A 45697-nucleotide genomic window follows, 5' to 3' on the forward strand; every position below is an offset into this window, starting at 1 on the left:
TATATATTTGATACGAGAGATACCTCTGCCGCCAGCATGAACCTGCGCCTTTACAACAAATCTTGGTGAGCCAAGTTGTTTTGCGGCATCATAAGCCTCATCCGCGGAAAAGGCTACTTTGCCTTTAGGTACGGCAACACCGAATTTACCCATTAATTCTTTAGCCTGATATTCGTGTATATTCATTTCTACTCCTTTTAAACAATATTGATATCCTCTCTTCATAGGGGCAAACCTGCGTGTCTGCCTTTACAAGAAAATGCCCTGCTGTCATTGCTATCCGCCTAATATGACGGATTAGAGGCAATTCATTGCCACTACAACCTCGTTGTTGCAAGCGCGACTTTGAGTTTTGATATCCATTCCGTTATTTTTATTTCTTTTGGACACGCCTCCATACAATTAAAAATTGTGTGGCATCTAAATACGCCGTGTTTATCGTTAACAAGATTGAGCCTTTCTTCTGCAGAGGTATCTCTCGTATCAAATATATATCTGTATGCCTTAACCAGTGCCGCTGGACCGATATATTCATCATCAGCCCAGAACGACGGGCATGACGATGTACACGCACCGCAGAGTATACATTTACTTGCATCCTCAATCAAAGCCTGCTCCTCAGGGGATTGCAAACGTTCACGATCCGGCAGAGGTTCATCATTTATTAGATACGGCTTTATTTTTATAAACTTATTATAGAATTTATCGAGATCCACAACCATATCCTTTATAATGGGGAATGATGGCAGAGGTTCTATAGTTACATTTTCACCCGTATCTTTGATAAGTGTCTGACAGGCAAGACCATTTTTACCGTTTATTTTCATTGCGCACGAACCGCAGATTGCATGACCGCATGACCTTCTAAAAGCAAGCGTCTCATCCTGGTGCCATTTTATATCGTTAAGACAGTTTAATATAGGGGTCTGCTCTTCCGCATCTACACTATATTCTTGATAATAAGTTCTATCATTTTCCGGATCATACCTCTTAATCTTGATCTGTACCTTCATTTTAATATCTCCTTTCCTGTGGTTTATATCTTGTTATAGAGACATCTCTAGTAGCAATTCTAGGAGTAGCTCCCTGTACCCTGAAAACGAGTGTATGTTTTAAAAAGTTTTGATCATCCCTTTTAGGATAGTCAACTCTTGAATGCGCACCGCGGCTTTCTTTTCTGTATATCGCGGATGCAAGCGTTGCTTCAGCATATTCAAGCATATTACCAAGCTCAATTGCTTCTTTCATTTCCATATTAAATGTTGAAGCTTTATCAATAAGCCTTACGTTCTCATATCTTTTCTGGAGCTCTTTAAGTGCACTAAGCCCTTCTTTAAGGGTTTTTTCATCTCTGAAAACAGAACATTTCTGCCACATAATATCCTGAAGGTTTTCTCTTAATTTGCTGACAAGCTCTTGACCCGTTGAATTCGTAAGGTTAGTAATCATCTCTACCGTTTGTTTGCCTTCATCGCCTTTCAATTCCGGCTTATCTACCTGTTGAATATATTTATACATGTGCTTACCTGCTTTTCTGCCAAACACAACGGTATCCACAAGTGAATTTGCTCCGAGTCTGTTTCCGCCGTGTACTGATTCACAAGCAGCCTCACCAGCCGCATACAATCCTTTAACCGTATTGCCTTTATCATCAGCGATAACAAGCCCGTCTTCATAGTTTGTTGGGATACCCCCCATGTAATAATGCATTGTCGGCATAACAGGTATCGGCTCTTTTGTACAATCTACACCGGCATAAGTTATCGTAAACTGGTATATCTCCGGCAGCTTTTCAAGTATTGCCTTTTTACCAATATGATGTATCTGAAGCAAAACATGATCCTTCTTAGGCCCCACGCCCCTGCCTTCCATTATTTCCGTGTATATGGCCCTGGAGGTAAGATCCCGCGGAGCCAAATCTTTGAATTCGGGTGCATATTTTTCCATAAATCTTTCACCTTTGCCGTTTAGCAGAAATCCTCCTTCGCCTCTGACACCTTCTGTTATAAGAATACCGAGGGGATACAAACCCGTTGGATGAAATTGAGGAAACTCCATATCCTGTAAAGGTAATCCAGACTTATAAATAAGACCAAATCCATCACCTGTAGACTCATGCGCATTTGATGTTACCTTGTAAATCCTTCCGCCCCCGCCAGTCGCGATTAAAACAGATTTAGCAGAGAAAACATGAACGTTTCTCTTTCTTAAATCATAGGCAACAACACCTTTGCAAACATTGTTATCAATAATCAACTGGGTAACCACAAATTCACTATAATAATGAACATTTTCTTTTATACTCTGTTCATATAGAGTATGCAGCATAACATGGCCCGTCCGATCAGCCGCATAAGCTATCCTGGGCCTTGAATGTCCTCCAAAATCCCTCTGTGCAATCTTACCGTCGGGCATCCTGCTAAACGGCACACCCATGTGTTCAAGCTCTATAACTGTCGGAGGCGCTTCCTTACACATGTACTCAATAGCATTCTGGTCTCCAAGATAATCGCTGCCCTTTACAGTATCAAACATATGCAATTCCCAGGAATCTTCACCTTTTGCTTTGTTATTATTAAGAGATGCTGCCACCCCGCCTTGAGCAGTCGTTGAATGCGAACGAGTTGGGAACACCTTTGTAATAACAGCAACATCTGCTATTGATGCGACTTCGATCGCCGCCCTTGTGCCGGCAAGCCCTGCACCAATTATTATAACATCATGATAATGATTTTTTATATTCATCTGCATTGTTCTCTCCTTATATTTTGGGTGTAAAAGTTATGATTGTAAGTGCGCCGAGTATAAGGAAAATGAATCCTGCAAGAACTATTGTTGAGTATATAACAATCCTCCAGCCGTCCTTATGTACGTAATCATCCACTATGACCCATAATCCTGCCATGCCGTGATATAGTGCAAATATAAGGAATGCAAGATCAAAGGTTTTCCAATATAGAGATGCGAGTCTTGGAGCCACCGTCTTATAATCTATCTCGCCTGTTCCTATAAAATGCATAACCGTAAAATGCACTAACAGCACAACTACAAGAAATATCCCTGTGATACGCTGATAAAACCACCTTTTTATACCTGAATTGCCTGAAACTAATTTAATATTCATATCCGCCTCCTATTGCAAATGTAAATGACTTAAAAAGGGTACCGCACCTGCAAAGAGCAGGATTATACCAATCGCCACTGTAGCCCAGAACAAAGGCTTCTGAATCAGTGAACCCTTTACAAAATCAATTATGATAATGCGCAATCCATTGATCGCATGATAAAGAATTACACCCCATAAACCGAGCTCTAATATTTTAAACATAGGTTGGTTCAAAAACTTCATAACGGTGTCAAAGCCCTGCGGGGTTTCAAGCCTGTGGATCACCCAGATGTGTATTAACAAATAACCAATCAAAGCCAAGCCCGATAACCTGTGCAGTATCCACGCAACTGTTCCTGAATGATACCTGTAACTAAACTCGTAAATCTTTTTCTTTGCCATTTATATGCCTCCTAAATTTGTTTATATACTTCTACACCTTTGACGTAAAGGTCATTACCGTAAGCATCATTTATGACAATAGCAGGAAAATCTACTACCTCAATCCTCCTTACTGCTTCAGGACCAAGGTCATCATAAGCAATGATATCAGATTTCTTTATGGACCTGGCGATCAATGCACCTGCTCCGCCTGTTGCGCCAAAATATACAGCCCTGTATTTTATGCAGGCATCAATAACATCTTTTGCTCTCCAGCCTTTTCCGATCATGCCTTTCAATCCCAGTTTTATCAGTGCCGGCGCATAAGCATCCATCCTGTAGCTGGTGGTTGGACCTGCGGACCCTATCGGTTTACCGGGTTTTGCAGGTGAAGGACCAACATAATATATGATCTGACCCCTTATGTCAAAAGGCAGTTCCTCTCCTCTATTTAACGCATCCACCATTCTCTTGTGTGCGGCATCCCTGCCTGTGTACATCACGCCTGTTATTAAAACACTGTCATCACTCTTCAGTTTTGATACCGTATCATCCGTTAAAGGCGCAGTTATTCTTATCACTTCTCCCATATTTGCCTCATATTATTATTTCTTTGTGTCTTGCTGAATGACACTGTATATTTACAGCAAGAGGTAAACTCGCTATATGGCATGGCTCAACAATAATATGGACTGCAAGAGCTGTAACCCTGCCGCCGAGCCCCATTGGTCCTATGCCAAGTTTGTTGATAGAAGTAAGCAGTTCATTCTCGAGTTTGTCAAGCTCCGGATCCGGATTCGGCACATCTAATGGTCTTAATAACGATTTTTTTGCAATGATTGCAGAACGTTCAAAGGTTCCGCCTATTCCAACTCCAACAATGACAGGAGGGCATGGATTTGATCCCGATTCTTTTACCCTCTCTACGATATACTTTTTTATACCTTCAAGTCCATCCGAAGGCTTCATCATCATCACCCTGCTCATGTTCTCACTGCCGCCGCCTTTTGCAGCCATCGTTATTTTTATTTTGTCTCCGGGAACGATCTCATAATGAATGATTGCCGGTGTATTATCGCCGACATTCTTTCTTGTAAACGGATTACAGGTGGACTTTCGCAAATAGCCGTCTTTATAGCCCTTTCTGACGCCTTCGTTTATTGCCTCCGTAATAAGCCCGCCTGTAATGTGTACTTCCTGTCCGAGCTCAACAAAAAATACGGCAAGCCCTGTATCCTGACACATGGGAACTTCTTCATTATGGGCTATCTCGTCATTCTCTATGATTTGCTTTAGAACATCCTTTCCCTGTGGAGAAACCTCCCGGTTATGTGCATCTCTAAGCACCTTCATAACGTCCTCTGGGATATCGAAATTAGCCTTGGTGCAAAGATTACCTACGGTCTCCGTGATCTGTTTTGCTTTTATTTCACGCATCCTATTTTACCTTCTCCAAATAATTTGTTTATTGATTTTACAGGGGGCAAACCTATGTGCTCGCTCTTTTTTGAATGAGTGATTTTCAATCGGGCAGATGTGGTATCCAAGCTCTGTCTGTGCCTGGCCTGCCCCTGCTGTTAAGGTCATAATAACTTCAACCCGTCTATCTCGTTCTTCTGTCTCGTTACTGCTTCTGCCGATTTATTAAGTGCCTGTACTTCTTCACCGTTCATTTTTATCTCAATAATCTTTTCTATGCCGCTTTCTCCGAGTTTTACCGGAACACCCATAAACACATTATTTAATCCGTACTCTTTAGTGCAAAGTGTTATAGCAGGTAGGATCTTTTTCTTGTCCTTTACTATCGACTCCACCATTTCCACCGCTGATGCGGCAGGTGCATAATAAGCGCTTCCCGTTTTCAGAAGCTTTACGATCTCACCGCCTGCTACCCTTGTTCTTGCAACAATAGCATCAAGCCTGTCCTTTGCTATAAGTTCACTTACGGGTATGCCTGCTACATTTGTATACCTCACAAAAGGCACCATCTCATCACCATGGACCCCGATAACAAACGCATTTATATCTTCTACCGATACACCCAGTTCCATGGCTATGAATGTTCTAAATCTGGATGAATCAAGCACACCGGCCATACCCATAACCCTTTCCTTCGGGAATTTGCTTGTCTTGTAAGCAACATAGGTCATCCCGTCAACAGGGTTTGCCACGACAATTATAATGGCATCAGGAGAATACTTTGCTACATTATCCGTAACCTCCTTAACGATTTTGACATTCGTTTGAAGCAGATCTTCCCTGCTCATACCCGGCTTTCTCGGCATACCGGATGTAATGACAATAACATCCGAATTCTTTGTTTCTTCATAACTGTTTGTACCTATAATGTTCACATCTGAGCCGTAAATAGGTCTTGCCTGCATAAGGTCAAGTGCTTTTCCTTGCGGCATGTCCTGAACTATATCAACGAGAACAACATCACCAAGTTCTATCGCTGCGAGCCTTTCTGCTGTTGATTCTCCAACATGGCCCGCACCAACTACCGTTATTTTTTTTCTTGACATAAAAACCTCCTTTTTAAGCCGTAGGCTTATTTTTAAATTTTTAATTTCCTGATTACACTGTCCATATTATCAACTATCGCTTTAGCAAACTCTGATGACTTCAGCAGTGCTGCACCTTCCATCTGCCTCTCAAGATCATAAGTAACTTTTTTCTGCTTAATAGTTTCTCCCAGGGATTCTTTAATCACTTGACTCACAGAATCCCATCCGAGATACTCAAACATCATTGCACCGGATAAGATCACCGATCCCGGGTTTACCTTATCCTGACCGGCATATTTGGGAGCTGTACCATGCGTTGCTTCAAATATTGCATAAGGAATACCTATGTTGCCGCCCGGTGCCATGCCGAGGCCTCCAACCTGTGCAGCGCATGCGTCTGATAGATAATCGCCGTTCAAATTGGGTGTTACAATAATATCGTATTCATCCGCCCTCGTGAGCACCTGCTGAAACATGTTATCGGCAATCCTGTCTTTTATAATAAGCTTGCCTGCCGGTGCCTTTCCATTATACTGTTTCTCTACTTCTTCTTCCGTAACTATCCTGTCCCTGAATTCCTCTTTTGCAACCTGATACGCCCATTCCCTGAACGCACCTTCGGTGTACTTCATTATATTGCCTTTGTGATCAATGGTTACGTTCCTACGTTTTTTATCAAGTGCATACTTGATAGCCATTCTCATAAGTTGTTTTGTTGCAGTTATGCTTATCGGCTTTATCCCTATACCGGAATCATCTCTTAACTTTGCCCCCATTTCATCCTTAAGAAACCTTATGAGCTTTATTGTCTCAGGCACACCCTGCGCCCATTCAATACCTGCATATAGATCCTCCGTATTCTCTCTGAATATTATTACGTCCATTTTTTCGGGGTGTTTAACAGGGCTTGGCACACCGGGAATGTATTTTACAGGTCTCATACACGTAAAGAGGTTTAATTTTTGCCTCAATGCAACATTCAGGCTCCTGATACCTCCGCCAACGGGTGTTGTAAGAGGTCCCTTTATCCCTACAATGTGCTCCTGAATAGCAGAAAGTGTTTCATCCGGCAGCCATGTATTAAATTTTTTAAATGCCTTTTCTCCGGCGTAGACCTCTTTCCATACGATCTTCTTTTTACCATTAAATACCTTTTTTACTGCAGCATCAAAAACAATCTGGGACGCGCGCCATATATCAGGGCCTGTACCATCACCTTCTATAAATGGTATAATAGGATCATCGGGAACTATCAACTTATCGTTTTCAAAACCTATCTTTGTTCCATTTGCCATAGTATATATCTCTCCTTTTATTATTTTATCATTCCGCTCTTGACACTAAATCCAGTTTTTATTTTTCATGGATTCCTGCTTTCGCAGGAATGACATTAATTATTCTTTACCGTATAATTCAACAAACCACCTTCTATGATGATCTCCACCTGTCGTGGTGTCAAGCTATGTTTTAAAAAAAGTTCTTTTCCTGTGCCTGTATGTGCGGCAATCCTGTTTGAACCGGTTATCTGTGTTTTTATGTCCTTAATCTCAACGGTATCCCCTTGTCTTATTGAGTCATAATCAGCCTCATTCTCAAACATCAGAGGGATAATCCCGAAGTTAACAAGATTTGCATAATGAATCCGCGCGAACGATTTTGTTATTACAGCCTTTACCCCGAGATACATAGGCGCAAGAGCTGCATGCTCTCTGCTTGAACCCTGTCCGTAGTTAACCCCGCCTACGATAAACCCGCCGTTGTTTTCTTTTGCACGCTTTGGAAAATCGGGATCAACCCTTTCAAAAACGTGTTCAGCCATTGCGGGAATGTTCGATCTGAAAGGCAGCACCTTTGCACCGGCAGGCATGATATGATCGGTTGTGATGTTGTCCCCGACCTTTAATAATATAACCCCTGATATTGTATCTTTTAAAGCCTCTCTTCTCGGAAGCGGCTTTATATTAGGACCTCTTACAATATCAACGCTCTCGGGTTTCCTGGAAGGTTTTATAATCATGCTGTCATCAATTATAAATTTTTTGGGCCACGCAATCTTAACGGGTTTACCCATCTTTCTCGGATCTGTTAATACACCTTTTATAGCTGATATAGCCGCTGTTTCAGGGCTTAACAGATATATCCTTGCATCGGGTGTTCCACTCCTTCCTTCAAAATTCCTGTTATAAGTTCTAATTGAAACTGCCGCGCTCGCTGGTGCCTGTCCCATACCGATACAGGGGCCGCAAGCCGTCTCAAGAATCCTTGTACCCGCAGACAGCAGATCGGATAATATGCCGTTTTTTGTAATCATGTTAAGTACCTGTTTTGAACCCGGAGATATGGCAAAGCTAACGTCGGGATGAACCTTTTTACCTTTCATGATCTTACCCACTGTTACAAGGTCTTTATATGATGAGTTTGTGCAGCTGCCTATTGCTACCTGATCTATTTTTAACCCTTCAACCGCTTTTACCTCTACCACATTATCAGGGCTATGCGGCTGGGCAACAAGCGGGACAACCTTTGATAGATCTATTTCTATAACTTCATCGTATTGAGCATCTTTATCAGCCATAAGATTTTTCCATTGTTTAACCCTGCCCTGTGCGGACATATAAGCCTTTGTCATCTCATCACTCGGGAATACAGACGTCGTAGCACCAAGTTCGGCACCCATATTTGTTATTGTCGCCCTTTCAGGGACAGAAAGGGTTTTAACGCCGTCTCCGCCATATTCAAAAATCTTGCCAACCCCGCCTTTAACAGTAAGCCTTTTCAATAGTTCCAATATGATATCTTTTGCGCTTACCCATGGCTTAAGCCTCCCTGTGAGTTTTACAAGAACAACCTTTGGCATACTAAGATAAAACGGCCCGCCGCCCATTGCTACAGCGACATCAAGTCCTCCTGCCCCTATTGAAATCATGCCAATCCCTCCGCCTGTCGGGGTATGGCTGTCCGAACCGAGCAGTGTTTTACCGGGTGCGCCAAAACGTTCGAGATGAACCTGATGGCATATACCGTTACCCGGCTTTGAAAAATGGATCCCGTATTTTGATGATATTGTCTGCAAAAACTTATGGTCGTCCGCATTTTCAAAACCAGTTTGCAATGTATTATGATCAACGTAACTTACGGACAATTCCGTTTTAACCTTCGGGATACCCATTGCTTCAAATTGTAAATATGCCATTGTGCCTGTTGCATCCTGAGTAAGTGTTTGATCAATCTTAATTGCTATCTCTTCGCCCGGAATCATCTTGCCTGATACAAGATGAGAAGAAATTATTTTTTGTGTAATATTCTGTCTCACATAGCCTCCTTAAAAAACTATAAGATATCTTGAATATTGTATACAAATTTGATTTTTACATTGTCAACAAAAACTATAATTTTTTATATGGCATTATCATAGCGCATACAGACTGCAAGTTCATTTGTAAAATTTAAAACCTTGTAAAAAGGGTAAAAGGATTCCGTCATCCGTATACTGCATAGGACATGAAAGATATAAAATGCAGGGTGTGTTTTGTGCTTCGAGCCACATATTACCATGTGCATTAAGCGCCAAATAAAAAAAGAAAAGGCGTGCATAAAGCACGCCTTGTAACAACGGATAAGAGACTAAGAGGTAATGTTAAAAAAGAAACCTGTATCCTCCCATAAGTTCATAGCTGCCAACATCAACGCTTGTACTTGAACCGTTAAAGGTAGCACTTTCACTGATTGGAAGTGAGATTTCAACAGTAACTGCCCCATTATGGGTTACTAAAAAGTCTGCTCCTCCGACAATTTCTAACCCAATACCGCTTCCACTTATAGAAGTTGAATAACCTCCACCACTAACAGAAATACTCGGACTGTTGTATACAGGACCAAGACCAAAGAATGGTGTTATCTTGCCCAAAGGTATTGTCCCGAGTGCATCGACTTTGATCGCGAAATTGCTGAAATTTTCAGTGGCGCCGTTTATATTAGCGCTTGAGACACCAAGATAATCAAGTTCCGCTGATACAGCAAAATACTTCATAAAATTATACCGCCCGTCAACTCCAACACCTACTCCTGGACCAAAATTATTTAATCCGGGATTACTGCCGTTGGGAAAGAAAATAATAAGTTTAGGTGCGACAGACCATACCTGATTTACTCTCCCATTATAATCCGCTTTTGAAGATACTGCAAATCCAATGATTATCAAAGATGCTAATATTGTCATACAGATTCTTTTCATACTTTTTTCTCCTTTTATTATTATTAGTTTTGTTACATTTATTAATGGAACAGCTTTCTTTTTGTCTTACAAACTAACCCATCCTCTATTTTCCCATTGGCAAGGACAGGACAGCTTAATTTGATATGTCTAAGCGTATAACACACGAAAAGTCACAAATTGGTCACATATTGAGATTTTTTGTAAAACAAAAAATGCATTTAAAAATAGCGATAGAGTTGTATCACTCCCTGCATTTGCTACAACAACCAAGTCAAAACGGCTTAAATATGACTCAACAGCTACAAATACCACTAAACTCGGGTATGCCAAGCTGATAATGATTTGCTGAAGATTTAGTTTATTTTTCAAGACCTTATAAAAAACGTCCCCAACGGGATTTGAACCCGTGTTACCACCTTGAAAGGGTGATGTCCTTGGCCGGGCTAGACGATGGGGACACAACAATCATACCCTACTGAGGGTATAATTCTCTAAAACTCTATAGAGATTCTTCACTTCGTTCAGAATGACACCGGTCATTCATGGTGGTGCAGCCACGAAGAATCTATTCTAAAAATGAGCCACGCGGGGCTCGGACCCGCGACCCCCTGCTTAAAAGGCAGATGCTCTACCACCTGAGCTAGTGGCTCTTAATCGATCTTTTCTATAAAATACCTTGCTGCTTTCAGATAATCTTTAACAGCATTCGTATCATAAATAAGTCCTCTAATACGTATCATCCTCTACAGGGACTTTTTTTAATATCTCTTTTGCATTATTTAGATATCTAATAGCATCTTTCATGTTAACACCGATTTTAAATATTATATACTGTAGAGATTATGTCAAGACAAAATACAAGCAATTAAACCCCTTGCTTTCACTTAACAGGAAGGGATGTCTACTGAAGTCCCCATAATATGAGTGCATATGGGGTCTAAATTCGTCCTTCCCGGTCCAGGCACCGCTGAAGCATCCCGCCTCCTCCGTAAACGGGGAGGGAATTTAAAAATAAAAAAATCCCCTCCCCTTTCAACTCTCTCCTGAGAGGAAGGGCGAGGGGGCTGTAAGAAAAATTATCTTTTTACCAGATCGGGTTCTCTGTTGTGAATGGTTTACCCGCGTTTGTCGTATCCGTAAACAACCCGTAGATGCCGCCTGCGATGAGCTTATCTAATGAATATACTGATGCTGACTGGAATCCTGCTGGTGTTGCTGCCGGACATGGAGATGATCCACAGAACTCAAGCATCTGACTTAAGTCGATTGAAAGTATGCCGCCAAATGTTGGATCAGCAAACGAGATATACGGGATCATTGCCGGTAATGATCCAAGTAAAGAAATACTCAAAGGACCTGCTGTTACAGGCACTGAAATGCCGTCTGGCGATATATTTGTGTTTGTACCATCTGTAAAGTGGCTTGCATCACCTGCTTCATAATACCACGGCATGCCGCCTGTTGTAGCTGTAATCTCTGCCTCTATCTGGAATTGATTCTGATCACCAGCATTACTTGCAAGCGTTGGTAAAAATGAGTTGATGGGCTTTGGAGTCTTAAAGTAGTAGTATGGATCCAGCGCTACCACGTTTGATGTAAAATCATCGCCTGTGAAGCCTAATGACTCAAGCAGGGGGTTTACATCCGTCGGTACTATCTGTGCAGGGCTGTTAGTTTTAAGGTTGCCAGCCATATTACTGAGTAGTGCAGATATTGCCGGCATAAACTTCTTTGATACGTTTGCCGGGATTGTAATTGTTCCATCCGAAGCTATACCGCTACCATTCATTGTAACCCCCAATCCACCGACCATACCTACTACATCTGTCACACAATTTGTCGTTGTGGTCGGATCGGTACAGCCAAGCTTTATAGTATCACCACCGTCAACCACACCATCTCCGTTTACATCCGTATACTGGATTATCTTTGCAGGATTGCCCGCATCTTTTGCAAGGGCCGCCGGCAGGTTTTGTATCTCCTGCATTGCATCAGCCATATCAGCACCTGCCTGAGTCATTAAAGTAGCTCCATTGGATGTGAAACCAAGGAATGAAGGACATTGATAATAAGCCGCACCTATTCCTCTTAATCCACCTATCTTGTCTGAACTGAATGTTGTCAAAGCAGCTTTTAACGGTGTCAGCTGTCCTATTAAGCATTGCACACCGAGTGTTTGTGCAGAAAGTGAAGCAATAGCGGCATTAAGCATATTTGCTGTTGAGCCGAGCACACTTGCCTCTGCAGGACCCCACTGAGTTCCAAAAGTCATCTGTATGTCAATATAAGGCAGAGATAATGAAGAAGACCCCCCGCCGACAGTGCCAAGGAGCGAAGATACCGTTGAAAGATCCGGCTTAATCTCAATTGGAAGCGCCGGCAAAGTAAACTCGCACCCCTGACTCTCTATGACAGCGGTTCTGGTTGGTATATCCTGCAAATCAATATTAACTGCCGTAAATGTATTCCCGATTGTATCTGTAAGCAGGTTGGTTATAAGATTTGCCACAAGCTCTGTTAACTGAACGTTTGCTGCGTCCTGGAAATCGGCAAGTGTCATTCCCCAGTTTGCGCTGCAATTATTTGGATCAGATTTAAGTACCTGAAGGAATGCAGATTTTGCTCCGGCCGGATTTTTCGCTGCAAGTGCGTCACTGCCCTGCTGTATAAGTTGTGCAACAGTTGGTCCGGTATTACCTTTACCTCCGCTGCCTGATGAACCGCAGCTTGATACCATCGCACCTGCTGTTATTAAACCAATTGCCAATAAACTAAACTTTGTTAATTTCATATTTCCCTCTCCTTTTATGTGTTATATTTTTAATCAATGAAAGCATGGGACGAATCATGATTCGCCCCATGCAAATTTATCATATACTTTTAATCTGTAAAAGTTGTTCCTGTCACAGTCTCAAGGTTAAACATGTAAAACGCATTGTATGTTGTCCCTGGTGTTGTTGTAAATGTCGAACCTGTTGCAGGATCGATAAGATTAAACTCTTGGGTAACAGTGCTAATTCCTACCCCGGGGGTTCCTACACTTTTTGACACAGCATTACCTGTTCCTGCTATTTCCAAATAGCCGGTTGTTGGATCTGTTTGTGCAAGTATTGCATAAGGCAGATAACTTGCAATATTTGTTACTTGGGAACCTGCTGTTGTAGTAATCTCAAGTGCTGTTGTTGATGTGGGACCGAAGCCTGTTGAGCCATTACCAGGTATACTTCCAAGGCCAGTTGGTGATATCCATGAGGCTGATAACGTATTTGGCGAACCTGTAAAAGTCCCGACAACTGTAAGATTACCCTGTGAATCACAGAAGGTCGACACAAGGCTTGCTGCGCTACCAAGTGCACTGCATTTAACAACCGCATAAACCGTGCCGCCGGTAATAGAACCGCCGGTAGTAATCTGACCGCTTAATGCAAACGGGTTTAATGGTATTGAGATACGGGAAACAGTTATTGTTACCTGCCCGCTTGACTTGAAGTAAGAGCCGTCATAGGTTGCGCTAAGAGGGATCGTAAAGCCGCTCGGCTTTATATCCGTTGGAGAAACAGCCTGCGCTGCCTCACCGCCATACAGGATCATGGACCCAATAAAAGTTGTAGGATTCGGAAGTGTTCCACCAACAACTACCATTGCTATAGGCAGACTATTTAATGCACCGCCAAGAACGGCTGATATCCCGGGGGGCTGAGTAACATTGTTTATAAGCACTATAAAACTGCTGCCTATACCTGCGCCCGGAATTCCTGCTGAAGCAACTGTTGTGAATGTGTTATATTGTGTTGTGGAATAGGTTTTATTATTTAGCGTGTAACTGAAGTTTGTTGTTACATTGAATGTTGTTTTTGTTGGTAGAAAACCCGTTGGAACAATGTTAATTGAGCTCCCGTCATAAGCAATTGATGTTGTAAACGGTAGGCTTGGGCTTAAAGAAACCCGAACTGTTGCAGGATCAAGAGTGCCGCTTACATTACCTAATACAATGGAAACACCCTCTGTTATTAATGCGTTTAGACCAACCGCATCCACTGTTCCTGTAGACGGTTGTAAAGTTAATGCAACAGTTGCCCCGGCAGGTGTACTGCTACTGCTGCTACTGCTGCCGCAGCTATAAACCATTGTCATGACAAGCAAGACAGCGATTGAAAGTCCAAAAAACCTGAATGTGATCTTTTTCATTTTGCTCTCCTTAATAATTATATTTATTTTTTTTATACCAATTTACAAAAATATTGTCAAGCAATAAATCTTAATCAATGTATCAACATACCAAATCTATTCCACCTTACGTGCAGCGTCTTTGGGTTCCATGAAAAATATATAACCCATGCCTTGCCGAGAATCAAGTCCCTTTTCACAAAACCCCAGAACCTCGAGTCATTTGAAAAATCCCTGTTATCTCCCATCATAAAGTATTCTCCCTTCGGCACAACAATGGGTCCGAAGTTGTCTCTCGGCGATACATTCGCCGACAGGATGTCCGAATCTCCATGATACGCATAAGGTTCATACAATGCTTTTCCATTTATATAGACTTGTTTGTTTATGATTTGTAACTTATCGCCCGGCAGGCCTATTGCCCTTTTTATAAAATCTATCGATTCATCCTTTGGATACTCAAACACAACAACATCTCCTTCTTTCGGGTTCTCGAGAGGCAGTATCACGTGATTCGTAAAAGGTATGTGCATGCCGTATATGAATTTACTGACCAGTATATGATCCCCTACAAGCAATGTGGGCTCCATCGAGCCTGAGGGGATCTTAAATGCCTGTATGATGAATGCCCGTATGATCAACGCAAGAACAATCGCTGTTGCAAATGCCTCTACGTATTCTCTTATTATCCCTTTTTTCTTTTTCTCTTTTGTCATATCATCTCCTTATATATAATATAAATCCGAAACCTAATATCTAATCCTAATCCGTCTTCAGCACCGCAAGAAAAGCCTCCTGGGGTATGTTTACGGCACCGACGTGCTTCATCCTTTTTTTGCCCTCTTTCTGCTTTTCAAGCAATTTCCTCTTTCTTGTAATATCGCCGCCATAGCACTTTGCAAGCACATCCTTTCTCATTGCCCTGACACTCTCCTTTGCAATGATCCTTGAACCGATGGCAGCCTGTATCGCCACATCAAAAAGCTGTCTCGGTATAACCTTCCTTAACCTTTCCGTAAGTGCTCTTCCCCTGTAATATGCATTATCCTTATGCACAATCAGTGAAAGTGCATCCACAGGCTCGCCGTTGATAAGTATGTTAAGCTTTATAAGCTCCGACTTCCTGTATTCAAGAAATTCATACTCCATGGATGCATATCCGCGTGACAGAGATTTTAGCTTATCATAAAAATCACTGATGATCTCAGATAACGGCAGCTCATACACAAGCATAACTTTACTCCTGGTGAGGAATTTCATCTCTCTCTGGATACCTCTCTTATCCTCGCACATTTTCATGATTGCACCGACATAATCAGACGGGATGTGTATGGTAACTTTTACATAAGGTTCTTCTATATTTTCTATCAGCCTGTTCTCGGGAAAATTTGCAGGGTTCTCAACAACCATGGGCTTTCCATCCTGCAGATAGATTTTATAAGCGACCGTTGGAGCCGTTGAGATCAGTGAAAGCTCGTACTCCCTTTCAAGCCTTTCCTGAATGATCTCTTTATGCAGTAATCCAAGAAAACCGCACCTGAAACCGAAGCCGAGCGCGGAGGACGTTTCAGGCTCCGATGTAAATGAGGCATCGTTTAATCTCAGCTTTTCTATTGCCGCCTTCAAAGACTCATACTGATTATTTTCAACAGGATAGATGCCGGCAAATACCATCGGCTTCATCTGTTTAAAGCCTGGTAAGGGGGATGAAACAGGATTTTCATCAAGGGTAATTGTATCACCGATATTCGTATCATGAAGATCCTTTATGCCTGCTATTATCACGCCGACATCGCCTGCCGACAGATTCTGTACCTGTTTTACATAAGGAGCAAAAATAGCGAGATTCGTTACTTCATAACTACGTCCGGTTGAAAATATTCTTATCCTGTCGCCTAACTTCATTGAGCCGTCAAAAACCCTTACAACCATAATTACGCCCTGATAACTGTCATACCAGCTGTCGAAAAGCAGGGCACTTAAAGGTTTTTGAGGATCTCCTTTTGGCTGCGGTATGTGGGTTACAACCGATTCGAGTATCTCTTCAATGCCCGTACCTTCTTTTGCACTCGCAAGTATTGCTCCCGATGCATCAATGCCGATTATATCCTCTATCTCTTTTCTCACTCTTTCAGGTTCAGCGCCCGGCAGGTCGATCTTATTTATAACAGGGATGAGTTCCAGATTATTGTCAATGGCAAGATACGCATTGGCAAGGGTTTGTGCTTCTACACCCTGTGTGGCATCCACAACAAGCAGAGCACCCTCGCATGCCGCAAGGCTCCTTGATACTTCGTAAGAAAAGTCCACATGCCCCGGGGTATCTATAAGGTTAAACACAAAATCTTCACCTGATTTTGAACGATAATTTAATCTGACGGGTGAAGCTTTTATCGTAATGCCTCTTTCTCTCTCAAGTTCCATCTGGTCAAGGAACTGATCTTTTTTTTCTCTCAAAGAAAGCACGCCGGTGAATTCAAGTATCCTGTCGGCAAGCGTTGATTTGCCGTGATCAATATGTGCCACGATAGAAAAATTCCTGATGTGAAGCGTGTCCATCAATACTCCACATTCATGAGGAACAGCCCTTTTGCAGGAGCTCTTGCTAAACCCCATTTTTTGCATTCCGGTTCTATATAGTGCATTACATCCTCTGGCCGCATACTCCCTCTTCCTGCCTCAATAAGCGCAGATACAATATACCTCACCATGTGATGTAAAAAACCATCTGCCTTAATTGTTACGTAAATAAAGTCATCTTTTTTTTCTATATCAAGTTTCATGATATTTTTATATGTAGGAACTATTTTCTGTCTGCTCACAAACCCTGCAAAATCATGCTCTCCTTTTAAATAATTAGCAGCCTGTTCCATCGCATGAATATCCAATTTAAAAGCTACATGATAGCTGTACAGTCTATTCGTGGCTGTTCTGTATCTGCCGTTATAAATAACATACCTATACTCTCTTGCCTTTGCGTCCTTTCTTGCATTAAAACCTAATCGAACATCCTGTGCAGATTTTATAACAATATCGGATGGAAGATGTGCGTTGATCGCATAAGGCATTCTTTCAATAGAGATGCCCGATGATGTTATAAAATTTGCTGCCTGTGCCTTTGCGTGAACACCGGTATCCGTTCTTCCTGCACCTATTAACTTAATATGCTCACCTGTAACTTTTTCTATAGCTGATTTTATGGCCGATTGAATTGACGGTACATCAGCCTGTGTCTGCCAGCCGTTGTAGCTTGTGCCGTCATATTCTATTGTGAGTTTTATATTTCTTTGAATCACTCAAAACTCAAACCCAAGTGAACCAATGATATACTGTGTAGAAAAATTAAATCCGCTCGTTTTACCAAAGTCGTTAACAATGTCCTGGCCATACCTTAGATCAATATAAACATGGTCGATGCCGTACTCCGTTCTCAGGTAGCCGACATGCCTCATATCAATCGGATCAAGCAGCAAATGTATACCCGCTATAAAATCGTAGCCGTATCTATAACCGCTTACTATAGCTCCACCGGACGAAGCTATCTGATAAAATCCGGTTGCAACCGCGCCCGCCCCTACATAAGGGTATATCACCTGGTCATCCTTTACTCTGAGTTGTGCAACAACATTGAGTCTTGCGGGATAAATCATAAGCGTGTATTGCTGCCCAACACCTGTCTGGGCATATATGGTATCCTTGCCGGTCAGAAAGCTTAATGAGCCGTCAAGCCCTATGACATGATAAAATAAAATACCGGCACCGAGATTGTACACCGGTACATAACTTTTTTTATAAAATGATTTGAGTACCGGATCTTTTGTAAAACGCAGCGCCCCGGCACCAAGTGTAAGTTCATAATGAATATTCTCAGACGCAAATGCAGGTACACTGAGAAAACCTATAAGTAAAAATAGCATTATAGCCTTTTTTAACATTTATTATTCTCCTTTTACATATTCCCTTTCCCGATTTCAATCGCCGTTAACTTTCTCATGGATTCCCATTCTCACGGGAATGATACGAATTATAATATGTTTCATATCTAATTATAATAAATATTGTCCCCAGAAGTAATAGAATTGCCAGAGCTATAAAAATTTTCTGTACCATTGTCCCGTAAAGCACAACCATGCTTCCTAATACAAAAGGTTGAAGCATCACGCGGACAACTGCCCTTAATGTATCTCTACCTGCTATAAAATGCGCAATGGGCGGGCTTAATTTATAATATGTTTTTACGAACCATATTCCGGGTTTATTGGTCAGCAATATTTTATTCCTGAACTGTCTTAATACCCACACATCAAATTGATCATATGAGCCGTAAGCTGCCGTTGCGATAAAGCAATTGCCCTTCTGACCTGAAAGATCGGAAGGACTGGGGATATAAACAGGCGTAACGGTTGTAATATTGCTTAATGTACTCTTATTCGCAGCCAGATCATAAGCGATAGCTCCGATATAATAAAGCGTTCCGTTGGTAAGCCCGTTCAGCGTGTAAGATGTCGTATTCCCTGCATCAACAACGGTTGACGGCAGACTATTGATATCAAACATGGAGGTAGAATAATACACATAGTATCCTCCAAGGTATTGAGATGTGCTTGCTGTCCAGTTCAGATAAGCTTTTCCGTTATTTGGCAGGGCGGAAAGATTAGAAGCAGGTGACGGAGGAACGGTTAATAATAAAATACTTGTTGATGCGTATGCAACAATACCTTGAGTGGTTGTTACGTAGATGTATATCGTGTATGGACCATTTTTGCCTCCGGCAAGATTGATAAGGTCGGATGCATAAATAGGCATTGTCATTGTCTGTCCTGCTGTTACAGAACCGCTGCCTCCGGGCAATGGAATACCGCTCCCCTTCGTACCATTGCCGCCAATCTCTGCCTCGTACGTTCCCGACATAGTCGACGACCATGTAATTACGGATGTATTATTGGTTGTGTTATTTATAGCAGAAGGCTTTGTAGAGGATATCGTAACTACGCTTGAAAGTTCATAAACCGTGCTTGCCGAATAATCTGTTACGTACATGTCCGAACCATTTGAAGTAACATAAGCCTGCTTGAGGTATGAGCCCAGAGATAGGGTGTTTATTACGGTATTGGTAGATGTCTGAATATAGGTAATGCCGCCTGTCGGGGAATTAATAACCATTAAAGTTGAGCCGTCAGGCGTTATTGCAAGGCCATTTGGATGCCCGCCTGAGGATGAGCCGAGAGAGATGGTATTAACAACACTGTTGGAAGACGTGTTTATAACAGATATAGTATTATCATTCGCATTAGCAACATAAAGCTTTGTTTGATCGGGTGTTAATAATATCGCTGACGGATATGATCCGGTAGTAATGGTTGTTGTCACTCCGTAAGTACCGGATGCATTAAAATTATATTGAAATACATTTACGGCATTTGATGTACTGTTGGCTACATAAACCGCATTTGCACTTGAATTTGCCGCTATACTTATAGGACCGCCTCCCCATGTTTGCACAGTGGTTGGAGATGAAGAACCAACCGGAAAATATGAGAATGTATCATTTGCATAATTTGTTACAAATACAGTGTTATTGGCTATGCAAATACCGATAGGTCCGCTCCCGACTGAAATCGTGGACGTAGTAAAGCCGGTTGAGCTGTTCAGGTTTATGGCATAAACAGAATTATTTCCATAGTTTGTAACATAAGCCGTTGTTCCATCATGAGTAATAGTTACCATTGATGGATTTGTTCCGAGAAGGACTTTTTGAGCAATCTGGTTGTTTGAAAAGTTGATAAGGTCTACATAGCCTGTCTGGCTTTCAGCCACAACAACGTACGTCCCGTTTCCTGCAATACCATAGGGGCCGTTGCCGACAGAAATAGAGCCAATCTTTGTATTTGGGAAGGCGTAAGAAATCGTTGTACTAAATAAGATCAATGCGGCTATCACCATAATTATAGGCAAAAATGATGATAAAAGCTTCCCTGTTTCCAGAATAGGGCGGAGCGTTGCCCCGCTCCTGCATTTATCTGATCTATTGCCGGTCATTACAGGCACAGACCCCACATGCAAACACTCCTGTTTCATAATAACCCGTCTTTTATCATCTGTTCTGCTATCTGTATAGCATTCAGTGCAGCACCCTTTTTTAATTGATCGCCCACAACCCAGAAATTTAAACCGTTCTCAACGGAATCGTCCTCTCTTATCCTGCCCACATAACAATCATCTTTTCCAGCTACAAACAGAGGCATTGGGTATTTCTTATTGGCCGGGTCGTCTTCCACCTGAACACCCGGAAAAGCGTTTATAAGTTCCATCGCCTTTTGTCTTGTGATCTTTTTCTCTGTCTCGATATTAACTGCTACAGAATGCGCCCTGAAAACAGGCACCCTGACGGTCGTCGGGGAAACCTTTATCGTCTGATCGTTCAATATCTTTCTTGATTCATTGATAAGCTTCATCTCTTCTTTTGTATATCCGTTCTCGAGAAATACATCAATGTGCGGAAGAACATTAAATGCGATCTGATATGGAAATGCTTCCACCTTTAGAGGCTCGCCTTTTACATAAGCCCTTACCTGGGCTTCAAGCTCTGCCATTGCCTTTGCACCGGCGCCTGAAACCGCCTGATAGCTTGTTGCAACCATTCTTTTTATCTTACCGTACATATGAAGAGGTGCAGCACCCATTAATGTAACAATGGTAGTGCAATTCGGATTTGCGATGATCCCTCTTTTTTTATACAGCTTTATTGCATCAGGATTTATCTCCGGCACGATAAGAGGAATATCGGGTTCCATTCTGAATGCAGAGCTATTATCAATCACAACGGCACCTGCCTTAACTGCGTGTGATGCAAATTCTTTACTTCTTGAAGCACCGGCTGAAAACAAAGCTATCTCAACCCCTGTGAATGACTTTGTTCCAAGCTCTTCTACGATTACAGCCTCTCCATTAAATTTTAATTGTTTACCCTTTGACCTGTTTGATGCAAGCAGTTTTAGTTCTCTAACAGGAAATTTTCGTTCCTCAAGTAATTCCAACATTACCTGTCCCACCGCGCCTGTTGCCCCTGCAATAGCGACTGAATAACTTTTACTGCCCATTTTTTTCAACTCCTTTTATTTAATTGTACTCTATTTTTTACCATTTCAATCTGTCTGCCCTTACAAAAGTTATGAACGTATGAACTCATTTCTGTCATTCCCGTGTAAACGTGAACCCCGTTCTTTATTCGTTCTATAATTTACTTCTTTCAAAAAAACAACATCTGGATTCCCGCTCCCCGTTTTCACGGGGGCAAGTTTCCCGGAAATGAAACAGAGGAATCTTTAATTGCTCTATCCTATCCTATTCAATATCTCCTCACCCATTTCTGATGTAGAAACCAATCTGCCTGTGCCGTCATTTATATCCTTTGTCCTCAATCCACTATCAAGTGTCTTTTGAACAGCATTATCTATTATATCAGCTAAATCGGGTTTATTAAAGCTGTATTTTAGCATCATTGATACGGATGCTATTGTTGCTATGGGATTTGCTATGCCCTGACCGGCAATATCAGGCGCTGAGCCATGGATCGGCTCGTATATACCGCCTTTATCCCCGATACTTGCCGAAGGCAGCATTCCAAGCGAGCCTGTCAGCATGGATGCCTCATCACTCAGAATATCACCAAACATATTGTCCGTTAAAATCACATCAAACTGACCCGGGTTTCTTATGAGCTGCATTGCACAGTTATCCACATATAAGTGATCAAGCTTTATATCGGGATAATCTACCTTCACCTCATTAACAACCTGTCGCCATAGCATGGAGGTTTCAAGTATATTCGCCTTATCAACACTTGTTACATGCTTTTTTCTTAACATGGCAAATTCATAAGCCTTTTTTGCAATCCTTACTATTTCATCCTTTTTATAAACAAGGGTGTTATAACCCTTCCTATCTTTTTTTATACCTCTCGGTTTGCCGAAATATATGCCGCCAGTAAGCTCTCTTACAACAAGGATATCAACATCTTTGATAACTTCCGGCTTTAATGTTGATGCGTTTAGCAGTGATACAAAAGGCTTCACAGGTCTAAGATTCGCATAAGCTTTTAACTCTTTTCTCAATGCAAGTAAAGCCTTCTCAGGACGTATTGAAGGATCCACGTTGTCCCATTTTGGTCCACCCACAGCACCAAGCATAACGGCATGAGCCTTTTTTGCGTGTTTGAGGAACTCATCTTTTAAAGGTACACCGTACACATCTATACTTGCGCCGCCAATGGGAAATTCCTGTATATCGAGTTTCAAACTACCGATTTCTGCTGCTCTTGTAAGTACCTTTTTTGCCTGTTCTATAACCTCCGGGCCTATTCCGTCTCCTGGAAATACAACTATCCTCTTTTTCATAATAACAAGCCTCCCATATTTTTTTTCAAATATTTATTATAATATTTTTATTCTTGCCTTATTTCCTTTGCTTCTTCTCCATATAATTCATCAATCCGCCTGCACCCAGCAGTTCCTGCATAAACCCCGGGATAGGAGCAGCATTATAAACCTTATTCGTTGAAAGCTCCTTTATTAGCCCCTTATCGAGATCAACCTCAATCGTTGAGCCATCCTTTATATAATCAATACCTTCATTTAGCTCAAGCAATGGTAACCCGATATTAAAGGCATTTCTATAAAATATCCTTGCAAAACTCTTTGCTATAACAAGTGATATGCCTGTTGCCCGTATTGCAATTGGTGCATGCTCCCTGGAAGATCCGCTCCCAAAATTAAGCCCTGCAACAATGATGTCGCCCTTTTTTACAGTTTTATAGAATTCGGGCTTAATCCCTTCCATAGCATGCCTTGCGAGTTCTTCATGATCAAACGTGTTTAAATACCTCGCAGGTATAATCACATCTGTATCTATATCATCTCCAAATACATGGACATTGCCTTTTACTATCATTTTATTCTCCTCATTTATAAATGTAGGGACGGGGTCACACCAACCCTACTGTTAACCATTGCCCTTCATCCCAAGTTCCTCCGGTGATCCAATCCTGCCAAGCACTGCAGAAGCTGCTACTATTGCAGGGTTTGCAAGGTAAACCTCGCTGTCAAGATCCCCCATCCTGCCTTTGAAGTTTCTGTTAGTTGTTGCAATTGCCCTTTCACCCGGTGCAAGAACACCCATGTGCCCGCCAAGGCATGGACCGCATGTAGGGGTACTGAACACTGCACCTGCTTCAACAAAGCTATCAATCAACCCTTCTTTTAAAGCCTGCTTGTAAATCTCACGCGTTGCCGGAATAACAATCATCCTTAAATTAGAATTTACTTTTTTACCTTTTATGATATTTGCCGCTATCCTCAAGTCTTCTATCCATCCGTTTGTACATGAACCCACAAATGCCTGATCAATCTCTATCCTGCCGACTTCATCGATAGGCTTTGTGTTTTCGGGTAAATGGGGGAAAGCAACCTGCGGCTTAAGATTTGAAAGCTCATATTCAATGACGTTTTCGTATTTCGCATCTTTATCGGAGATGAACACAGTGTAGGGTCTTTTAACCCTGTCGTTTACGTAGCTTATAGTCGTTTTATCGGGTATAATTATACCATTTTTACCACCCGCCTCTATGACCATGTTGCACATTGTAAACCTCTCACTCATATTCATCCGATCTATTATCCCGCCCGTGAATTCCATCGATTTATAAAGTGCGCCGTCTACGCCGATCTTGCCTATCGTATAAAGGATCACGTCCTTACCATAAACCCAGCCTTTTAATGTACCGTGATAAACGAACTTAATTGTTTCCGGAACTTTAAACCATGCCCTGCCGCTCATCATGGCTGCAGCAAGGTCGGTACTGCCTACACCGGTTGAAAAGGCTCCAACAGCACCGTAAGTACATGTATGGCTGTCCGCACCTATTATTAGATCACCCGGTGCTACAAGCCCTGATTCGGGCAGTAATGCATGCTCAATACCCATATTCCCTACCTCAAAATAGTTTTCAATGCCCTTTTCTCTCGCAAAATCTCTGAGTATTTTACATTGAACTGCTGATTTTATATCTTTGTTTGGCGCAAAATGATCAGGGACAAGAACTACCTTGCTTTTGTCAAAAACATCTTTACCGCCGTGTCTTTTGAATTCATCAATGGCAATGGGAGCTGTAACGTCGTTACCAAGCGCCAGATCAACGTTTGCCATAATGAGCTGCCCCGGCTCCACACGATCAAGCCCCGTGTGCAAAGCGAGTATCTTTTCTGTAATCGTCATTCCCATATTAAATTCCTTTCACCTTAAATTTTACAAGGGGCAGGTTTAAGACCTGCCCCTACATTTATCATATTTAAAATCCTTTTATCCTATTATTTTTTTTCTGTTCAAGCTTATTCAAAGCATTGATGTAAGCCTTTGCACTTGCAACAATTATATCCGTATCGGAACCTGTGCCACTAACCGTATGATTGTCCTCCTCTATCCTGACGGATACCTCACCCTGTGCATCCGTTCCGCCCGTTATTGCATTGACCTGATACCTCAGGAGTCTGCTTCTTGTCTTTGTTATTGAGGTAATGGTCTTATACACAGCATCAACAGGTCCATCACCGTGTCCGCTCTCGGTCACAGCGTTCCCGTCTATGCTTATTTTTACAGTTGCCGTCGGCAGCATGTCGGTACCTGATGCAATGTTCAAAGACTCAAGCCTGTATTTTTCAGACCATTTAAACACCTCATCCGCTATTATGGCTTCTATGTCTTCATCATAAACCTCTTTTTTTTTGTCCGCGATCTGCTTAAATACAATAAAAGCCCTGTCAACCTGCTCATCTTTCAGCTCATACCCGAGTGCATTCAATCTCTCCCTGAAAGCATGCCTGCCGGAATGTTTGCCGAGCACAAGCATATTTGAAGGCAGGCCTATTGACTGCGGCGTCATTATTTCATAGGTGAGTTTTTCTTTTAACACGCCATCCTGATGTATGCCCGCCTCATGAGCAAATGCATTTGTACCAACAATAGCTTTATTCGGCTGAACGGATATACCCGTAATCTGACTGAGCAATCTGCTTGACGGATAGATCTGCTCGGTAACAATATCGGTGTAGAAGTCAAAGAAACCTTTCCTTGTTTTCAGTGCCATAACTATTTCTTCCATAGCGGCATTCCCTGCCCTCTCGCCTATGCCGTTTATGGTGCATTCAATCTGTCTTGCACCCATTTTAAGCGCTGCAAGCGAATTGGCAACAGCAAGCCCGAGGTCATTATGGCAGTGAACACTGACAACGAGCGTTTCTGGAGCCTTAATCCGACCAATGATGTATTTGACAAGCTCGCTGAATTCCTCCAGTATTGCGTATCCAACCGTATCGGGAATATTTATTGTTGTTGCGCCGGAATCAATAGCAGTCTGGAATATCTTTACAAGATAATCACGATCGCTCCTGGTTGCATCTTCTGCCGAGAACTCAACATCATCTGTAAATCTCTTTGCGAGTGCTACTGCGTTGCCCGTCATCTCTACAACTTCTTCTCTTGTTTTTTTCAGTTTTGATTTAAGATGGATATCGGAAGTTGCCACAAAAGTATGTATCCTTGGTTTATCCGCATACTTTAACGCCTCGTAAGCCCTTTCAATATCATCTTTGTTCGTTCTTGCAAGACCGGCTATCGTAATACCTTTAACCGACTTTGCAATCTCTCTTACAGCTTCGAAATCACCGTCGGATGCTATAGGGAATCCGGCTTCTATTACATCCACATTCATTTTTTTTAACTGTTGAGCCACATTTAACTTCTCCTGCATGTTCATGCTTGAGCCGGGGGATTGCTCCCCGTCCCTTAATGTTGTATCGAATATTATAATTTTATTATTCATTTTATCTTCCTCCTTTCAGATTATTAAATAAAAAATGTAAAGAAACGTGTTTTTATATTTCTGTAGACTTAACTCCCCTTCTGGGGAGTAGGAGGGCTATGAGACCTGATAAAGCGTATCCTACAAAAATAACAAAAAGCATTTTTATAGGTTCAAGGAAAAGCAAAGACATCATCATTATAGCAAGTACCAGGAAAGAAATGGGACGTTCTTTTATGATGCCAGCGTTCTTAAAACTTTTATACTTAATCGTACTTATCATAAGTATTGCCGATATAAGAACAAGAAGTAATATCGTGAAATGCTGTGATAATATAAAATCAATAGGCCTGGTAAGAAACAAATTGATAGGCTGTTTTACCATTGTCGAAATCATCTCTTTATTATCACCGCCGATTACATTTGAGGGTGTTACATAAAGCAAAACGGTGGTTGTTATTATACCGGCTGCTGCAGGAGACGGCAAGCCGTTGAAAACACTTTTCTCTACGGTATTTACCTGTACATTAAACCTTGCAAGCCTTATCGCCGTGCATGCTACATAAATAAATGCAATGAGCCAGCCTATTCTCCCGAATGAATTGAGCGCTATTGAATATGCAAGAAATGCGGGGGCCACACCGAATGCAACGAGATCGGACAATGAATCATACTCAACGCCGAACGCACTTGTGGTATGTGTAAGCCTTGCTACTTTGCCGTCAATTCCATCAAAAAAGATGGAAGCCATGATCGCAATAGCACTATAAAAATAACTGCCGTTAAATGTGGCAATCATCGAGTAGAAACCCGAGAACAGGCTTGCCGATGTAAAGATGTTTGGAAGCAGATAAATACCCCTTGCACGGGCTTTATCCCTTCTTCTGCCCGCTTTTGGTTCTTTTATCTCTGTTTTTATTTCTACAATATTTTTATTATCCATATCTATGCCGCTATTATCGTTTCTCCTGCCCTAACCTTGTCGTTTAATTTTACATTTATTTTCATGCCCGAGTCAACATAAACATCAAGTCTTGAACCTAATTTAATTATACCATATCTTTGTCCTATTGTCATCCTCATATCTTTTTCTGCATTACATACTATCCTTCTTGCGATTGATCCGGCAATCTGGACAACGACCAATCTTTTACCCGAATCGGCATTTATAAAAAGCGCTGTCTGCTCATTCAGCTCTGATGCCTTGTCTACGCTTGCTATATGAAACTTACCCGGATTATATTTCTTATCCACAACAACACCATCAACAGGACTTCTATTTACATGGACATTAAAAACGGACATGAATATGCTTATGCGTACGGCATCATTACCTATGAATTCTTTATATTTGTCGTTTTTTTCTATCTTTATAACTGTTCCGTCTGCAGGCGAAATGATGTGATTACCGTGCGGCGTATTCCTTTCCGGATTTCTGAAGAACCATGTCACAAAAACAAGCAGCAGAATGGACGGCACATAAAGAAAATACCCGTATTTAAGCAGCAATCCCGCAAACGTAAGTAAAACAAAAAAACCTATATACCTCCAGCCGTCTTTAATTATAACCGTATCATCTGTATTCATAATTTTTTACTATACTGTTGCAGCAAATATTTTGCAAGCAGATATACGATCTGACCATCTCAATACGATTTTCATTGCCTTCACTTTCATAATGAAAGGAAATCCCCTACGCATATATTTTTATACCAAAAATGCATTAAAAAAAGGGGATTGCATTTTTTGGGTTAATAGGTTTAATATGTAAATTATTATGTTATCCGTTTCTTTAATAGAGGGCTTATGACCGGCGGGTTCATAACTGCAAAAATACTTAAGGAGCATAATGTAAAGCACATCTTTACAGTGTGCGGCGGTCACATATCACCGATACTATCCGAAGGTAAAAAGCTCGGCATCAGAATCGTAGATGTGCGTAATGAAGTAAACGCTGTTTTTGCCGCTGATTCTGTAAGCAGGCTGACCGGTTCTCCCGGTGTTGCAGTAGTAACCGCAGGACCAGGTGTAACAAACAGTGTTACCGCACTCATCAATGCGAAAATGGCGCAATCTCCGCTTATCATATTTGGAGGTGCTTCAGCAACCGTACTCCGTGGAAGGGGCGCACTTCAGGATATCGATCAGATATCGCTAATACGCTCTGCCGTAAAAACGGTATTTACCATAAAGAGAAATTGTGATTTTATCCCTGCCATTGAATCCGCATTTGCATCTGCAGTGTCGGACGTTCCAGGACCTGTTTTTATAGAATGCCCCATAGACCTGCTTTATGATGAGACGCTGGTAAGACAATGGTATGCCATGAAAGGTTCAACAGGAGATAAATGTTCTTTGCGCGATAGATTAACCAGCTGGTATCTTAACAGGCATCTGAATAAAATATACGCCTGTGACATTGATACTATGAGCCGTGAAAGTATACCTCCTGCAAAGCCGGATTTTAAAAAACACACACCTGCAGAGGCTGTTAGATTAATCGATAAATCCGTACAGCCGCTGCTTATTATAGGGAGCCAGGCTTTATCGAACCCGGATTTAACGCCGGAACTTACAGAGGCTATAAATACAATGAATATACCTGTGTATCTGACAGGTATGGCCCGCGGGTTGTTAGGGAACAATCATCCTTTACAATTCCATCATAAACGAGATATCGCACTTAAAGAAGCGGATCTCGTTATCTTAGCAGGAGAGCCGTGCGATTTTCGTCTTGATTATGGAAGGTCCATAAACCCGCGGGCAAAAACTATCGCAGTAAACCGCAGTAAACATGAGTTAACTCTGAACCGTAAGCCGTATCTTGCTGTTCATGGAGATCCGGCTGAATTCCTTACAGCCTGTTCTTCAATTATGAAAAGCAGACCTGCACGTAATGAATGGAAACAGGTATTGATATGCCGGGAAAAACAGCGTGAGAATGATATAAAAAAACTTGCGATGGAGAGAACCGGATATATAAATCCCCTATTATTATTAGAAAGAATTAACAGCGTATTAAACAACACAAGCATCATCGTTGCCGACGGTGGAGATTTTGTCGCAACAGCGTCTTATGTATTACATCCGCGAAGACCTCTTGCATGGCTTGATCCCGGCGTATTCGGGACATTGGGTGTCGGTGCCGGGTTTGCAATGGGTGCAAAGGTTTTAAACCCGGACTCGGATGTATGGCTTATATGGGGAGATGGGGCAGCCGGGTACAGTCTAATTGAATTTGATACTTTTGTGCGGCACGGCATTCCCGTTATAGCTGTTATTGGAAATGATGCCGGCTGGACGCAGATAGCCCGGGATCAGCTTGAATACCTTAACGATGATGTTGCTACAGTATTACGTTATGCCGATTATCATGGTATTGCCGAAAGTCTTGGTGCAAGAGGGTTCATGATCAATAACGAAGATCAAATCGATACAACACTCGAACAGGCTGTAGAGCTATCAAGAAAAGGCACACCAGTCCTTATTAATGCTCTGATCGGGAAAACGGCATTTCGAAAAGGATCAATTTCTGTGTAAATTACACATACCCGGATGTACCTCTGCAATTTCACTGTAATTTGATGTTTTTAATAGCAACATCATTGGTTTCGCTGTCACAATAATAACTAGAAATCCTAAGTAGAATATCTATTTTCTGTGTTGTTAAAGGAAGCGCTGCAAACTGAACTGTAAAATTCTTTTTAACAATTGGTACAGACGGCTCGTTAGGAGATAATTGGAACGTGGTAGAAATAAAATTGTATTGGTTGTCATCCTGATCCATTATGTAGGTATAATGATGAGGATCATCCAAAAAAAAGTATCCTGTTTTTTGTTGTAAATTCTGTATCACAAAGTTTGCCACGGTTTCATTCTTTTTGATTTCAATTGATCTTAACGACACCTTAAAACCAATCCGGCATGTTGCCACTTTCTTTGATGACAGTCCTTTGCCCTGCTATCGGTGCAGTCGGTACGGACGCACAGCCGATTACAAATCCTGCCACAATCGATCCTAACATAAAAACTTTAACACTTTCATACATCTTCCTGTTATTGTTTTTATATGCCTTCATTTTCCCCCTTTATCAAGATGGTTGTTTTCCTTTCCATTTTTATCCTTTGCGTTATTCCCATTGTTTTGTTTATCTTGTGTTACATTTTGCGTATTATTCTTTTTTTCTTTTTTATTTTCTTCACCTTTCTTGTGACCCTTGCTGTTTTGGCCTTCCTTTTCATGTTCGGGCTTTTTCCCATGCTCACCATTCTTTCCTTTATTCTTATGAAATCTATTTTCCCCCTCTTTCTCATGATTTCCTTCCCTACCTGGCTGATTTACGACAATCGGTGTGCCACCAACTGGAGGAACAATACCGATGTTCCTTGATGGATAATAAGGCGGAGGTCGATGAGCTACCGGTGGATTGGATATGACTGTGTTGTTAATATATGGAGAGTTGGCATTCTCCCTTAACTCTTGAGGCGGTGAAGTTGGCGTATAACCAGATTGAACACGCGGAGTTACAACAATACAGGAACAAATAAAGCATATCATAACTCCCGTAATAGTTACCTTTTGCACATTGTTGTTTCTATTTGACTTATTTTTCATTTCTTTCTTCAAAAGTCCTCCCTTATAATTTATTGGCAAGTAGAAGAAGGATAACAAGGTGTATTGCAGTAAAAATAGGTTTCAGCATAATATATAGATGAACCAAAACTATTGGGTGTATAAAATGAGCCAGGACTGCTGCAAGATGTTTCACTACAATCAGTGCATGTCATTATTGTGTAATTCTGATCGGTATTCACTATTATACCTGTACTTTCACAACCTGTGTAAGAATTTTGTAATTGTTTACACGAATTGTTGCCATTAACAGTATTTTGTACAACCACATAATCATCCACAGGATTGCAAGTAAAAAAGTCAGGACAAAGATATACATATAATGTAGCTTGATCATATACAGTGTACGAACTTTTGTTTCCACAGCTATTTAAAACAAGCACTGTGCTTAAAACCAAAAGTAAATAGCACAGACCTAATGTTATGCCTTTTCCATTTAGACTTTTCATTTTTATAATCTTATCCTTCTTAAAGTTATTATACGATCTTTTTTACTTTTCTTACATTACAATTATACAATTTTTAGATTCATTTAGTCAATCAAATTGCGGTTAAATTTTTAAATGACTTAACAGGTCATATTGCCCTAAAGGATGAATGCAGCTATGCACAGGGTTTCGGCTTTCAAGTGCTATTTCCTGTGCAAGCAGCTATATTTAAGTCAATCGCTTATTTAAAATTTTAACCTTCGTGTATATGGAAATTCCATTTCTATTTATTAAGACGAACAAAAAAGACGTTTTGTTGAATTTGTATTGTTTTTTCAGGTGTGGGGTTTATGTATAAGTCTAATTATGAAGAAGAGTTACACGAGCTTGCCCATGGGTATCTACGATGATTTTATCATCATATCATCGGTAAGTACTATGATTTTTTTTATCGGCTTATTTGCCAATTCCTTATAACTAGTTTGCCATTCTAAGATTTCTTTCTCTACAAACCTTGTTTGTCTAGTGTAATTTTTTCGTGATAAATTTAGTATGGTGGCAACATCTACCGTATCTTTTACTTTTAACATCGGGGTTGTTTTGAACACAAACGGATGGCTTGGAGCATTCTTTATTAATAACCTTCCGGCCGCATGAAAATCCGGCAACTCCTGCAAATCATTGGCTTGCAACACTGGTTTTGTATATACCTCCATTTTATCTGCATCCGTTGAGCCGAGCCGCAGCATTAGAATCGTTCCAACATTACCAAGAACAGAATCAAGAATATTCTGCATACCTTGGTTTTTAGTTAGCTGGGCAAGATTTTGATTTGCAATAGTCATATGTATACCGAATTTTCTTGCTTCCGAGATCAAATATGCAATCGTATCGGTGGTAAAATTCTGAAACTCATCCACATAGAGGAACATTGGCCTTCTTTGCTCAAGGGGAATTGAGACACGTCCCATTGCGGAACTAAATATCTTCCCAATAATTAACATGCCGAGCAATTGGCTATCTAACTCACCAAGGAGACCTTTAGAAAGATTAACGAGCAAGATTTTACCTTTGTCCATAATTTCACGGAAATTGATAGTGCTTTTTGACTGACCTATAATAGGTCGTAATAGTGCATTTGTGGTAAACTGATTAAGCTTACAGGTAACATATGGCGCCATATTATTTAATGATGCCTCGCCATCAGCTTTTTCTGCCTGCCTCTCCCAAAATCCACTAACAATAGGGTTATTGCAGCCTTCTATCAGGAATTCACGATATTCTTTATCCTCAAAGATCAAGGGTATATCCATAAGCGTACGTCCCGGGTATTTGTTATCCATTGCAAGAAATAATGCATTTCTCATATACTGCTCAAATATCGGCCCGCCTGTTCTTGAAAGATCATACAGTCGATCAAAGATCTTGATCATCTCATTCGTTATATAATTTATCTGTACCTGTTTATATTGCTCATCAAATTCGAGGAAGTTAATCCCGACCGAATGATTGAAATCACAGGGGTCCACCAGTACTACATCATCCATTCTCCAACTTGGTATTGATGCCAATATCTGGTGGTAGAGGTCACCGTGCGGATCTACAACAGCCACACCCTCTCCGTTTTCAATATCCTGTACTATCATGTTATAAAAGAGTGTAGATTTCCCAGTTCCTGTAGCACCGACTACATAACAGTGCCTGCTTCTATCCGATCGTGAAAAACGGACGTTCATCTGTTTCAGATCATCTTTTATCTGTCCGAGAATAATACCGTCTTGGGGCAAGTTCATGATACGGTTTTTGTAAATACGGTTAACTCCATAATCTATCAGAGTAGATACATCAGGAAACAGGGGAGGCAATGCAGCACCCATGTTGAGGCAATCCCTGAGATCAAGAGCTTTATCATCTAAAACAGATTGGGGTTCTTCGCTCAATATGATCTCTTTTGCCTGCTTTACTACCTTTACCGAAACCGGACAGTCATGGAAGATTTCATTGCCGACCATCTTTAAGAATGCAACTGATATAGGCTCTTCCGACATAACTTTGCAGTTTATCCTAAAACCGGAAGGATTTTTAAGCCATGATATGAGATTGCGTCTAATGCCATTAATTATTTTGGGGTCGTCAACTCCGGCTTCTGCATCAGGAAGATAATTGATCCTTTTTATTCCACCGTTCTGCAACCATTCGAGAGTAGTTCCTATGTCTTGCAGATCATTGGCGGTAAGAGTAAACGGGTTAATTGAGAATACCAGTCTTATGGGTGCCACATGCCTTAATGCTTCTATAAGCACTGAATTGAAGCTATCGACATATTTGTTTCCTACTGTTGGGACAATGAGAAGATTTGACTTATTTAATCGCTCTTCAGGGGATACAAAACCTGCATGTCTTTGTCTCCGTTTATCTATCGCAACTCCTGACAATGTTATTATACCTTCCCAGTATTTATTGTTCTCTACTTTAGTCAGCTTTTCCGTAGTTTTCACCGGGAGGAAGCTGTATTTCTTTTCTGTACTTTGTAAAAGGAGTTGTGTAGCCTTCCATAACTTCAATGTATCCAGGGCTGCTATCTCAGGGACACTGCAGGTAGAACTCCCTATAATCTTCCATGTGAAGCATTTACCTTTTGTGGTTACATTTTCTGTGCTATATACAAACTCCAATTTATCATTTATCGAAAGGCATGATATTAAGGAATTCTTAAAACGATCATGAGAGAATGCATGTTCCGTATCTTCTACACTATTGTTTTTAACTATCCCCTCCAACTCAAGCTCAAAAAAGGCTTCAAAAGATTTATGTTCCATGTTCTCTATAACATGGATTAAAGGTTGTTCATGGCTTAATGGTTCAATAAATTCTTGCCAGCTTTTTCTGTTTTTATTTTGGTGTTCCTTTTCAGTTGGTATCATTTGACCTCCTTTCTTTTAAAGTAAAATTACGTTCCTTCCTTCTTTCGAAATAGAAAAACCAGATTTTTAATCTGGCCTTCAAGGCTTTTGTATAAATAATTATGAATTGCTACTTATCTGGTTTCCACCTTTGATTCATCCTGTACATTTCATAGCCTATATGTGGAGCCAATGCCCTGCAGCATGCATTTTCTAATACAGCTTGCGTTTCTTTATACTGTGATTCAACCGCTTTTTTCCCACACCCTAAAAGTATATCCTTCGCCCTGTCTACAATACTAAACACCGATTGGCCGTTTAACTTTCCATCCTTTGCCAAGAAACTGATTTCGACAGTCCAGCTCTTTAATCTTTTTCCCCATTCACGCTTGAACTTTTCTGGATTTTCTTGTGCCAGCATCGATAGAAATAATTGTTGCTTGCTTTTTCTCCTTTCCGAAGCTTTACCCATACTCCTCCTTTCATTTAAAAAGATTTGTATTTTGCCTATTCAGACTATAGCCCTTTCGGCTTATTTGATTTTTTATTTTACTTGAAGACGATAAGATAAGGCATTTTGTTGAATGAAAAAGCTGTAGTTCATATAATAAATAAACAGGTTAAGTAGAACTTGCTAACAAAAAAGACTAACCTATTATTTTCGCTGCACTATTTTTATCAAAGACACGATTCCAACTGTAGTTACCTCATACCATTTGACAAATATCTTACCGATGAATTGTATAAATGACCACAAGATATTTGTAATGAGTCCAGCTACTACCTTTTCAGTAATCTTTGTAGAAAAGACAATATCAATACAGATCAAAAGAGCAATAATACTACCAATAAGCAATAAACCTAATTCAAGTATTACTGTTAATACACTCCATACCAATAATTTATTATTTCCAGAATTATGAATTGAGTGAAGAAGAATACTACCATGCTGGATAATTAGAGGAACAACAATAACTCCCACTACTATCACTCCCATTAATTTCAATAGCTTGTTCATAATTTCTAATTTATTGTGAGATTCGCTTGAAAAATATTATCATTGTTTAATAATTGCCCATTTGCCTGATGAATTGTTATTCCGCCATGTCCTACTGATATATCCACCTTCCCCAATCGATTTGCTAATAGATATCTACAAACATCTTTAATATTTCACCCCATTTGTTTTAATTTTATTAGTTATTGAATATTCTCTGCCGGATTTTGTATCTACCAGTATAAGAGAATCTCTATCACCAATGAGTATTACATCAGCTCCAGTTAAATTACCTATAATCTTTGCAAATTGTATTCTATCATTCTGTATTTTACTTTTATCCAAGTCAGAAAGTGAACTCTTTATTAAATTATCATTAACCACACTTATTCTTATCTTTGCTAATTTAGCTTTTAATTTCGCTATCAGCGCAGTCACATCAGATGTTGTTGAAACTGGCGGTAATATAGCAATTCTTTCATAATGTTTTGTAGCAATGATGTTTAATAATCTTTTTGTAATGATATTAATATTCTCATTCATACCTGATACTTGTTTCAGTAATTTTTCGAAAGCTTTACTCATTGCCTCACCAATAACTTTTGAATAACCGTTATTAATGGTATTAATATAGTCTAATAATCCGATACAGTATGCTGGTACACTGCTTGGCTCTGAGGAATCTTGCGAAGTAAAGTCTTCTATAACTTCAGAATTTTCTGGATCTATCACCTGTAATTCATATTCAACTGATGCATCAATAGTAATAGATCCTGTAAGATTTTCATCTTGACTATAATGTGCTGTAACGCTGGAATAAGGAATCAAAATATAATCATAATCGTTTTTGTTTTTAATCTGTGCGATATCTCCGTACATATCAACACTATCAAATAGATTGGACAAATCTTGGGCAAATAGCTCCGCATTGGCAGTACCTACTTTACTGCCAAATGGTATATTCCATTTAATATTACCACCTACTTCATTTGTATTGCAAACAGACTCTGTAACTAATGTATCATTGTAAACAGCATCTTTAAACTTGTTTGTAATAATAAGAGCAATCCTATAAGGAAGCCTTTCATCTAAAGGTATATTCTCTGAAAAAGTAATCTGTGGTATAATTGGTGTAACAGTACATGAAATAGATAAAATATTTAGGAATAATAGTAACAATAAAACTCTTTTTTTAAAAAACAACCTATTAAAACTGTTATGCATAATATTTACAACACTAATCGACACTTTTACTCCTTTTTGCTGAGCATATAATCAAATGTTCTTTTTTCTCCTTTTTTAACATTTAGTATGTCCCATATAGTTTTATATCCTTGCTTCTCGATAATGATACCATGTGATCCATTCTCTAAAGCTACAGTAAGAGGGGTTGTCCCTTTGGCTTTTCGGTCTATCTTGACCAATGCACCTGAGGGTGAGGATTTTATCGTGAAAGAGAGCAATTTTAATTGATTATTTGGCTTTTCTACCAATGAAGTTGACACCTTTGCAGCAAACCAATAACCACTATGACCAGCGGTATCTGTGTAATTCCCCCGTATAGATTTGAAATCTGATGTAATATTTCCATTAAACGTATCTAAATTAAACCAACCTCGGCCTTTTAAACGTTTATAACTTGTACCCCTTAAAATAATCCGACTATTACCCTGTATTTGCCCCTGTAAATTTTCTTTTACACCTTGGTAATATATATCTCCATAAATGTTGTTCTCCTTTCGATTAAGATAAATAACTCCAGGAATATTCCCAACCCTTGTATTCCATTTTCCGGTGAGATCGCTTGCAGTAGCTGGCTGAACATAAGACTGCGTCGTTGTTCCACTTCGGACGGCTGGTTGAACTGTAGAAAATAAGTTTGTTAGATTAGCATCGCTATATGCGGGGAAATACTTGTTTATAATCAAATAATTTAATGATAGATATAAAATAGCGGGAATCGCTATCAACATTGCTATAGTTGGTACGTGATCAAAAGTATCTTGCCTCATTTACCCTCCTTCTGAAAGGTTTCTATTTAAATCCTATCCATTGAATGAATGTTCTACAAACAACATTATTCCTCTCTGTAAATTGTCGCTATTATTATGGAAATATTATCCTCACCGCCATTATCCTTTGCTTTTAACAAAAGCTTATCTATCGGAGTCTCTCCAGTTAAAATCTGTTCTATTTCATCATCCGGTACCATTTTTGTTAAACCATCACTACACACAATTAAAATATCTTCGTTTAATACTTTACCACCAATGGGTGCGAAATCAATAAAGAATTTCTCCCCTCCTCCAAAAGAATTAATAAGAAGACTTGAATCTATAACTTTATTGCCTATGACCTCAGATAATGAGTGATCCTTTGATATTTGCATGAGATTTCCTCTGCGAAATCTATAAAGTCGACTATCGCCCACATTCATATAAAAAGCCTTATCTTCATAGAACAATACACCAATAAAGGTTGACCCCATACCTTTTTTTGTTAAATCATTATTCCCTTCATTTAACATAAAGTTGTGTATCTCTTTTGCCCAGCCAGTAATTACTTGTTTTATCTCCAGCTCGCTTAATTTCATGTCCAGCGTATTAAACTTCTCCGCCATCTTCTTCAAAACAATATCACTTGCAATCTCGCCAGCATTATGTCCACCCATGCCATCTGCAATTGCTATAATGTATTTTTTAACATTACCTATATCAATTTCGATTTGCTCGCTGTTATCTCTGAAAATATGATCTCCTATTAATATCATATCTTCATTATGGTCTCTTACACAGCCTTTATCACTCACAGCGGAAATCTTTAATTGCATTAATTATATCCTTCTTGTGCCAGTTTTTCCTATCATAAATATCTGTACATAAAACTCTATTTTATCCGCAATCAATAAAAGTGATTTATCTTTCAATATTTGCGGTTGATTGGGTGTTAATAAAACATTATTGTATTTGGTTCCGAATGTTGAGTCCATGTCAATACATATCCAACCATTTTTAGGATCATAGTTGATTTGCAAATGTTTTCCTGAGACGTATTGATATTGGCCAAATACGTCAACAAACCGCCCAGTTGTCCGGCCAATTATATCTCCATTCTCTACCCTCAAATCCAACCCAAGATTATTATTTATTAAATGTAATTCATTTGTCTTTAAATTCACCGGTGAAGCTGCTGGATTGTTTAAGGGAGGGGATACCGGATTAATTGGAGTTGGATTAATTGCAGACACATTGTTATTTACCCATAGAGGAGATTGAACATTACCCCCTTTATCTTTCTTAGAGACCAAAGCTGTTCCATCAGATGTACAAACTTTCCCCTTCCCGGGTTTACCACATTTGGGACATATAAATATCTCCCTACCACATTGATCGCAGTATATTGAATTATCTTCTATATCACTTTTACAAAATGGACAAATCATAATATTTACCATAAAAATCAATTACATACTAAATTGCTCCATGAGCTTTTAATAAATTTATCATATCGATATGCTTATTCTCTGTAGCAAACATTAAAGCTGTAAAGCCATCGTTGCTCTTTACATTTATATCTGCACCTTTCTCTAAAGCAGTTTGTAATACAGGTAAATTCCCTTCTTTTGCAGCTCCCAACAAAACATCATCTAAATCCATTTTTTATCTCCTTTTATTTCATATTATCTTATGATTGCGAGAATTTTTTAGTCACTCTCATCGTTATCTTCATCATTGTCATTTTCATATTCCTCTTCATTGTTATTTCCTACCAATACTTTTATTGCTCCTGAATCTTTTAATAACTTTACAACTAATGTATGACCTTTATCAGAAGCAAACTCTAAAGCACTTGAACCACCATTACTTTTTTCATTCACGACTGCACCCTTTTCTATTAGTAGTTTCACTACATCGGCATAACCACTGTCAGAAGCAATCATTAAAGCTGTAGAACCAATGTTGTTCTTTGCATTTACATCTACTCCTTTTGCTATCAAAAGATTGGCTAACTCTGCATTCCCACCCACTGCAGCATGCATCAAAACTGTATCACCACCGTTGCTCTTTACATTTACATCTGCTCCTTTTGCTATCAAAAGATTGGCTAACTCTGCATTCCCTTTCGCTGCAGCATAAAATAAAGCTGTAAAGCCATCGTTCGTTCTCGCATTTACATCTATTCCCTTTTCTATCAATAAATTGGATATCTCTGCATACCCTTCCTGTGCAGCATCAAATAAAGCTGTAGAAGCATTATTTGCTCTTGCATTTACATCTGCTCCTTTTGCTATCAAAAGATTGGCTACCTCTGCATTCCCATTTACTGCAGCAGCCATTAAAGCTGTAGAACCATTGTTGTTCTTTGCATTTACATCTGCTCCTTTTGCTATCAAAAGATTGACTAACTCTGCATTCCCACCCACAGCGGCACCCATTAAAACTGTAATACCAGTGTTGTTCTTTGCATTTACATCTGCTCCTTTTGCTATCAAAAGATTGGCTAACTCTACATGCCCATTTACTGCAGCAGCCATTAAAGCTGTAGAACCATCATTTGCTCTTGCATTTACATCTGCTCCTTTTGATATCATAAAGTTAGCTACTTCTGCATGTGCATATCCTGCAGCAAACGTTAAAGCTGTAGAACCGTCATTTGTCCTTGCATTTACATCTGCTCCTTTTGATATCATAAGATTGGCTACCTGTGTAAGTCCACCCTGAGCTGCAGCCATTAAAACTGTAAAATCATCGTTCTGCATTATATTTACATCTGCACCTTTCTCTATTAAAAGATTGGCTATCTCTGCATGCCCATTCGCTGCAGCAACCATTAAAGCTGTAGAACCATTATTTGCTCTTGCATTTATATCTGCTCCTTTGTCTATTAAAAGATTGGCTACCTCTGCATCCCCGTCCTGCACAGCATACATTAAAACTGTCTCACCATTGTTGTTTTTTGCATTTACATCTGCACCTTTTGCTATCAAAAGATTGACTAACTCTGTAAGTCCGCCCTGTGCAGCACCCATTAAAACTGTAATACCAATATTGTTCTTTGCATATACATCTGCTCCTTTCTCTATTAAAAGATCGGCTATCTCTGCATGCCCATTCGCTGCAGCAATCATTAAAGCTGTAGAACCATTGTTGTTCTTTGCATTTACTTCTACACCTTTATTTAAAGCAGTTTGTAGTATAGGTAAATTCCCTTCTTTTGCTGCTTCTAATAAAATCTCATTTAAATCCATACCTTTTACCTCCTAAGTATTTATCGACTTGAAATCATCCCGTTGAATTGTGTCGCGTATCTCAGAGCTTATTTTCTCTTTTTGCATTAGTTCTGCAATTCTTGCCGCTTGATTCTGAATTACAGTTTCAAATAAATTTCTCACAGTCCTGCCATTGGCAAATTTCTTATCCCTATTTTCATGCATCTTCAGAAATACAGAATCTAAAAAGGTGTCTGTATCAGGAGTAAGTCCCATCCCCTTCGATCTAGCCATCGATATGAATATAGCCTTCAATTCTTGAGGGGTATAATCTTCAAAGTTAATATATTTTGTAAATCTTGAAGGAAGTCCTGGATTAGCACTAATAAAATCATCCATCTCCTCGCTATATCCCGCGGCAATTACAATAAACTTGCCTCTATCATCCTCCATCCTCTTCAGAAGGATATCTATAGCTTCCTCCCCAAAATCTGTTCCATCACTTTTAGGAGTAAGGGTGTAAGCCTCATCAATAAATAGTACACCACCTATGGCGTTATCTATTACCCTGTTAGTTTTAGGCGCTGTTTGACCTACATATTCAGCTACAAGTCCTGATCTATCCACCTCAATAAGTTGCCCTCTTGATAAAAGCCCCATTGCTTTAAAAATATCAGCTAAAATCCTTGCTACAGTCGTTTTGCCTGTTCCAGGATTACCCTTAAAAACAAAGTGCAGGTTCAAAACGGTCCCTTTCCCACCATCAGCTACTCTTTCTTTTTCAACAGTGATATAGTTTATAAGGTTCTTCACTTCTTGTTTAACAGTATTAAGCCCTATAAGATTGTCTAACGTCTTTAATGCTTCTTCAACTGTTACCTTCTTATCTTTTTCATAAGTTTTTGGAATGTCTTCAGCCTTGATTAACAATAATTCTTCTTTTTCATAATTAACCTTTTCCACTAATCGTTTCGACAGTAATTTTTTACATTCATCAAAAATATTCCTGACTTCTCTCCCATTTGCAAAGTTTTTATCTCTTCGCAAATACATAGCACTAAAAATATCTTTAAGTTTATCCTCTGCCTTATCTTCAACCTTATATTTATCACTTTCAGCCATTTTTTTAAATATAGCCAGCATCTCATCCGCATTGTAATCATTCAAATGGAACTGCCTATTAAATCGCGATTTCAGCCCGGGATTGGCGTTTATAAAATTATCCATTTCTTTTGGATATCCGGCAGCAACTACAATAAATTTTCCTCGGTCATTCTCCATTCTTGTTAAAAGCGTGTCGATTGCCTCTTTGCCGAAAGAATCATTAACCCCTTCAGGGGCCAATGTATATGCTTCATCGATAAATAAAATACCACCCATTGCTTCATTTATTTTATCATTAGTTTTTCCCGCTGTCTGACCAACATACCCGGCAACAAGGTCCTTTCTTTCTGCACCAATCACCTGGCCCCTATCTAATAAACCGATTGCCTGAAATAATTCCCCAAGCTTACTAACAATAGTAGTCTTTCCTGTCCCTGGATTGCCGGTTATTACAATATGTATTGCAGGCTTTGATGTAGAACCGATAATCTTGGACCTATCTTCTTCAATTCTAATACTTGAAAATAAATCCCTTATATCTCTTTTGATATCTTCCATCCCAATCAAGGAATCGACTTCCTTTATAATATCTTCAATACTTTTCTCTTCCGGTATTTTACCCTTAATGTCTGCGGGAATTATAATATTATCATCGTTGGCGCCTTCAGATATTCTTTGATAGTAATTACTTATTATATCATCAACGATTTTAAGTACAAGCCGTGCATTACTAAAGGATGTATCCTTTGTTTTTACTAAATATTTAAACAATCTTTTTAATTGTTTCTCAGCATCAGGATTTAAATTGAATTTTTGTTTCATTAATTCTTTTTCTGCAATCTGAAACATTTCATCAGGATTGAAATCCGGAATCTGGAATATGTACTTAAACTTACTTTTTGCGCTTGGGTTCTCATTGAGATATTCATTTAATCCCTTTGGCAAACCAGCAAGCATAACAATGGGATCGTATCCTGATTTGTCCATTTCCGTGAAGAGTTTATCCAACGGATTTATCTCACTTGAATAGCCAGCGGGTAGTAATTTTTGCACGTTGTCAATAAAGAGAATCCCACCTTTTGCCTTGCCATAATTGGTTTCAAAATCTTTGGCAAATTTCGAGTAATCTACCGCGTCCACCATTACTGCATCTTCCTTTGCAGTAATCCCATATTTATAAAAAACTCGGCATAATATCTCACCGATTTTACTCTTACTTGTTCCAGTGTTACCTATAATGATCGTATGAAGATTTACTTTCGGAACACTTTGACCATCCTTTTTCTTTTTCGTCATTGATTGGGCAATATTAATAATTTTTTGAATCTGTTGTTTTATATCATCTAATCCAACAAGATCTTCCAAGTTGAAAGAAGATTTAGCTATTTTAGCACCGCAATACTTACAGTATTGCGCATTATCTCTGTTGTCCGCGTTACATTTTTCACATTTGATAGACATTGTTTTATTGCCTTTTACATCTTCTTTAAGTCCAAAGTTATAGGAGTATTTGTTATCACAGATTTCAAAGCTTCTTGATCAAAAGTACCATTATATTCGAGTAAAGAAGCTGGGAAATAGCCTAATGCATTAATTTCATTATGTTTATATTTCATTAAGAAGAAACTACCTGCAACAGCGCTTGATGCCAGTAAAATATTTCCTACAAACAAAGGTAATAAAAATGCTATTACCATATATATCAAGAGTATAGGCAGAAAAAACCCCAATGCTGCTCCCGCCTTAGGATGTCCTTTACGATCTCCTAAATATCCACCGAGAATTGTTCCAACAAGCGATGTAATAAGGATTATGGCGGAAATACTGTTTGAATGAACATTCTGCCATTGGTCATTATTTAAGAAAAACAGGAATTGATGAATAAATAATATAGATGTTATACCTACTATACATAGAGCTAAGATTGTATAATAAGTAGTAGTGTACCATGTATTTATACTTTTTCTTCTGTTGTTTTCTTTTTCTATATCCTTTTTAAGTTCTTGTACTGCATTGTCATATTTTACTACTAACTCATCCGATGAATAAAGAGCTCTGATTTTATTCAGTATATCTTTTTGTTTACCGAAATCACCCGTATTAATAATACCCTTATATCCCTTAATCAGATAATTTTTATACGTTTCATATAGATCTTTGGATAAAAGTCCCTCGTTGAATCCGGTATTTACCAACGACTTAAAATTGTCCCAGTGATAATCCGGAGTTGCGTTAGCTTGCATGGTATATCCTATAAGTGATGCAAAAACTTCCTTGTTTATGTTATGTAAATTCTTCTGTACATATTCCTTTAGGATATTCAGATAATCTGTGTTTTGATAATTTGTTAACCAAAAGTTAGCCTCTTCAACGAAAATAGAATTGGTGGATGCTTCTTGCAGAAAATCTTTATCTGAAAGTTTTGCTTCAAACCGGGTCTTAAACTGATCTAAGTTCGCTGCTTCTATTATAAGATGGAATGGGCTTATTTCTTCCAGCGCATAAGATAGCGTTACGTTATTATGTCTTCCGAGCTTTCTCCACTTGTCAATATTCCCTCTTATATTAGTAAATTGCTCTAACCAAAGAGATAATTTTGAATCCAGGTTTTCAAGTTGATTGGCAAATTTTGTCTTTATTGCATCTTCTGATAAAATTATGTCTTCCGGCTTAAAAAATACAAAATTATCGATTTTAAACTTCTCTTTGCCCTGTAGTTCCAACACTATTGTATTAAATGCTTTATCTGGATTAAAAGCTTTTATATACTTTCTGAAAGTATCGGCTAGATCTTTGTGCCCTCTTGCTTCTAAATAAATATATAAATCGGTATTTTGATTTTTTGTTAGTGCCGATTTATAATATGATGATTCCTTTTCTATATTATCTCCTATTTCTTCACCATTCTTACATTCAACACCAGTAAATGTAGTGAAATTCTTATACGGGTCTAATGTAAAAATAGCTTTGATCAATCCAGCAGTTTCATCCTTTGGATATTCATCTTCAACAATACTTCTGATTGCTACATGGAGTGATTGTACAGTCTCCGCCCATTTCTGTATGGTACCTTTATAAAGATGTTTCTTACCTTGTTCGGGATATTCCTCTAATAATTTTGCTAAATCGGCTGGATCATTTACGACGACTTCTTCTCCATTTATAACTCCAAAATGGAAATCTCCGTATTTAACTTCGACGATTTTATAATATACGGGGACATACTCTCCGTTTAGCCACTTCTCTACTTCTGTATAAGACCATCTCTTTGTAGGTTCCACCGTTATTAATCCCTTAATTAGATTCTTTAAATCTTCCGGCATATCATCAGGTATATCTACTTTACCTTCTGACTTAGCTCTCATTATTGAAAGCTCATTCAATTCTTGGAATGGTTCTTCTCCGGACCATATATGTATCAACGTCATTCCTAATGCATAATAATCTAATTCTTTACTAATAATGGTTTTGCCGTCTACCGCCTGATAAAGTTCCGGAGCAGCATAAATTGCGGTCCTCGCTTGACCGGTCATATGTTTCGACATCCCGTCTTCAAGCATTGAAGAAATGCCGAAATCGCCAATCAACACATCTGTACCATCTGCATTCTTGAAAAAGATGTTCTCAGGCTTTATATCTCTGTGGACTATCCCTTTTGAATGACAATATTTTAATGCATTAACGATTTCTTTTACTATTTGTTTTATTCCATTAATGTCCGTGATGGGCAAGTATTTATATTTTTCATTGTCTGTTTTATCCATGAGATTGCCGCCTGCAGCATACTCCATGACTTCGTAAAACCTATCTCCGTACCAACCATAATCTTCAAGATCTACAATATCCTCATGATGTAATCCTTTCAGTTGAGATAAAATAGTTTCCTTGGGCCTGAAATTGGGATAATAGTATTTAAAGACAAAGTTTTGATTATTTTTCTCTAACAAATATATTTCGGCTTCACCCGTGGATTTAGCGATAACTTTTACTATATTATAGTTTTGATTATTAAGGGTTATCCCCTCACCTGGCTTGCTATCCATACCCGCAGAAATAATCTGGGACTGAGAACTAGCAGGTATTACTCCCGACGATATTTTTCCATCCGAAGATGTGACCCCGGACGAGATTACCGAGCCATCTGCACGAGTAGTTTTGTTAGGTTTATCTACCATATTTACCCTCTCTGTTT

40 protein-coding genes and 2 tRNA genes are annotated in these 45697 nt (G+C 39.6%); 1 reads left to right on the forward strand and 41 read right to left on the reverse strand.

Annotated features, from left to right (window positions below; translation table 11 throughout):
* The 27 genes from sucC to M1381_10835 all read right to left on the reverse strand — a co-directional run.
* Nucleotides 1-186: succinate--CoA ligase subunit beta (sucC, locus tag M1381_10705; protein MCL4479545.1), on the reverse strand; the 186-nt coding region annotated here is incomplete at its 3' end.
* Nucleotides 187-317: 131 nt separating this feature from the next.
* A complete protein-coding gene (locus M1381_10710; GenBank protein ID MCL4479546.1) occupies nucleotides 318-1013 on the reverse strand; it encodes a succinate dehydrogenase iron-sulfur subunit in 696 nt (231 codons plus the stop codon).
* Nucleotide 1014: 1 nt separating this feature from the next.
* A complete protein-coding gene (gene sdhA, locus M1381_10715; protein MCL4479547.1) occupies nucleotides 1015-2745 on the reverse strand; it encodes a succinate dehydrogenase flavoprotein subunit in 1731 nt (576 codons plus the stop codon).
* A gap of 16 nt (nucleotides 2746-2761) precedes the next feature.
* A complete protein-coding gene (sdhD, locus tag M1381_10720) occupies nucleotides 2762-3124 on the reverse strand; it encodes a succinate dehydrogenase, hydrophobic membrane anchor protein (GenBank protein MCL4479548.1) in 363 nt (120 codons plus the stop codon).
* Between the two features lie 9 nt (nucleotides 3125-3133).
* Complete coding sequence (gene sdhC, locus M1381_10725; GenBank protein ID MCL4479549.1) at nucleotides 3134-3508, reverse strand: succinate dehydrogenase, cytochrome b556 subunit; 375 nt, start codon at nucleotides 3506-3508, stop codon at nucleotides 3134-3136.
* Nucleotides 3509-3519: 11 nt separating this feature from the next.
* On the reverse strand, nucleotides 3520-4077 hold the full coding sequence (locus tag M1381_10730) for a Fe-S-containing hydro-lyase (GenBank protein MCL4479550.1): 558 nt from the start codon (nucleotides 4075-4077) through the stop codon (nucleotides 3520-3522).
* Between the two features lie 7 nt (nucleotides 4078-4084).
* The gene (locus M1381_10735) at nucleotides 4085-4924 is read right to left on the reverse strand and encodes a fumarate hydratase (GenBank protein MCL4479551.1); all 840 of its coding nucleotides are present in this window, start codon (nucleotides 4922-4924) and stop codon (nucleotides 4085-4087) included.
* Between the two features lie 146 nt (nucleotides 4925-5070).
* Nucleotides 5071-6012, reverse strand: coding sequence for a malate dehydrogenase (mdh, locus tag M1381_10740; GenBank protein MCL4479552.1), 942 nt, complete (start codon nucleotides 6010-6012; stop codon nucleotides 5071-5073).
* A 32-nt stretch (nucleotides 6013-6044) separates the two neighbouring features.
* Nucleotides 6045-7289 carry an isocitrate dehydrogenase (NADP(+)) gene (gene icd, locus M1381_10745; protein MCL4479553.1) on the reverse strand — a complete coding sequence of 415 codons (1245 nt, stop codon included), beginning with the start codon at nucleotides 7287-7289 and terminating at the stop codon, nucleotides 6045-6047.
* A gap of 95 nt (nucleotides 7290-7384) precedes the next feature.
* Nucleotides 7385-9307 (reverse strand): aconitate hydratase, encoded by a 1923-nt coding sequence (locus tag M1381_10750; protein ID MCL4479554.1) that lies wholly within the window; start codon nucleotides 9305-9307, stop codon nucleotides 7385-7387.
* A gap of 324 nt (nucleotides 9308-9631) precedes the next feature.
* The gene (locus M1381_10755) at nucleotides 9632-10228 is read right to left on the reverse strand and encodes a porin family protein (protein MCL4479555.1); all 597 of its coding nucleotides are present in this window, start codon (nucleotides 10226-10228) and stop codon (nucleotides 9632-9634) included.
* A gap of 365 nt (nucleotides 10229-10593) precedes the next feature.
* Nucleotides 10594-10668 (reverse strand) — tRNA-Glu (locus M1381_10760).
* A gap of 119 nt (nucleotides 10669-10787) precedes the next feature.
* A tRNA-Lys gene (locus M1381_10765) sits at nucleotides 10788-10860 on the reverse strand.
* A 434-nt stretch (nucleotides 10861-11294) separates the two neighbouring features.
* Nucleotides 11295-13001 (reverse strand): hypothetical protein, encoded by a 1707-nt coding sequence (locus tag M1381_10770; protein ID MCL4479556.1) that lies wholly within the window; start codon nucleotides 12999-13001, stop codon nucleotides 11295-11297.
* 89 nt (nucleotides 13002-13090) lie between these two features.
* Entirely contained in the window at nucleotides 13091-14398 is a 1308-nt protein-coding gene (locus tag M1381_10775) for a hypothetical protein (GenBank protein ID MCL4479557.1), read from the reverse strand.
* A gap of 74 nt (nucleotides 14399-14472) precedes the next feature.
* A complete protein-coding gene (gene lepB, locus M1381_10780; protein MCL4479558.1) occupies nucleotides 14473-15093 on the reverse strand; it encodes a signal peptidase I in 621 nt (206 codons plus the stop codon).
* A 46-nt stretch (nucleotides 15094-15139) separates the two neighbouring features.
* A complete protein-coding gene (lepA, locus tag M1381_10785; GenBank protein MCL4479559.1) occupies nucleotides 15140-16936 on the reverse strand; it encodes a translation elongation factor 4 in 1797 nt (598 codons plus the stop codon).
* On the reverse strand, nucleotides 16936-17673 hold the full coding sequence (gene truA, locus M1381_10790; GenBank protein MCL4479560.1) for a tRNA pseudouridine(38-40) synthase TruA: 738 nt from the start codon (nucleotides 17671-17673) through the stop codon (nucleotides 16936-16938). Before truA ends, lepA begins: the two co-directional genes overlap by 1 nt.
* Nucleotides 17674-18312, reverse strand: coding sequence for a porin family protein (locus M1381_10795; GenBank protein MCL4479561.1), 639 nt, complete (start codon nucleotides 18310-18312; stop codon nucleotides 17674-17676).
* 55 nt (nucleotides 18313-18367) lie between these two features.
* Nucleotides 18368-20455 carry a beta-propeller fold lactonase family protein gene (locus tag M1381_10800; protein MCL4479562.1) on the reverse strand — a complete coding sequence of 696 codons (2088 nt, stop codon included), beginning with the start codon at nucleotides 20453-20455 and terminating at the stop codon, nucleotides 18368-18370.
* Nucleotides 20452-21477 carry an aspartate-semialdehyde dehydrogenase gene (locus M1381_10805; GenBank protein ID MCL4479563.1) on the reverse strand — a complete coding sequence of 342 codons (1026 nt, stop codon included), beginning with the start codon at nucleotides 21475-21477 and terminating at the stop codon, nucleotides 20452-20454. The genes M1381_10800 and M1381_10805 overlap by 4 nt, the downstream gene beginning before the upstream one ends.
* A gap of 234 nt (nucleotides 21478-21711) precedes the next feature.
* A complete protein-coding gene (gene leuB, locus M1381_10810) occupies nucleotides 21712-22773 on the reverse strand; it encodes a 3-isopropylmalate dehydrogenase (protein MCL4479564.1) in 1062 nt (353 codons plus the stop codon).
* Between the two features lie 58 nt (nucleotides 22774-22831).
* Nucleotides 22832-23326: a 3-isopropylmalate dehydratase small subunit gene (locus M1381_10815; protein ID MCL4479565.1), complete on the reverse strand. Its 495-nt coding sequence runs from the start codon at nucleotides 23324-23326 to the stop codon at nucleotides 22832-22834.
* Nucleotides 23327-23377: 51 nt separating this feature from the next.
* A complete protein-coding gene (leuC, locus tag M1381_10820) occupies nucleotides 23378-24655 on the reverse strand; it encodes a 3-isopropylmalate dehydratase large subunit (GenBank protein ID MCL4479566.1) in 1278 nt (425 codons plus the stop codon).
* Nucleotides 24656-24722: 67 nt separating this feature from the next.
* Nucleotides 24723-26252 carry a 2-isopropylmalate synthase gene (locus M1381_10825; protein ID MCL4479567.1) on the reverse strand — a complete coding sequence of 510 codons (1530 nt, stop codon included), beginning with the start codon at nucleotides 26250-26252 and terminating at the stop codon, nucleotides 24723-24725.
* A 52-nt stretch (nucleotides 26253-26304) separates the two neighbouring features.
* Nucleotides 26305-27174: a CDP-diacylglycerol--serine O-phosphatidyltransferase gene (gene pssA / locus M1381_10830; protein ID MCL4479568.1), complete on the reverse strand. Its 870-nt coding sequence runs from the start codon at nucleotides 27172-27174 to the stop codon at nucleotides 26305-26307.
* 2 nt (nucleotides 27175-27176) lie between these two features.
* The gene (locus M1381_10835) at nucleotides 27177-27818 is read right to left on the reverse strand and encodes a phosphatidylserine decarboxylase family protein (GenBank protein ID MCL4479569.1); all 642 of its coding nucleotides are present in this window, start codon (nucleotides 27816-27818) and stop codon (nucleotides 27177-27179) included.
* 219 nt (nucleotides 27819-28037) lie between these two features.
* Between M1381_10835 and M1381_10840 the strand changes: the two genes are divergently transcribed.
* Nucleotides 28038-29771 carry a thiamine pyrophosphate-binding protein gene (locus tag M1381_10840; GenBank protein MCL4479570.1) on the forward strand — a complete coding sequence of 578 codons (1734 nt, stop codon included), beginning with the start codon at nucleotides 28038-28040 and terminating at the stop codon, nucleotides 29769-29771.
* Between the two features lie 31 nt (nucleotides 29772-29802).
* Here M1381_10840 and M1381_10845 read toward each other — a convergent pair whose 3' ends face one another.
* The 14 genes from M1381_10845 to M1381_10910 form a co-directional block, all read right to left on the reverse strand.
* Entirely contained in the window at nucleotides 29803-30087 is a 285-nt protein-coding gene (locus M1381_10845) for a hypothetical protein (protein MCL4479571.1), read from the reverse strand.
* A gap of 52 nt (nucleotides 30088-30139) precedes the next feature.
* Nucleotides 30140-30310 carry a hypothetical protein gene (locus M1381_10850; protein MCL4479572.1) on the reverse strand — a complete coding sequence of 57 codons (171 nt, stop codon included), beginning with the start codon at nucleotides 30308-30310 and terminating at the stop codon, nucleotides 30140-30142.
* Nucleotides 30307-30858: a hypothetical protein gene (locus tag M1381_10855; GenBank protein ID MCL4479573.1), complete on the reverse strand. Its 552-nt coding sequence runs from the start codon at nucleotides 30856-30858 to the stop codon at nucleotides 30307-30309. The genes M1381_10850 and M1381_10855 overlap by 4 nt, the downstream gene beginning before the upstream one ends.
* 835 nt (nucleotides 30859-31693) lie before the next feature.
* Nucleotides 31694-34216: a type IV secretion system DNA-binding domain-containing protein gene (locus tag M1381_10860; protein ID MCL4479574.1), complete on the reverse strand. Its 2523-nt coding sequence runs from the start codon at nucleotides 34214-34216 to the stop codon at nucleotides 31694-31696.
* Between the two features lie 109 nt (nucleotides 34217-34325).
* A complete protein-coding gene (locus tag M1381_10865; protein MCL4479575.1) occupies nucleotides 34326-34667 on the reverse strand; it encodes a hypothetical protein in 342 nt (113 codons plus the stop codon).
* A gap of 183 nt (nucleotides 34668-34850) precedes the next feature.
* Nucleotides 34851-35213: a hypothetical protein gene (locus tag M1381_10870; GenBank protein MCL4479576.1), complete on the reverse strand. Its 363-nt coding sequence runs from the start codon at nucleotides 35211-35213 to the stop codon at nucleotides 34851-34853.
* Nucleotides 35214-35360: 147 nt separating this feature from the next.
* A complete protein-coding gene (locus tag M1381_10875; GenBank protein ID MCL4479577.1) occupies nucleotides 35361-36440 on the reverse strand; it encodes a hypothetical protein in 1080 nt (359 codons plus the stop codon).
* A 2-nt stretch (nucleotides 36441-36442) separates the two neighbouring features.
* Nucleotides 36443-37204 carry a PEGA domain-containing protein gene (locus tag M1381_10880; GenBank protein MCL4479578.1) on the reverse strand — a complete coding sequence of 254 codons (762 nt, stop codon included), beginning with the start codon at nucleotides 37202-37204 and terminating at the stop codon, nucleotides 36443-36445.
* A 65-nt stretch (nucleotides 37205-37269) separates the two neighbouring features.
* A complete protein-coding gene (locus M1381_10885; GenBank protein ID MCL4479579.1) occupies nucleotides 37270-38022 on the reverse strand; it encodes a protein phosphatase 2C domain-containing protein in 753 nt (250 codons plus the stop codon).
* Between the two features lie 3 nt (nucleotides 38023-38025).
* Complete coding sequence (locus M1381_10890; GenBank protein MCL4479580.1) at nucleotides 38026-38646, reverse strand: FHA domain-containing protein; 621 nt, start codon at nucleotides 38644-38646, stop codon at nucleotides 38026-38028.
* Nucleotides 38647-38662: 16 nt separating this feature from the next.
* Nucleotides 38663-38848, reverse strand: coding sequence for an ankyrin repeat domain-containing protein (locus M1381_10895; GenBank protein MCL4479581.1), 186 nt, complete (start codon nucleotides 38846-38848; stop codon nucleotides 38663-38665).
* 47 nt (nucleotides 38849-38895) lie between these two features.
* Nucleotides 38896-40440 (reverse strand): ankyrin repeat domain-containing protein, encoded by a 1545-nt coding sequence (locus tag M1381_10900; GenBank protein ID MCL4479582.1) that lies wholly within the window; start codon nucleotides 40438-40440, stop codon nucleotides 38896-38898.
* A gap of 12 nt (nucleotides 40441-40452) precedes the next feature.
* Nucleotides 40453-42870, reverse strand: coding sequence for an AAA family ATPase (locus M1381_10905; GenBank protein ID MCL4479583.1), 2418 nt, complete (start codon nucleotides 42868-42870; stop codon nucleotides 40453-40455).
* 110 nt (nucleotides 42871-42980) lie between these two features.
* Nucleotides 42981-45680: a protein kinase gene (locus tag M1381_10910; protein MCL4479584.1), complete on the reverse strand. Its 2700-nt coding sequence runs from the start codon at nucleotides 45678-45680 to the stop codon at nucleotides 42981-42983.
* Nucleotides 45681-45697: the final 17 nt, after the last annotated feature.

The sequence above is a fragment of the Deltaproteobacteria bacterium genome (assembly GCA_023382265.1).
In the GTDB taxonomy this organism is placed as follows: Bacteria; JAMCPX01; JAMCPX01; order JAMCPX01; family JAMCPX01; genus JAMCPX01.

Coding starts and splice junctions, on each gene's coding strand:
- M1381_10710 (MCL4479546.1), bottom strand. CDS start 1,013: ATGAAGGTACAGATCAAGATTAAGAGGTATGATCCGGAAAATGATAGA.
- sdhA (MCL4479547.1), bottom strand. CDS start 2,745: ATGAATATAAAAAATCATTATCATGATGTTATAATAATTGGTGCAGGG.
- sdhD (MCL4479548.1), bottom strand. CDS start 3,124: ATGAATATTAAATTAGTTTCAGGCAATTCAGGTATAAAAAGGTGGTTT.
- sdhC (MCL4479549.1), bottom strand. CDS start 3,508: ATGGCAAAGAAAAAGATTTACGAGTTTAGTTACAGGTATCATTCAGGA.
- M1381_10730 (MCL4479550.1), bottom strand. CDS start 4,077: ATGGGAGAAGTGATAAGAATAACTGCGCCTTTAACGGATGATACGGTA.
- M1381_10735 (MCL4479551.1), bottom strand. CDS start 4,924: ATGCGTGAAATAAAAGCAAAACAGATCACGGAGACCGTAGGTAATCTT.
- mdh (MCL4479552.1), bottom strand. CDS start 6,012: ATGTCAAGAAAAAAAATAACGGTAGTTGGTGCGGGCCATGTTGGAGAA.
- icd (MCL4479553.1), bottom strand. CDS start 7,289: ATGGCAAATGGAACAAAGATAGGTTTTGAAAACGATAAGTTGATAGTT.
- M1381_10755 (MCL4479555.1), bottom strand. CDS start 10,228: ATGAAAAGAATCTGTATGACAATATTAGCATCTTTGATAATCATTGGA.
- M1381_10770 (MCL4479556.1), bottom strand. CDS start 13,001: ATGAAATTAACAAAGTTTAGTTTATTGGCAATTGGTTTAATAACAGCA.
- M1381_10775 (MCL4479557.1), bottom strand. CDS start 14,398: ATGAAAAAGATCACATTCAGGTTTTTTGGACTTTCAATCGCTGTCTTG.
- lepB (MCL4479558.1), bottom strand. CDS start 15,093: ATGACAAAAGAGAAAAAGAAAAAAGGGATAATAAGAGAATACGTAGAG.
- lepA (MCL4479559.1), bottom strand. CDS start 16,936: ATGGACACGCTTCACATCAGGAATTTTTCTATCGTGGCACATATTGAT.
- M1381_10795 (MCL4479561.1), bottom strand. CDS start 18,312: ATGTTAAAAAAGGCTATAATGCTATTTTTACTTATAGGTTTTCTCAGT.
- M1381_10800 (MCL4479562.1), bottom strand. CDS start 20,455: ATGAAACAGGAGTGTTTGCATGTGGGGTCTGTGCCTGTAATGACCGGC.
- M1381_10805 (MCL4479563.1), bottom strand. CDS start 21,477: ATGGGCAGTAAAAGTTATTCAGTCGCTATTGCAGGGGCAACAGGCGCG.
- leuB (MCL4479564.1), bottom strand. CDS start 22,773: ATGAAAAAGAGGATAGTTGTATTTCCAGGAGACGGAATAGGCCCGGAG.
- M1381_10815 (MCL4479565.1), bottom strand. CDS start 23,326: ATGATAGTAAAAGGCAATGTCCATGTATTTGGAGATGATATAGATACA.
- leuC (MCL4479566.1), bottom strand. CDS start 24,655: ATGGGAATGACGATTACAGAAAAGATACTCGCTTTGCACACGGGGCTT.
- M1381_10825 (MCL4479567.1), bottom strand. CDS start 26,252: ATGAATAATAAAATTATAATATTCGATACAACATTAAGGGACGGGGAG.
- pssA (MCL4479568.1), bottom strand. CDS start 27,174: ATGGATAATAAAAATATTGTAGAAATAAAAACAGAGATAAAAGAACCA.
- M1381_10835 (MCL4479569.1), bottom strand. CDS start 27,818: ATGAATACAGATGATACGGTTATAATTAAAGACGGCTGGAGGTATATA.
- M1381_10840 (MCL4479570.1), top strand. CDS start 28,038: ATGACCGGCGGGTTCATAACTGCAAAAATACTTAAGGAGCATAATGTA.
- M1381_10850 (MCL4479572.1), bottom strand. CDS start 30,310: ATGAAGGCATATAAAAACAATAACAGGAAGATGTATGAAAGTGTTAAA.
- M1381_10860 (MCL4479574.1), bottom strand. CDS start 34,216: ATGATACCAACTGAAAAGGAACACCAAAATAAAAACAGAAAAAGCTGG.
- M1381_10865 (MCL4479575.1), bottom strand. CDS start 34,667: ATGGGTAAAGCTTCGGAAAGGAGAAAAAGCAAGCAACAATTATTTCTA.
- M1381_10870 (MCL4479576.1), bottom strand. CDS start 35,213: ATGAACAAGCTATTGAAATTAATGGGAGTGATAGTAGTGGGAGTTATT.
- M1381_10880 (MCL4479578.1), bottom strand. CDS start 37,204: ATGAGGCAAGATACTTTTGATCACGTACCAACTATAGCAATGTTGATA.
- M1381_10885 (MCL4479579.1), bottom strand. CDS start 38,022: ATGCAATTAAAGATTTCCGCTGTGAGTGATAAAGGCTGTGTAAGAGAC.
- M1381_10890 (MCL4479580.1), bottom strand. CDS start 38,646: ATGGTAAATATTATGATTTGTCCATTTTGTAAAAGTGATATAGAAGAT.
- M1381_10895 (MCL4479581.1), bottom strand. CDS start 38,848: ATGGATTTAGATGATGTTTTGTTGGGAGCTGCAAAAGAAGGGAATTTA.
- M1381_10900 (MCL4479582.1), bottom strand. CDS start 40,440: ATGGATTTAAATGAGATTTTATTAGAAGCAGCAAAAGAAGGGAATTTA.
- M1381_10910 (MCL4479584.1), bottom strand. CDS start 45,680: ATGGTAGATAAACCTAACAAAACTACTCGTGCAGATGGCTCGGTAATC.